This window comes from Brotocaccenecus cirricatena (genome assembly GCF_020687045.1).
GTDB lineage: Bacteria > Bacillota > Clostridia > Oscillospirales > Oscillospiraceae > Vescimonas > Vescimonas cirricatena.
On sequence record NZ_JAJEPW010000019.1, the window covers coordinates 1 to 53,661 of the forward strand.

Sequence of the window (53,661 nt, forward strand, 5' to 3'; positions counted from 1 at the left end):
TTGATCTTGCTGCGGATGGTGGTATCGGCGCAGATTTTGCCGGTTTCGTCCAGGATCACTGCCTTGGTGTAGGTGGACCCTACGTCGCAGCCGCCGTAATATTTCATAGTCAATTACTCCTTATTTGTTGTACTCGTAGTGGGGTTTGGTGGTCTCATAGGGCTGCTTCAGGGGGTCGCGGCGCTCCATGCGGTCATAGTGGCGGCACAGGAACGGCTCCACGCCATAGAACAGGGCCTTGCCGTCCAGATCGAAGAAGAAGACGGCGAACAGGGCGGCATACACGCCCAGCCCGATGAACAGAACCTTTTTCAGAATTTTCAACACCTTACGCATTTTCTTTCCTCCTTACCAGCTCTGGGAATCGTCGAACTCCAGCAGGGACGGGTCGATGGGCTCCTCGTGCATGACGGTGGTCATGTAGTCGTTGATGATGGAGCGGATCTCCGCCCGGGAGACATTGCGCTTGTCGGGCAGGGCGTGGGGCAGCCAGATGGCGTGGACGTCACGGGCCCGGAACTCGTCCTCGAACATACCGTGAACGCCCTGCATGCCCTTGCACAGCAGCTGGTCATACATGACCACCATGTCGCAGTGGAACTTTTCCATGTTCTCCCACAGCTCGAAGATGTGGTGCATACCGCCAACGGCCATCCGGCGCATGGGGGCCCACTCGTGATACTGGGCCATGTCGGCCAGGGTGTGGCTGTAGCTGTCGGTGCGGATGGTCATGTTGAACATCAGGGAGTCCATGTTGATGATGGTGTTCAGGCCCCAGCAGTTATAGGCCCAGGTGCACCAGTTGGAGTAATACAGAGGGGCGCAGGACCAGGCGATGACCCGGTGGCGGGTCAGGGGGAAGCTGTTGATGCGCTGCTCCACGCACTTCTCCATGATCTTGCGGACCTTCTTGTCCATCTCGTGCCAGCCGGGCAGGTCGCCGTACTGGCTCTGGTAGATGCGGTACAGGGCCTGGGACACGCCGTTGATGGGATAGAAATCGGTATTGGCGGCCACGTCCCACTTCTCCCACTCGAAACGCTGCAGCTCGTTCTGGCTCTCCAGCCGCTTCACCAGCTGGTTCCAGTCGAAGGCCGCGCCGGTCTGCTCCCCGATGAACTTCCAGGCCTCCTCGATCTCCCGCTGGCAGTGCTCCTGGACCAGGGGATCGTCAAACTGCATGGGCTGGGGCATGGCGAACAGGGGCTTGTCCATCAGCCAGTCCTGGAGAATGGAGGTGGCCACGGAGCCGTCGCAGGCCTCGTTGGAGGTGATGACGGCCTTGTAGTAATCGGGCACATCGTCCAGCACAAACAGGCCCGCCTCGGCCTGGCACATGGGGCAGGGGTCGCCGGGCAGGCCCAGGGACTGCACCGCGTCGATGTAGTTGAGGACGGTGTGGTTGTTCACGTGGCAGGTGACGAAATAGGGGACCATCTGCAGGGGAACGTTCTCCACCTCCTTGCTGAAGGGGTAGAAGACGCCGCCCCACACGGTTTCGTCGTGGGCCATGGTCTTGTCGTGCTTGGCCCGGACCTTGTCGGACTTGTTCAGGTTCAGGTCGTTGCGGAACATCTGCATGAACTGGAAGATGGTGGCGTTGACCATGCCCCGATAGTGCCACGGGCAGGCCCGCAGCGCCTCGCCCCGGAGGCCCTCCATGCCGCGGTCGAACCAGTGCAGCACCGGCAGATAGGTCTGGCCCATCCAGCGGTAGCGCCAGCAGCCCTTGGCGAAGGTGACGATGCCGCCGTAGCGCATGACATCGTAGACCATCATGCCGTAGTTATACAGCCACACCTTGTTGAAGTAGTAGAAGGTGTCCTTGATGCCGCGCCACTCCCGGTGCTTATACAGGCCGGTCTTGTCCATGTACAGGTCGCCCAGGCGGCGCTCGCCGGCGGGCTTGCCGTATACGAAGTCCCGGGCCAGCTTCTTATAGTCCAGGCTCCTGGCCTTGGCCACGGTCTTTTTCAGATCGAACTTTTTCATTTTCTTGCGCCCTCCTGAATCTTCTTGATCTCAACGCTTTCGATGAACGCCTGGAAGCGGGTGCGCAGCTGGCCGGAGGCGGCGTTGACGTATTCCTTCTCGATGGAGCATACGGGGATGCCGAAGTCCCGGTTGAGGACGATGGTGTCGATGGTGCGCTCATAGCTCCAGTATTCGCAGAACTTGTTGCTGGCCACGATGATGCCGTCGGCCTTGTACTCCTTCGCCAGGTCCGCCAGATACTTCTTGCGGCCGCGCATCTCGTCCTGGCCCATGAACCGGGGACACATGCTGAAGTTGAGATAGTGCCGGGCGATGGCGTCCAGCGGGGCCTGACCGGGCTGGACCACGATCTCCTCCCGGCCGGGCAGGCTGCCGTAGCAGTAGCGGTCCGCCACCACCAGGGCGCCGCAGCTTTCGATGAGCTTGGTGAAGTTGGGGTCGTCGTTCTCGGCGCCGGAGAGCACCAGCTTGCAGCGATAGGCGGGCTTGGCGTCGGGCTGGCGGGTCTTCAGCTCCTCCGCGGTCTCCCGCAGATAGGGCAGGATCAGGTCCTTGGGACAGGTGAGGCTGGCCAGCTGGATCACGTGGAACTCATACCCCGTGATGGTGGGCACGTCCAGCTTGCGGTAGCTGCCGATCTCGGTGATCAGGCGGCAGACCTCGTTGTGCTGCTCGATGGCCTTCAGCAGGGCCTCGTCTGAGGTGTCGATGCCGAAGTTCTGGGCCAGGGGATCCAGCACATGGGCCTGCAGCTGCTGGCGATAGTGCAGATAGCTGTTCTCGGTTTTCTTGAAGGGTACGTCGGTGAATTCGCAGAAGAAGTCGGGGTTCTGGATGATGTCCATGTCCTTCACGGAGTCCAGGTGCTTCTGCATCAGGTGCTCCTGGAACCGGCAGGTGACGGTGCACGTCTCGGTGGCCATCTGGGCATCCAGGAAGTTGAACCCGCCCTCCAACGCGCGCTCCATCAGGCTGCGGCCGAAGTGACAGGTCCGGGCGGACATGTAGTAGGTGGCCATGTCCGGCGAGCCGCTGCGGGGGGCCCGCAGGCGCACAGAGAAGCAGCCCGCGAGATCCAGCAGAACCTCCGGCATGAAGTTGCAGGTGTAGCCCAAAGCCCGGCGGCCCTCGGCCTTGGCCTGCTTGACCAGATCATTGTTGGCCTCCTGCAGCAGATCCTCCATAAAGATCAGGTGTTTCAGGTCCCTCATATTATCTCTTTCCTCCTAACGTCGTTTGTTCCATCCTGCATGGCACGACAAATTACTACTAAATTATACAGAATTGCGAAAAAAATGTCAATGATTTTATACATTTTATACATTATTGGCCAATGTGTTCATAATATGACAGAAACAGGACTTTGGTCGGGAAAAGTGGCCCCATCCGGGTTTGACTTTAGCCCCTTGCCGTGCTAAAATGGGCAAAAAAGCAGGGAGGAGCATCACTATGTGCGAGCATCATCACGACCATGACCACGATCACCCCCATGACCACGGCCACACCGGCCTGGAGGAGCGGGTGGCTATGCTGACCTATATGCTGGGCCACAACCAGCACCACGCCCAGGAGCTGCACGAGCTGGCCCACGACCTGGGCGACAGCGAGGCGGCCCAGCTGATCCACGACGCCGTGGTGGACTTTGAGGTGGGCAACAAGAAGCTGGCGGAGGCGCTGGTGGTGCTGAAGGGGGAATGAGCCATGTGTCTTTCCACGGTTTATCGTATGCATGACGGCGAAAAACAGTTGGTGTGCAAAAATGTGGCCGCCGTCCGGCAGCAGGAGGGCGCCCTGGTGTTCACGGACATCATGGGCGTTCAGACCCGGGTGGAGGCGGTGCTGGACCGCATGGACCTGATGGAGAATTTCATCTTCATCAAGGACGCCAAGGCCTGACGCAGGATTATACACGCAAAAAGCCCCCGGATACCGGACAGCTTCCACTGCCCGGTATCCGGGGGCTTGCTGTGTCAGTCGGCGTAAATCTCGCCGGACAGGCTCAGTACGGCCCGGCCGCCTACCCGGATCAGGGCGTCGCCCTTTTCCACCGTCAGACGGCTGCGTATTTCCGAGGAACGGCGCATATGCTCTCCCTGAATGAAGACGTTTTCCCGGTCCGGCTGCACCAGGCCATAGCGGTACAGGTAATAGGTCAGGGCTCCGTTGGAGGTGCCGGTGGCGCACTCCTCCGGAATGTCGTACAGAGGGGCGAAGTTGCTGCACCAGGCGGTGCAGGTTTTGTCCCCCAGGCAGAACATATGCACGCCGGTGACCTTCTGCCGCCGGGACAGCTCCGCCACCAGCGTCTCGTTCTGACGGGCCCGCAGCAGGGTCTCCCGGTCCCGCACCGGCATCATGATATCCGCCAGGCCCGTGGACACGATCTGGGGCGTCAGGTCCCGGGGCCGGTCCGCGCCGGTGAGGCCGAAGGCCCGGTACAGCGGCTCCCACTCCACCCGGGTCAGCTCTCCCAGCCACCGGGGCGGGGCCATGTCCATCCACACCACGTCGCCATCCACGGAAATCTGCAGGTCGCCTGCCTTGGTGTGGGCCACATGTCGGCCGTCGGCCAGCAGGCCCAGCCGCCGCAGCAGGGCAAAGCCGGCAATGGTGGCATGTCCGCACAGCTCCACCTCCCCCGCCGGGGTAAAATAGCGCAGGTCCACGCTGCCATCGGCCCGGGGCCGGACAAAGGCGGTTTCCGAATGCTTCAGCTCGGCGGCGATCAGGCGCATGGTCTCGTCGCTGACGTCCCTCTCCGGCAGGGCCACCCCTGCCTGGTTGCCGCCGAACAGCTTGGCGGCGAATGCATCCATGACGTATATTTTCATGATAAAAACCTCCCCAAACTCTCTTTTTATTCATTATACTAAACTCTACGCCGGTTTTCAAGCGCCCGGGGACTTGACTGGCTGGAAAATTTCGGATATAATGGCAGTAGTATTTGCGGTACGCCGCTGAAAGGAAAGGAAAATCATCCAAAATGCTGAACAAGCGCAGTCTGCTCTCCCAGTTCCTCCACTTCTCCGCCGCTACGGTGGCCTCCCTGATGGTGTTCTCCCTGTACTCCATCGTGGACGGCCTGTTCGTGGCGAAGGGCGTGGGTGAATACGCCATGAGCGCTGTCAACCTGGCCGTCCCCTTCACCAATGTCATGTTCTCCATCGCCGTGCTGTTTGCCGTGGGCACCAGCACCATCATCGCCATCTACCTGGGCCAGGGCAGCCGGGAAAATGCCAACAGCCTGTTTTCCCAGAATCTGGCGGTGCTGGTGGTCATCGGCCTGGTGATCACCGCCCTGGTGCTGATCTTCCTGGAGCCCTTCGCCATGCTGCTGGGGGCCAAGGACGTGACGCTGGAATATACCAAGGACTATCTGCGGGGTCTGGCCCCCTTCGCCGTGTGCTTCATCGTTTCGTACAACATGGAGATCCTGGTGAAAACCGACGGACGGCCCACCCTGGCCATCGTCACGGTGATCACCGGGTGCCTGACCAACTGCGTGCTGGACTATGTGGCCATCTTCCTGCTGGACTGGGGCGCATGGGGCGCGGCCTTTGCCACGGGCCTGTCTCAGCTGCTGACGTGTGTGATCTACCTGACCCATTTCCTGGGCAAGCGCACCACCTTCCACCTGGTGCGCTTCCGGCCCGACTGGCATATCTACCGGCGGCTCCTGCCCATCGGCGTGTCCGACGGCGTTACGGAGCTGTGCAACGGCGTGATGATCTTCCTGTTCAACCGCACCATCCTGCGCTGCATCGGCCAGGACGGCCTGGTGAGCTACACCATCATCGCTTACATCAACACCCTGATCCTGAACATCATGCTGGGGGTGTCCCAGGGGTCCCAGCCCCTGATCAGCTATCACTACGGCCAGAAGGACCGGGGCGGCTGCCGCCGCCTGCTGCGCTATGGTCTGGTAACTCTGGTGGGTATGACCGTTCTGTGCTTCGGCGCGGTGCAGCTGCTGGCGCCCCAGATCGTCCACGCCTTCCTGGGGGACGAAAACCCGGCGCTGAACCTCTCCTCGGTGGACGCCCTGCGGCGGTACGGCCTGTGCTATCTGATGGTGGGCTTCAACGTGCTGATGGGCGGCTTCCTGACGGCAGTGGAGCGGCCCCGCCCGGCCATCTGCATCTCCGTGGGCCGTGGCCTGGCACTGCAGGCCGGCGCCCTGCTGCTGCTGGCGGCGGTATGGGGCGGCAGTGTCATCTGGTTCGCGCCGGTGATCTCCGAGGCCCTGTGCCTGGTGATGGCCCTGGTCTTTATGACCTGGTTCTGGCGAAAGACTCCGGACCCGGCCCAGATCAGCTGATACGCATCCCGAATAAATATCCAGCGGGCACTCGGCTTCTGCACCGGATGCCCGCTGTTTTTTTCATTTTTTCAGGTGCTCCCAAATCACCGGCTGCCCGGCGGCCAGGGTTTTGGGCAGGTCCAGCACCCGCTGGTTCCGGCTGCCCCGGAACTGCAGACTGATGTCCTTCTCCGCCGCCACGAACCGTCCGTCTACCAGCACGTCGATGCACGAGAGCAGCCGGTCCGTTACCTCACACCGGGGATGGGACCCCTCCCGCAGCAGCTCGTCCTCCAGCCGGAAGCCGGTGAAGCACCAGATGCTCTTGTCCGGATACCGCCGCCGGACCTCCTGCAGAAGCGGCAGCAGGTCCCGCTGGTTCTCCGGCTCAAAGGGCTCGCCCCCCAGCACCGTCAGCCCGTTGACATAGGGCTTGTCCAGCTCGGCGAAAATCTCCGCCCGGGTGTCATCGGTGAAGGGCTTTCCATAGTGAAAGTCCCAGGTCTGGGGCTGGAAGCAGTCCGGGCAGTGGTTGGTGCAGCCGGACACGAACAGCGTCACCCGGACCCCGATGCCGTTGGCAATATCACATTTTTTCAGATTGCCATAGTACACGATATTGCTCCTTTTAGGTAATATATACTACTAAACGGCGGAAGGAAACCCCTTACAGGTGCAGCACCCGGTCCTTGATCTCCTGGGTGCGGCCCTGGTTCCAGAACTGGGTCCCGATATAGCCGCAGGTGCGGCGGGCCACGTTCATCTTATCCTGGTCGGTGTTGCCGCACCGGGGACATTTCCAGATGAGCTTGCCGTCCTCCTCCACGATCTGGATCTCGCCGTCCCAGCCGCAGACCTGGCAATAGTCGCTTTTGGTGTTCAGCTCGGCGTAGATGATGTGGTCATAGATGAACTTCATTACCTCCAGTACGGCGGGGATGTTGTTCTGCATGTCCGGCACCTCCACATAGCTGATGGCGCCGCCGGGGGACAGGTGCTGGAACTGGGCCTCGAACTCCAGCTTGGTGAAGGCGTCGATCTCCTCGGTGACGTTCACATGATAGCTGTTGGTGATGTAGCCCTTGTCGGTGATGCCCTTGATGACGCCGAAGCGCTTCTGCAGGCACTTGGCGAACTTATAGGTGGTGGACTCCAGCGGCGTGCCGTACAGGGAGTAGTCGATGTTTTCGGCGGTTTTCCACTCCTTGCACTTGTCATTCATCTTCTGCATGATGGCCAGGGCGAAGGGGGTGGCGGCGGGGTCCGTGTGGCTCTTGCCGGTCATGTATTTCACGCACTCGTACAGGCCCGCATAGCCCAGGGAGATGGTGGAATAGCCGTTATATAGCAGCTTGTCGATGGTCTCGCCTTTCTTCAGCCGGGCCAGGGCACCATACTGCCACAGAATGGGGGCCGCGTCGGAGGTGGTGCCCAGCAGCCGCTCGTGGCGGCACCGCAGGGCCTTGTGACACAGCTCCAGCCGCTCCTCGAAGATCTGCCAGAACTTCTCGGTGTTTCCGCCGGAGGACAGGGCCACGTCCGGCAGGTTGATGGTGACCACGCCCTGGTTGAAGCGGCCATAGTACTTGTGCTTGCCGGGCTCGTAATTTCCGGCGTTGGCAACGTTGCCGATCCCGGCATCGGTAAAACGGTCCGGGGTCAGGAAGGAGCGGCACCCCATACAGGTGTACACGTCGCCCTTGAGCTCCTTCATCTTCTTCTCGGAGATATAGTCCGGCACCATGCGGCGGGCGGTGCATTTGGCGGCCAGCTCCGTCAGATACCAGTAGGGGGCGTCCTCGTGGATGTTGTCCTCCTCCAGGGTGTAGATCAGCTTGGGGAAGGCGGGGGTCACCCACACGCCCTGCTCGTTCTTCACGCCCTGGTACCGCTGGAGCAGCATCTCCTCGATGATCATGGCCAGGTCCTTCTTCTCCCGCTCGTTCCGGGCCTCGTTCAGGTACATGAACACCGTGATGAAGGGGGCCTGTCCGTTGGTGGTCAGAAGGGTCACCACCTGATACTGGATGGTCTGCACGCCCCGGCGGATCTCCTCCCGCAGGCGGGCCTCCACCAGCTCGCTGATCTTCTCCTCGCCGGGGTCCACGCCGATGGACGCCATCTCCGCCAGCACGATGCGGCGGATCTTCTGGCGGCTGACCTCCACAAAGGGGGCCAGGTGGGTCAGACTGATAGACTGGCCGCCGTACTGGTTGGAGGCCACCTGGGCCACGATCTGGGTGGCGATGTTGCAGGCGGTGGCGAAGGAATGGGGCTTTTCGATCATGGTGCCGGTGATAACGGTGCCGTTTTGCAGCATGTCCTCCAGGTTCACCAGGTCGCAGTTGTGCATATGCTGGGCGAAATAGTCGGTGTCGTGGAAATGGATGATGCCCTCCTCATGGGCCTCCACAATATCCTGGGGCAGCAGCAGACGGTTGGTGATATCCCGGGACACCTCGCCGGCCATATAATCCCGCTGGGTGGAGTTCACCACGGGATTCTTATTGGAGTTCTCCTGCTTGGCCTCCTCGTTGTTGCACTCGATGAGGGAGAGAATCTTGTCGTCGGTGGTGTTGGCCTTGCGCACCAGGGACCGGGTATAGCGATAGGTGATGTAGTGCTTGGCCACCTCAAAGGCCCCGTGGGCCATGATGTGGTGCTCCACCATGTCCTGAATTTCCTCCACGGTGGGAGCGCGGTTCATCTTCTGGCACTGCAGCTCCACGGACTCGGCGATGCGCCCGATCTGCACCGGGGTCATGCGGTCGGCCTCGGCCACAGAGTTGTTGGCCTTGGTGACGGCCACCTCAATTTTCTGGATATCGAAGGGGACCTCAGCCCCGTTGCGCTTGATGATCTTCATGTGTATCGCCTGTCCTTTCTCCTGATTTTTTCTCTCTCCATAGCAAAAGCTGCCTCAATGGGCAGCGGTCAATCAGCCCCTTAATCATATACCATATCCTGTGCTGATGCAAGCCCAAAGCCCTAAATATGGGGAAAATGCCTGACGAAAATCCCCTGGATATTTTGTCGATTCTGTACAATAGACACAAGATATAGGAGTACCTGCCGCCCTGTCACCTACAATATATAGTATGACAAGACATTTCACAATTGCAAATGCAACAAAAACCCCCGGGTGCGGAAGATTTTCCGCACCCGGGGGAGAGCGCTTGCCGGTATAGGTTGTTACAGCTTTTCGGCCAGGCGCTCCAGAGCCTCGGTCATGGCCTCCTCGAAGGAGGGATGGGGCCGCATAACGGACAGCAGCTGCCCCACCGTCAGGCCGTTTACCAGGGCGGCGCTGAGCTGGCTGATGATGTCGCTGGCGTGCTGGCACATCAGCTGCGCGCCGATGAGACGGCCGGTATCCCGGTCGGCCACCAGCTTCATGAAGCAGCGGCCCGGGTCCTCGATGACCGTCCGGGCGTTGCCAAACATGGTGCACTTGCCGGACACGGCGTTGATGCCCTGCTCCTTGGCCTCGGCCTCGGTGAGGCCCACCACGGCGATCTCGGGACTGCTGTAGATGCAGCTGGGCACCACGTTCAGGTCCGTGGCGGCCTGGCGGCCGCACATACGATTCACGCAGGCGATGCCCTGGGCGGCGGCCACATGGGCCAGCTGGATCACGGCGGACACGTCGCCGATGGCATAGACCCCGGGGATGCTGGTGCGGAAGTCCTCATCCACCAGCAGGCTGCGGCCCCGGGTCTCGGGAACCAGCTCCGGGGCGAACAGCCCGTCCCAGCAGGGACGGCGTCCGATGGCGCACAGGACCTTTTCGCCGGACACGGCCTTTTCCTTGCCCTTCTGGTCCACATGGACCGTCAGGCCCTCCGGCGTCTGCTCCACCCGCCGGACCATGGCGGAGGTCAGCACCTCTACCCCCTGCTTTTTCAGGATCTGGCCCAGGTTCTGACCCAGCTCCCGGTCCATGGTGGGCAGCAGCCGGTCCATGCCCTCGATGAGGGTGACCCGGCAGCCCAGGTTCGCGTAAAACGTGGCAAATTCCACGCCGATGACGCCGCCGCCCATAATCACCAGGGACTCATACAGGCTGTCGCTGCCCTCCAGCAGCTCATCGGAGGTCATGACCCCCGGCAGGTCCAGTCCCGGGATGGGCGGGCGCACCGGCACGGAGCCGGTGGCGGCCAGAATGCGGTCGGCGGTGTAAACCGTGTCCCCCTCCGGGCCGGCAACGGTGACGCGGCCCGGGGCGTCGATGCGGGCGGCGCCTTCCAGCAGGTCCACTTTAGCCCCCTTCAGCAGGGCGTGGATGCCGCCCCGGAGCTTCTCGGAAACGGCCCGCTTATAGGCGAACATCTCTCCCAGATTGAAGGTGATGTCCCCGGCGTGGACCCCGGCAGGGGAGCCGTCCACGGCGTCCCGGTATACCTGGGAGGCGTGGAGCAGGGTCTTAGTGGGGATGCAGCCCCGGTTCAGGCAGGTGCCGCCTACCTCCCGGCGCTCCACCACGGCGGTGTGCAGCCCCAGCCTGGCGGCCTCCAGGGCGGCGGTATAGCCGCCGGGCCCCGCGCCGATAACGATGAGCTGATAATCAGACATAGCTTCTTCCTCCGTTGATGAGATCACGCCCGTTTCCACCGCAGCACCGGGTGCCGGGCGGCCTTCACCTCGTCGGGACGGCCGATGGGCATATGGTGGGGTGCATCGTGCATGGCTTCGGGGTCATCGTAGGCTCGCTGGTACAGCATCCGCAGCACCTCCGCCGCCTGGTCCAGGACCTCGGGTCCCTCGGTCTCCGTGGGCTCCAGCATCAGGGCCTCATGGACGATCAGGGGGAAGTACATGGTGGGCGGATGAATGCCCTCGTCAATCAGGGACTTGGCCACATCCAGGGCGGAGACGCCGGTCTCCTTCTTCAGGCCGCTGAGATCCAGCACGAACTCGTGCATACAGATGCGGTCATAGGCCGGCTGGAAGGTGCCCCGGAGCTTCTCCTGCAGGTAGTTGGCATTGAGCACGGCGTTCTGCGCCGCCTCGGGGATGCCCTGGCGGCCCAGGGTCAGCAGGTACGTCAGCGCCCGGACCACCACCAGGAAGTTGCCCATGAAGCTGCGGACCTGGATATGCCCTTCCTCCTCCGCCAGGGCGGAATGGGGCAGATAGGGCGTCAGGAACGCCTTGCAGCCCACGGCCCCTGCGCCGGGACCGCCGCCGCCGTGGGGCGTGGCGAAGGTCTTGTGCAGATTCATGTGGATGCAGTCAAAGCCCATGTCGCCGGGGCGGACGATGCCCATCACGGCGTTGAGGTTGGCTCCGTCGTAGTAGCACAGGCCGCCGGCCTCGTGGACCAGCCGGGTGATCTCCAGGATGTTCTTGTCGAAGATGCCCACGGTGTTGGGGTTTGTCAGCATCAGACCCGCGGTGTCGTCGCCCAGGGCGGCCTTCAGACTCTCCAGGTCCACGCAGCCGTCGGGGCCGGAGGCGATGTTCACCACCTCATAGCCGCACATGGCCGCCGTGGCGGGGTTGGTGCCGTGGGCGGAGTCGGGAACGATGATCTTGGTGCGCTTCTTGTCCCCCCGGGCGTCGTGATACTGCTTGATCAGCAGCACGCCGGTGAACTCGCCGTGAGCGCCCGCCGCCGGCTGGAAGGTCATGCCGTCCATGCCGGTGATTTCGCAGAGATATTCCCGGGCGGTGTCCAGCACATGGCGCATACCGGCCAGGGACTCCCTGGGAGCCAGGGGATGGCAGTTGGTGAAGCCCGGCAGGGCCGCCATCTCCTCGTCGATGCGGGGGTTATACTTCATGGTGCAGGAGCCCAGGGGATAGAACCCGCAGTTGACGCCGTGGACCTGGTGGCACAGCTCCGTATAGTGGCGGGAGATGTCCGTCTCGCTGAGCTGGGGCAGGTCGGGCTTATCGCTCCGCCGCAGGGACTCCGGCAGGGCCGCGGTCTCCACGTCGCAGGCGGGCAGGATGGTGCACCGGCGTCCGGGCACGCTCTTTTCAAAAATCAGCTTCATCTGTCCAGCACCTCCTTGACGATGGATACGGCTTCGTCCAGCTCCCGGCGGCTGACCTTCTCCGTGGCGCACCACAGGACCCGGTCGTCGCCCAGAGGCAGACCACCCAGGATGCCCCGGCGGTCCAGGGCCTCCAGCAGCTCCTGGCTGCGGGGCATTTTCAGGACAAACTCGTGGAAATACGCCCCGCCGTACACCGGCTCCACGCCGGGCAGGGCGCACAGGGCCTTTTCCAGATAATGAGCCTTGGCCATGGACTGCTCCGCAGCCTCCGCCATGCCGTCGGGGCCCATGGTGGCCATGTACAGCCCTGCCGTCAGGGCGCAAAGGGCCTCGTTGGAGCAGATGTTGCTGCTGGCCTTCTCCCGGCGGATGTGCTGCTCACGGGCCTGGAGACTCAGGACGTAGGCCCGGCGGCCCTGGTCGTCGGTGGTCTCACCCACGATGCGGCCGGGGAGCTTGCGCATGAGCTTGTCGGTGGCGGCCATGTAGCCCAGATACGGGCCGCCGCAGCCCAGAGGCAGGCCCAAGGGCTGCCCCTCGCCCACGGCGATGTCCGCGCCGCAGTCCCGGGGGGTCTTCATAATGGCCAGAGCAATGGGGTTGCAGCCCATGATATACTTGGCGCCCGCCTGGTGCGCCAGCTGGCCCAGGGCCTCGGCGTCCTCGAACTGGCCGAAGAAGTTGGGCTGCTGCACATAGAAGGAAGCAACGCCGTCGTCCAGCATCTCCCGCAGGGCGTCCATATCGGTTCTGCCGTCCTTCACCGGCACCACCCGCAGCTCGTCGCCGGTGCCGTAGCAATAGGTGCGCACGGTGTTGATGGTGTCCGGATGGGCCGCGCCGGAGATCAGGGTCACCCGGCGCTTGCGCTCCCGGCACATGGCCGCCGCCTCGGCGGCGGCGGTGGCCCCGTCATACACGGAGGCATTGGACACGTCCATGCCGGTGAGCTCGCAGATCATGGTCTGATACTCGAAGATAGACTGCAAAAGCCCCTGGCTCATCTCCGCCTGATAGGGGGTATAGGCCGTCAGAAACTCCTCCTTGGCGGGGATGTATTTGACGATGGAGGGAATGTAGTGGTCATAGGCCCCCGCGCCCCGCAGAATGGTGGCGTAGGTGCGGTTTTCGGCGGCCATGGCGGACACCGCCCGGGCGGCCTCCAGCTCGCTCATGCCGTCGGGGATGTGCAGCGGCTCCCGCAGCAGCATCTGCTCCGGCACGTCCCGGTACAGGTCCATGACATTCTCCAGCCCCACGGCGCGGAGCATCTGCTCCCGCTGGGCCTGGGTGGAGGGGACATAGCTGCCCATGCTCAGCCCTCCTCGGTGCAGAAGGCCTCGTAGGCGGCGGCGTCCAGCAGCTCCTCGGTGTCGGTGACATTCTCCACCTTGATGAGCCACGCGTCATAGGGAGCCTTGTTCAGCAGCTCAGGCTGGTCCAGCAGATCCTCGTTGACGGCGCACACGGTGCCGGTGACGGGGCACACCAGGTCGGACACGGCCTTCACGGACTCCACGTCGCCGAAGGCCTCGCCGCAGGTGACGTCGTCGCCCTCGCCGGGCAGGTTCACGAACACCACGTCGCCCAGGGCGTCCTGGGCAAAGTCGGAAATACCGATGACGGCCACGCCGTCCTCCATTTTCACCCACTCGTGGGACTTGGAATACTTCAGATCAGTCGGATACAGCATTGTGATTTACCTCCAAATTTAATATGTTTTGTTGTTTGTTCAAATGTCCAGCTTGCCGGCCAGCTGCTCCAGGGCGTCGTTGATAGCGGCGTCGTCGAAGCAGTAGCGCATTTCGGTGTGACGGGCCCGGAGCTGCTCCACATCGGCCTTGATCTCGCGGCCCCGGAGGATGCAGTCGGCCATGAGGCTGGCCAGCTGGTCGAAGTCCTTCTCCTCGAAGCCGAACCGGGTCATCTCGCTGACGCCCATGCGCAGTGCGCCGGAGGCGGTAAAGCCCTCCTCGTCGGGGGTGGCTTGATAGTTGACGATGACATTGTTCTGCTCCAGCCGCTCGGCGATCTCCGCACCCTCGCCGTAGCCCACGGACACGATGACCTGGTGGGTCTCGGTATAGTCGATGGCGGGGTCGCCCACCACGTCCAGACCATAGCTCTTGAGGCTCCGGGCGAAGGACTTGGCGTTGCGGATGATGGCGCTCTGATAGGCGTCCCGGAACTGGTTCATCTCATAGGCGGCCATCAGCATACCCAGCTGGGTGCCCAGATGGTGGTTGGAGACGCTTCCGGGGAAGGTGCGGCTCTCGATGGTCTTCCACAGGCCGTATTTCAGGTCCTCCTCCTTATAGTTGACGCCGATGACGCCCCGCTGGGGACCGAAGAAGGTCTTGTGGGTGGAGCCGGTGACGATCTCCGCGCCCTCCTGGAAGGGGTTCTGGAAGTGATCGCCGATAAGGCCCAGCACATGGGCCATATCGTACATAATGGTGGTGGGAATCTTCTGCTCGTCCACAAACTGCCGGATCTGGGCCACAGGCTCCTTGTGCAGGACCATGGACTTGCCGAAGATGATCAGCTCCGGACGATAGCGGTCGATGAGCTTCTTGGTTTCCTCCACGTCCATCTTATAGGGGTTATCCCGGCACACGGGGAAGTTCACCACGGCGGGCTTCTCGGTAACGGGGTCGATGGCGATGTAGTCGTGCAAAGCGCCCATGGGCTGGGCGGACAGGTGACCGCCCTTGATGATGTGGTTGTTCATGACATAGCCCAGGCGCTTGGCCTCGTTCTTGCGGTCGAAGCGGTTTTTCCAGTCCATCAGGGCGGAGAACACCGCCATGTTGGACATCTGGCCGCTGAGGGTCCGGGTCTCCACCTCGGTGCAGCCGAAGTAGGCGCGCATTTCCTCGGTGAGCATACGCTCCACCTGGTCGATGAACTTGGTGCCCTGGTAATAGAACACCTCCTTCTCATAAAAGGCCAGGATCTTCTTGTGCTCGGCATAGCGGCAGGCAGGGTCGCTGCCGGACAGCAGGCGCACGGCCCGGCTGGGGGTATTCTCGGAGGGGATCAGGTTCACGCACTGCTCCTGCCGCCAGACGTGGTTCTCGATGGCCTTGTGCAGCAGAGTCAGGGCCTTGCCGGTGCGGTCGCCGCCGGCCACGGTGCGGACCTCCTCCTGCTCGCCGTACAGCAGGGGACGGGCGAAGGGAGGCGCGCCCACGCTCATGTGCCGGGCGGGGATCACGGCCTTCAGGCGCTTGCCCCGGATATCCACCTCCACGGTGTCATCCACCAGCACGTCGCTGTCGATGTAGCACAGGCCGATGGCCCGCTTGCCGCTGGCCTCCAGGATCACGGTGGACAGGCCCTGGCCCTGGGTCTTGAAATAGGGCACCATGGTGCCGCTGGTGACCCAACCCACCAGCTTATCGCCCTTGTAGATCTCCATTCCGGCCCGCATGACGCCCCGGTCCAGCAGGGCGATGGGCGCGATCCTCCGGGGCAGGGGAGACAGGTCGGAGAAGTCCCGGTCCATATACCGGACAAAGGCCCGGTGCTGGCGCTCCAGGGCGGCCCGGCCGATGAAATCACCCTTCTGGGCGGAGAAGCTCACGGCGAACTTGGCCAGGGGCACGGCGAAGATGGGGATCTCGGTGCCGTCGGGGGCAACGCCCATCTCGTGGCCGTACAGGGGGAAGGACGCCTCCATGCGCAGGGTGTCCCGTGCGCCCAGGCCCGCCGGACGCGCGCCCAGCTCCACCAGCCGGTTCCACAGCCACACGGCGTCCTCGCTGCGGACGTATACCTCATAGCCCAGAGGCTCGCCGGTATAGCCGGTCTTGGCGATGCGGGCCTGGTGACCCTCCAGGGACACGGTGCCCAGGGAGTTCTTGGTGGGCTCCTTGGTGGGGGACACGCCGCCGGTCAGGGTCATGAGCATTTCCTTGCTCTTGGGACCCTGCACAGCGATGGAGGCCCACTGGTCGCTGATGTTGGTGATGGTGCAGTCGAAGCCGGACAGGGCCCGGTTCAGATGCTCCAGATCCTTGTCGATGTTGGCGGCGTTGACCACCAGCAGATAGTTGTCCTCCTGGAACAGATACAGATACGCGTCGTCCACGGCCCCGCCGTTTTCGTTGGGAATGATGCAGTACTGGGCCATGTTCAGGTCCAGGGCGCTGACGTTGCTGGTCAGCACGTGCTGAAGAAATTCCTTGCGCTGGGGCCCCTCGATCAGCAGGCGGCCCATGTGGGACACGTCGAACAGGCTGCACACCTGGCGGGTATACAGGTGCTCGGCAATGATGCCGGAGGGATACTGGATGGGCATCTCCCACCCGCCGAAATCCACCATGGTGGCCCCGGCGGCCACATGCACGTCGTACAGCTGCGTGCGCTTCAGTTCGCTCATTTGATAAGCTCCTCCTTCAGATTTGTTCCATTTTTGGGCAGCAAAAAAGGGCGCAAAGCCGTTGCCTTGCGCCCCCGTATCCTGACCTGAGAGATTCCCCGCCCCATCCGGGGCAGGTTGCACCTTCGGTGGCCGGACGTATCCGGCCTTTTCGGAGTATCGTCCGGACCCGGTCCCTTTTGCCTGAGAGCTTCTGCGTTCCCCTTCGGCGCCGCGCCGGCAGGGCGCAGTCTCTCCCGAGTCCATCCACCGATTTCCCTATTCCGTTGTCGCACCCATTCTATCACGGTGCGGGAAAGGGTGTCAATCGGAATTGTTCGCCGCAGGAAACATTCGGCTGATTGCCGAAAAACCGGGCCCCTCTTTGGGCTATCTGCCCAACATCTCTATTATATGGAGCTTTTCCGCACCCCGGGATTTTCCTTGACACCGGAAGGATTTACCACAGGAAAATTCTGGAAAAACACTGGACATCCGCCTGCTGCGGCGTTATACTCACACCACAGCGCTACCCATATATAGCTCACGATATACACTCATTCGCGCAATTTTGCGAATACCCACACAGAACGGTGTCTGTTCCACCCATTCAGATTTTGCTAAGATTTTGAGAGAGAGCTTGCCGCGGCATGCATTCCGGCGGAAAGTGCAGCGTTTTACAACGATAAAGCAGACGCAACAAAAAATTCTCACCATTCCGGCGGGTTGATTTTTCTCAAAACGAAACGAAGCCGCCGAAAATTGTCATTTATCTACAAAAATCGCCGCCGCAAATGGGCCGAAATGGAGAAACCGAAAAAATGTAATGCATTTTACATACTGGAAAAATCCTTTTTGCTACTATTTTTTTAACGACAGCGGATGGGCCGCTGTCCCCACAACAAAAGGAGAGTTGGTATGGAAAAGAAAAAATTTGACGTAGAGTTTCATGGTACGAATCTCTTCGCCCTGGTCCCCCTGTTGCTGTTCGTGGTGTTCTGCATCCTGTTCTTCGTGGTCTTCAAGACCTTCGACATGATGCACCTGTGCATGGGCGGCTATGTGGCCCTGATCATCGGATCCCTGCTGTCCAAGAACTGGGGCAAATACTGGGACGCCGTGGCAACCGGCATGTCCTCCAAGATTATGAACGAGCTGGCCCTGATCCTGCTGATTGTGGGCATGTTCGGCAAGCTGATGACCCGCGGCGGCGTGGCCCAGGGCTTCGTGTGGCTGGGCGATAAGATCGGCCTGTCCGGCGGCGGCTTCGTGGCCTTCACCTTCATTGCCACCTGCGTCATCGCCACTGCCACCGGCACCTCCATCGGCACCATGTTCACCGCCTTCCCCATCCTGTATCCCTCCGGCCTGCTGCTGGGCGCCGATCCCGTGTTCCTGGCCGGTGCCATCCTCAGCGGCGCCATCTTCGGCGATAACGTCGGCCCCATCTCCGACACCACCATCGCCTCCGCCTCCACCCAGGAGTACGCCAACAAGCCCGGCGTGGCCGACGTGGCCGGCGTTGTGGGCAGCCGTATGAAGTACGCCCTGGTGGCCGCTGCCGCCGCCACCGTCTGTTTCGCCCTGTTCGGCGGCTCCGGCTCCGCCATCAACGCGGCTGAGGCCGAGGCCATCCTGGCCCAGTACAGCAATCCCAAGGGCCTGATCATGCTGATCCCCGTGGCCATCCTGCTGATTGTGGCCTTCATCAAGCGCAACATCTATGTGGCCTGCACCTGGGGCCTGATCTCCGGCACCATCATCGGCCTGGTCAGCGGCATCCTGGTTCCCTCCGACATCATGGGCATGCAGGACGGCACCCTGGGCGGCTTCCTCATCGACGGCGTCAACAACATGATCGGCACCGTGGGCTACCTGTACGCCATCGCCGGTATCATCGGCATCCTCAGCGCCAGCGGTCTGCTGCAGCAGGTCATCGACAGCCTGGTCCACAGCAAGCTCAACCGCTCCGTGGTGGGCACCGAGGTCATCATCTCCGTGGGCCTGATGGTCTCCTCCATCTGCCTGGGCTCCGCCAACGGTCCCGCCATCATCATGTGGGGCCCCATCGCCAACGACCTGGGCAAGTCCAAGGGTCTGCACCCCTATCGCCGGGCCAACCTGATGGACGGCTTCGGCAGCACCCTGCCCGCTGTGATCCCCGTCACCAGCGCCTTCATCTTCATCGCCCTGTCCTGCATCCAGGGCCTGATGGACACCTATTCCTTCGTGCAGGAAGTCAGCCCCGTGAGCCTGGCCGGTGCCAGCCTGCACTGCTGGTTCCTGTTCGTGGCGCTGGCCGTGGCCGTGATCACCGGCTGGGGCCGCAAGTACGAGGGTCCCAACGGCGAGCCTGTGAAGGCCCTGCCTGCCCAGACCAAGTAAAAATCATCGCATAAGTCGCCCTGCGGAGCTTTCTCTCCCCGCAGTCTGGTGCGGACCGGCAGGGCCAAATGGGCTTGCCGGTTCGCATCACATATTCGCAAAATCATACACAGGAGGTAAATGAAGATGGCAGAACGCAAATATCGCCAGATCGACTCCCCTTGGATCGACATGAGTCATCTGGATTGGGGTCCCCTGACCGACGAACGGTACGCCCGGCACTTTTTCCGGGGGCATATATTCTATGGCCAGCAGGAGTACAGCGAGAACGTCTTCATCATCAAGCGCGGCCGGGTGGCCATGTGCCTGTGTACGCCGGAGGGCGATATGCGCAACACCATGGTGCTGGACGCCGGATGCATGTTCGGCAACCAGACCCTGTTTGATGGCAGCCCCAACTCCTGCCAGGCCGAGGTCGTCAGCGACGAGGCGGAGGTGTATGTGATCCCCAAGGAGGAGGCCTCCTCCCGGATCCGGGACAACTTCCAGATGACCCACAACATCCTCATGCAGAGCAACCGCATCAACCGGATGCTGCTGACCCAGATCGAGCTGATGAGCTTTCACCACAGCGAGGGGCGGGTATGCTTTTACCTGCTGCACCTGGCCGAGCAGTATTCCGAGGAGAAGAACGGCCAGAAGCTGCTGTATATCCGCTTCACTCACCAGGACATCGCCGAGATCACCGGCCTGAGCCGGGTGTGCGTGTCCAACATCATCTCCGGCCTGGTAAAGGACAGGATCCTGATGAAGAAATCGGGGCTTTACTATGTGGTCCAGATGGACGCCCTGCGCCAGCGGATCAACGACTCCGGCGTGAGCTGTTCGGATTAAATTCGCCGGTTTGTAACGGCGTTTACAGGCCCGCCGGGCCCTTTCTGTTAGACTACGGATAACGGGTCCCCACGGGACAACCAATGACTTTATGGAGGAAAAGAAAATGTCTGTTAAGAATCTGGTCAGTGAATTTGTGAAGGAAGCCCCTCCCTATGTGGTGGGTGCGGACGAGCAGTCCAAGAGCATGCGGCCCGGCGTGACCAAGCTGCTGCAGCTGGCCACCAACGAAAACCCCTTCGGCACCTCCCCCAAGGCCGCCGAGGCCATTTGCCAGCAGGCTCCTCTGGCCAACCGCTATCCCGATGTCCGGGCCCAGGACCTGCGCAAGAAGCTGGCGGAGAAGCACGGCCTGTCCGTGGATGAGGTCATGGTCACTGAGGGCGCTACCGCGGGCCTGGGCTTCATCGCCGAGGTGTTCATCCAGCCCGGCGACGAGATCATCCTGACGCCCCCCACCTATCCCAGCTATTATAACTACGTCAAGCGCTGCCGGGGCAAGCTGGTGGAGGTCCCCCTGGAGGAGGACACCCTGACCCCTGACTTCAACAAGGTCCTGGCCGCCATCACCGACAAGACCAAGGCCATCTTCCTCTGCAACCCCAACAACCCCACCGCCACCCTCATCGACTCCGACGAGCTCCACGCCTTCCAGAAGAAGCTGCCTGAGCACGTCCTGCTGGTGGTGGACGAGGCCTATATCGACTTCGTGGAGGACCCCAACTACCGGACCATGGTGGACGCCATCGCCGATGACGAAAACCTCATCGTGGTGCGCACCTTCTCCAAGCTGTACGGCATGGCCGGCGCCCGTATGGGTTATCTGATGGCCAACCGCGAGATCATCGAGTATCTGCAGCGGGATTCCACCGGCTTCTGCTGCAGCCGCATGGGCCTGCACGCCGCCGAGGCCGCCCTGGACGACGTGGAGTTCCAGGAGATGACCAAGAAGGGCAACCGGGAGGGCCGCGAGATCCTGGTCTCCTGCATGAAGGAGCTGGGCTTCCGGGTCTGGCCCTCCCACACCAACTTTATCTACTTCGATCCCGGTGTGGACGTGAAGTGGTTTGCCGACCGCCTGCTGGACTACGGCATCATCATCCGCGGCAACTTCAAGGCCAACCGCATCTCCATCGGCACCCCCGAGGAGGATCGCTTCGTCTGCAAGGCCATGCGCGAGATCATGGCCAACCGCTAACATACGCCATCTCCCGTTTTCTCTCCACACGCTGCCGGAGGGGGGCCCGGCCCCTCTCCGGCACGCCAGCACCTGCGGAGAGGGACGGCAGCCATAAAAATTTGCGCCAAGGCGCACAGAAAACGAGAGGAGACAGCTATGCAATCTTTGGGATTTGTGGAGACCCAAGGCTATGTGCCCGCCTTTGCCGTGGCCGACGCCATGGTCAAGGCCGCCAATGTGGAGATCGTCAAAAAGGTCTGGATCGGCGCCGCCATGGTCACCATCATCGTTCGCGGTGAGGTGGGCGCGGTGCGCACGGCGGTGGATTCCGGTGCGGCGGCTGCCAACCGGATGGACGCCCTGATGGGCTGCTACACCATCGCCCGCCCCACGCCGGAGCTGGTGGAAATGCTGCAATGCTGAGGAGGTAAAGAAAAATGCGTTCTTGGGGATTTATTGAAGTTGTCGGCTATATTCCCGCCGTTGCGGCGGCGGATGCCATGGTCAAGGCTGCCGACGTGACCCTGGCCGGCTGCGAGGTCATCGGCGGCGGCTATGTCACCGTGGCCGTCACCGGCGAGATCGGCGCCATCCGCACGGCGGTGGACGCCGGAGCGGCCGCCGCCAAGCAGGCGGGCCAGCTGCACTGCGCCCACGTCATCGCCCGCCCCGCCGAGGGTGCGGCCAAGGTGGTGGGCCTGAAGCTTTCGGACGACAAGGAATAAGGAGGAGCACAAATGGACTCTTACGGATATATCGAAGTCGTGGGCCTGGTGCCCGCCATTGCGGCGGCTGACGCCGCCCTGAAGGCCGCCAACGTGGAAGTGGTGGGCCGTGAAAACACCGGCAAGGCCATGATCGCCGTGATCATCAAGGGCGAGATCGGCACCGTCCGTGCCGCCATCGACGCCGCCGAGGCCGAGGTGGAGCGCATCGGCAAGGTGGTCAGCACCAACGTCATCGCCCGTCCCGACGAGGCCCTTTCGGCCCTGTATTGATAAAGCGCGGGAGGCAAGATCATGCAGAACTTTTTCACCCGCGAGGATGTGCTGGCCTATCACCAGCAGGGGGTGCAGACCATCCGTCTGGACTCCATGCCCATCCTCACCGATCTGGCCCGGGAGACCCTGCAGACCCTGGGCATGGAGATCGTAACCGGCGCCGCCCCGGCGGCCCAGCCGGCGTCCCGCCCCGTTGCATCCCGTCCCGCAGCCGCCCCCTCCGGCGGCGGCAGCGCCGTGGGCGGAGGCTATGGCTCCTCCGCCTTTGCCGCCCCCTCCGGCGGCCCCGTCACCGCCCAGAAGCTGACGGCCCCCGGCCTGAACAAGCCCGCCTTCCGTGACCTGATCTGCTCCGACAAGAAGCTGATGGGCACCTTCATCGGCACGCCCCATCCCGTGATGACGGAGTTTGTGGGCCACTTCGGCTTCGACTTTGTCTGCATCGACGCCGAGCACAACGCCATGCACCTGGAAACCGTCCAGAAGATGCTCCAGAGCCTGAAGGCCACCCCCACCTATGGCATGGTGCGCATTCCCACCCTGTCCTATGAGAACGTGGCCGGCGCCCTGGATATCGGAGCGGACGCCCTGCTGATCCCCCAGATCCGCACCATGGACGACATCCGCCGCCTGAAGGACTACAGCCAGTATCCTCCTATCGGCCACCGGGGCAGCGGCCCCTCCCGCCTGTGGGACTATGGCGACAGCATCATCCAGCTGGCCACGGACCAGGACATCAACCGCACCACCAACATCGTGGTGCAGCTGGAAACCGTCCAGGCCGTGGAGCACATCGACGAGATCGTCCAGAGCGACTTCATCGACATGTTCTTCATCGGCCCCGGCGACCTGTCCATGGACATGGGCATTTTCGCCCAGTTCAGCAACCCCCGCCTGACGGATACCATCATGCTGCTGCGGGAAAAGACCGCCAGGGCCGGCAAGCGCCTGGGCATCTTCGCCGGCAACTTCGACGCCGCCCGCAATTGGTACGCCAAGGGCTTTGATATGTGCATCATCAACTCCGAGCTGGCGCTGCTCAGCAGCGCCGTGGCCGGTGAGGTGGGCAAGCTCAGAAGCGAGCTGGAGGCCGGGAAATGAAACGGATCCTCACCTCCGACGACGTTCTCGCCCTGGTGCGCCGGGGGGAGACGGAGCTGGTGATGGGACCCGAGGACCGGCTGACGGACCTGGCCCGGGAGCTGGCCCAGCGCCGGGGCGTGAAGCTGGTGGACGCCGCCCAGGCGGCCGCCCGGACGGCTGCCGCCCCGCAGCCGGCACCCCGGCCCGCCCCGGCTGCGCCGCAGCCGGCCTCCGTATCCCGGCCCGCGCCCGCCGCGCCCCTGCGGCCCCAGGCCGCCGGAGGAGACGGGGAGGAGTATGACCTGGTCATCCTGGGCGGCACCTGCGTGCTGCCGGAGATGGGCTGCCTGCCGCTGAATGTGTGCGTCCGGGGCGGGAAGATCGCCGCCCTGACGGCGGAGGTGCCCCGGGGCCGCCGGGTCATCGACGCCTCCGGCCTGTATGTGCTGCCGGGGATCATCGACCCCCACACCCACCTGGGCCTGGCGGTGCCCTTCGGCCAGGAGCTGGAGAGCGAGACCCGCTCCGCCATCCTGGGGGGCGTCACCACCATCGGCACCTACTTCAATCAGCCCGGCAGCTATCTGCCGGTGATCGACCGCCTGCGCCGGGAGGTGTCCCAGCTGTCCCGGGTGGACATGATCCCCCACTTCTCCCTGCGGGAGCAGCAGCAGATCGACGAGCTGCCCCTGTATTCCCGCCAGGGCATGAACTCCTTCAAGGTGTACATGTGCGGCGTGCCGGGCCTGTACCCCCACCAGGAGGACGGCTTCATCATCCGGCTGATGCAGCGCATGAAGCAGCTGCCTCCCACGGCCCACCCCATCCTCAGCATCCACTGTGAAAACACCTCCATCTGCGACTATGCCACGGAGGATATGCAGTCCCAGCCGCTGGACACCCTGGCCGACTGGAACCGCACCCACCCCAACCTGGCCGAAGGCGAGGCCGTCCGCCGGGCGGCGTACTTTGCCCGGGAAATGGGCGTGCGCACCTATGTGGTCCACAGCTCCACCCGGGAGGCCATGGAGGCCCTGGCCGCCGACAGGCACCCCAACCTCTATGTGGAGACCACCTCCCCCTATCTCTGCCTGGATACCGACAGCCCCATCGGGGCCTACGGCAAGATGCTGCCGCCCATCCGTGAGCCGGAGAGCCGCAAGGCCCTCTGGGACGGCATCCGCAGCGGCCTCATCGACACCATCGGCACCGACAACACCGTGCTCACCGCCGGTGAAAAGCAGGTGTCCTCCGGCATGCGGGAGGCCGGAGCCGGATATCCCACCCTGGGTACCCACCTGGTCAGCGTCCTGGACGAGGGCATTTATCGCCAGGAGCTGCCCATTGAGAAGCTGGTGCCCCTGATGACCATGAACCCCGCCAGGATCTTCGGCGTATATCCCCGGAAGGGGACCATTCTCCCCGGCAGCGACGCGGACCTGGTGCTGGTGGACCTGCGGGCCGCCCGCACCGTGGACCCCCGCCAGCTGCTGAGCCGTTCGGACTTCTCCCTGTTCCAGGGCCGCACCCTGCGGGGCTGGCCGGTGGCCACCATCAAGGGCGGCCATATCGCCGCCTGGAACGGCCAGCTTACCGACGACCTCCAGCGGGGCCAGGTGCTGGAGCACTGACCCCCCGGCGGAACAAAAGCGCAAAAATGTAATGGAAATGACAGACATTTCCCCGAAAATATGTCAGGCTATAAGCAGATAAACGGAATGCTTTGCCTGCATATGGACAAAACGAGGAGGAACTGAGTCATGTATGTATGCAAGGTGATCGGAAAGATCATTTCCACCGTGAAAAACGAGAAGCTGGTGGGCCACAGCATCGTGCTGGTCCAGGCGGCGGCTCTGAACGACCGGGGCAGCCTGGAGGCAGACGGCCCGGTGTTTGCCGCAGCGGACACCATCGGCTGCGGCGAGGGCAACTTCGTTCTGGTGACCCGGGGCAGCAACGCACGCTACGCCTGCAAGTGTGCGGAGGCCCCGGTGGACATGGCCGTGGTGGGCATTCTGGACGGCGGTCAGTGGGGCCTCTCCTGACCCCATGCAGGAATCCTGAATTTTGAGGTGAGAACAAGCATGAAGCAATTATTCCAGCCTGACGGCATCGCCGTGGTGGGCGCTTCCTCCAACCCGGGGAAGGCCGGCTTTGTGGCGATCCGCAATATGCGGGAAAAGGGCTACCCCGGAAAGGTGTATCCGGTGAATCCCAAGGAAACGGAGATCCTGGGCTATCCCTGCTCCCCCTCCCTGGCGGAGGTGGAGGGCCATGTGGACCTGGTGGTCCTGATCATGCCCTCCCGGATGATCTACAGCGTCATGGACGATCTGGACCGCCGCATGGAGGAAAAGGGCGATGTAAAGTTCATCGTCTGCGCCGCGGCGGACTACGCCGAGACCAAGACCCCCGAGGGCATCGACCGCCAGGCCCGCCTGATGCGCACGGCGGAGAAATACGGCATCCGGGTGGTGGGCCCCAACTGCATCGGCGTCATCGACAACCGCAGCCTGGTGGATACCACCTTCGTGGACACCGGCGTGCCCTTCTCGTCCTTCGGCCAGCCCAGCGGCATCACCTTCATCTCCCAGAGCGGCGCTCTGGCCAGCACCATCCTGATGGAGGGCGCCGGACGGGTGGAGCCGGTGCTGTATAACAAGTTCATCTCCATCGGCAACATGGCCGATGTGGACTTTGTGGACCTGCTGAACTATTTCGAGACCGACGACTCCACCCGGGTCATCGGCATCTATATGGAGGGCTGCGGCAACGGCCGTGAGCTGGCCGAGACCCTGAAGCGGGTCAGCCGCAAAAAGCCCATCGTGGTGCTGAAGGTGGGCCGCAGCGCCCTGGGCGGCGCAGCCGCCAATTCCCACACCGGCTCCATGGCCGGGTCCGACGCCGTGTACGACGCCATGTTCAAGCAGACCGGCGTGGTCCGGGTGGACACCATCGACGAGCTCATCGACACCCTCCAGGCCTTCGACCGCCTGCCCCTGCCCGGCGGCGGCAATCTGTTCCTGTATTCCCAGGCCGGCGGCCCCGGCATCTACTGCACCGACGCCATCGCCCGGTGGCCCCAGCTGAAGATGCCCCTGGTGTCCGACGATACCAAGGCCCGCCTGGCCGCCACCCAGCAGCCCATGGCCAACATCTGCCACCCGGAGGGCTACGCGGATATCACCGCCTCCGCCTCCGTGCGCAACCATGTGGATGGCCTCCAGATCGTCCTGCAGGACGAAAACGTGGACGCCGTGGTGTTCATCACGGTGGTGCCCACCTTCCTGCCCCAGGAGGAGCTGGCCCGTGAGCTGGTGAAGATGACCGAAACCACCCCCCAGGCCCAGGAAAAGCCTGTGTTCTACTGCGTCATGGCCGGCGCTTATACCTCTCCGGCCCGGCGCATCATGGAGCAGGCGGGCCTGTGTACCTTCGACGCCCCGGACAAGGCCGTCCTGGCAGCGAAGAATATGTGCAATTACGCCGCCTTTCGCCGGCGGCAGAAGGAGGACTGAGCCATGTCTGAAAAGAATACCGTCGCTCTGAACGAGCGCGACAGCAGCAGCCTTCTGTCCTCCTGCGGCGTGCGGATGGTGGCCTCCGTGCTGCTGGACAAGCCCGACCGGGCCGCCTTCGAGGCCGCCTCCCGTCAGCTGGGCTTCCCCGTGGCCATGAAGGTCCTGTCCGACGACATTCTCCACAAAACCGACGTGGGCTGCGTGGTGCTGAACGTCACGGACGTGGACGGCATGCAGGCCGCCTACGACACCATCATGGCCAACGCCGCCCAAAATGCCCCCGGGGCCCGGGTCCAGGGCGTTCTGGCCGAGCAGATGCTGCCCAAGGGCTTCGAGGTCCTGCTGGGCGTCAGCACGGATCCCCAGTTCGGCCATGTGATCATGGCGGGCCTGGGCGGCGTGCTGGTGGAGCTGCTGCACGCGGTGTCCCTGCGTGTGCTGCCTATCACCCGCCAGGATGCCGAGGATATGATCGATGAAACGCCGCTGGCCAAGGCCTGCCAGGGCCTGCGGGGCCAGCAGTACCGCCGGGAGGAGATCGTGGAGGCCCTGATGTGCCTGTCCCGCCTGGTGGAGGAGCACCCGGAGATCACCGAGGTGGACATCAATCCCCTGATGCTCTATGGCGACGGCCGTCCGGCCACCGCCGTGGACGCCATGGTGGTCATGAAAAAGTAAAACGCCGCACATGCGGAATATGAAGGAGCGTAGCGATATGAAAGAAATCAGACTCCACGGCATCGGCGGTCTGGGCACGGTGAAGGCCGGCGAAATGCTGGTCCACGCTGCGGTAGCCAGTGGAAAATACGGCAATTCCATCCCGTTTTTCGGCTTCGAGCGCCAGGGCGCGCCGGTCACGTCCTATGTGCGCCTGGGCGATGAGAAGATCCGTCCCAAGAACCAGGTCTATCATCCCAACTGCACCCTGGTGCTGGATCCCAGCCTGCTGATCTCCGCCCCGGTGTTCGACGGCCTGACGGAGAACTCCTATTTCATCGTCAACACCAAGGCCGAAAACGGCGCGGACCTGGTGAAAAATCCCAACGTCAAGACCGTGGCCTGGCTGGACGCCACCTCCATCGCTCTGGAGATGCTGGGCCGTCCCATCACCAACACCATCATGCTGGGCGCCTTCGTCCGTGCCACCGGCTGGGTGGACAAGGACGAGCTGGAAAAGGTCATCTGCCGCTTCTTCGGCGAGAAGAACGTGGAGACCTTCCGCCGCGGCTATAACGAAGTGAAGCTGTACACGTTTGAATAAGGGGAGGAACACCATGAAATTTATCAGTGATTACATCGTCCCCATCGGACCGGAGGGCCTGCATATTATCCAGACCGGTAAATGGCGGACCCGTAAGCCCGTGATGGACACCGACAAGTGCGTCAAGTGCGGCATGTGCCTGATGTACTGTCCCGTTAACTCCATCCGCCGCCACGAGGACGGTTCGTTCGAGATCTGCTACGATTACTGCAAGGGCTGCGGTATCTGTGCCCACGAGTGCAAGAAGGGCGCCATCACCATGCAGCCGGTAAAGGAGGAGAACTAATGGCTGACATTCAGGTCATCAACGGCAATATGGCTGCCGCCATCGGCGCGGCACTGTGCCGTCCCGATATCATCGCCGCCTATCCCATCACCCCCCAGACTCCCATCGTGGAGTATCTGGCCGACTTCGTCACCGGCGGCAAGCTGGACAGCAGCGTCAGCGAGGTGGAGAGCGAGCTGTCCGCCATGAGCGTTGTCACCGGCGCGTCCCTGGCCGGCTCCCGCGTGTTCACCGCCAGCGCCTCCCAGGGCCTGTCCCTGATGTATGAGCCCTATTTCCGGGCCTCCACCCTGCGTCTGCCGGTGGTCATGGCCGTGGCCAACCGCGAGATGATCTCTCCCCAGACCCTGTGGGGCGGTCCCCAGGACTCCCTGACCGTCCGTGACGCCGGCTGGCTGCAGATCTATGTGGAGGACAACCAGGAGATTCTGGACACCATGATCATGGCCTACCGCATTGCCGAGGACAAGAACGTCCTGCTGCCCATCAACGTCTGCTTCGACGGCTTCTACCTGTCCCACATGTCCGAGCGGGTGGAGATTCCCACCCAGGAGCAGGTGGACGAGTTCCTGCCCAAGTATGTGCCCGAGCACATCATCCTGGATCCCCAGCGTCCCATGGCCGTTGACCCCCTGACCAACGGCAACCTGCTGACCGAGTACCGCCTCAAGCACATGATGGGCCAGCAGAACGCCCTGAAGCTCCTGGAGGAGCTGGACAAGGTGTACGGCGAGAAGTTCGGCCGCAGCTACGGCGGCGCCGTGGAGGAGTACCGCTGCGACGACGCGGATTACGTCATCGTCACCATGGGCTCCATGACCGGCGTTGCCAAGGACCGGGTGGACAAGGCCCGGGCCGACGGCAAGAAGGTGGGCCTGCTGAAGATGCGTATGGTTCGTCCCTTCCCCTGCGACCGGGTGGCCAAGGTGCTCTCCGGCAAGCGGGCCTTCGGCGTGGTGGACCGCAACGTGTCCTTCGGCTGGAACACCGGCATCATCTATGAGGAGATCTGCGCCTCCATGAACCGGGCTGCATCCTTCGTCCCCAACGTTCCCTTTATCGCCGGTCTCGGCGGCGAGGACATCACCGCCACCCATATCGACTATGCCATCGACAAGATCATCGCTCAGGACGGCAAGACCGGCAAGCACGACACGGTCTGGCTCAACCGCGAGGTCATGGGTCTGTAAGGAGGAACTGTCATGAATGTTATTGAAAAGCTGGCAACCTATGAGGACCAGATCTCCCCGGGCGTATCCGCCTGCGTGGGCTGCAACGTGGAGCTGACTCTGCGCACCTGCATGAAGGTGCTGGGCCCCAACACCATCTTCGCCGTGCCTCCCGGATGCATGGGCGGAGTGGGCGTCGTGGGCTGGGACAAGGAGTCCGGCGCCAAGACCCCCGTGTTCTTCCCCCTGCTGGACAACGTGGCCTCCATGCTGGCCGGTATCAAGATGCACTATGAGCGCATCGGCCGCAAGGTCAATGTGGTGGCCTTTGCCGGCGACGGCGCCTCCGTGGACGCCGGCATGCAGTGCCTGTCCGGCGCGGCGGAGCGCGGCGACAAGATCATCTATATCTGCTATGATAACGAGGGCTACATGAACACCGGTTATCAGCGCAGCGGCTCCACCACCAAGGGTGCCTGGACCTCCACCACCCCCGTTATCAACGGCCACGGCGGCAAGAAGCAGAACAAGAAGGACTTCCCCATGATCATGGCCATGCACGATGTGCCCTATATGGCCACCATGAGCCCCGCCTATATCCCCGATATGGTCCGCAAGCTGGAGAAGGCCATGGCCGTGGACAACGGCCTGGTGTACCTGCATGTGTACAATCCCTGCGTCACCGGCTGGGGCTGCAAGTCCGATGAGAGCATCGAGGTGGCCCGCCTGGCGGTGGAGACCAACTTCGCCCCCCTGTACGAGGTGGAAAACGGCGTGTTCAAGATGTCCGTGGACGTGAAGAACCCCAAGCCCGTCAAGGAGTTTGTCACCCGCTTCAAGAAGTTCCGTCACCTGACGGAGCAGGATATCGAGGAGCTGCAGGAGTTCACCGACCGCCGCCTGGCCCGTCTGAAGAAGCTCTGCGGCGAATAAGCCCCCCCTCTTACCACACAATTACCCTCCACACATACACTTTGCTCCGACGCCCGGCAGACTTCCTCCTGCCGGGCGTCGGAGCATTGCTGGCCCTTCGCCGATGGCTGCTGTGCAGGGGCGTGGGCTCTGCCCCGCCCCTAAGACCAGATGTATCCGCCCCCTTATTTCCCCAGCCACTGGCGCAGCATTTCCCACAGCTCCACCGACCGGAACCGGAGCTCGTACCCGGCGTCCTCCTCCGCCATCAGGGACAGGTCATCCTCCTCCAACCCGGCGGCCCGTCCCGCGTCCTGCCATTGGCAGGCGGCGGCGGTGCACAGAGGCGGAAACACCACGCACCACCAGTTCTGCCCCGCTCCCTGGCCGATGATCACCCGCAGGGCCAGGTATTTCCCGGCGGGCAGGGAGAAGCCGTCATAGTCCTTGGTGGGGAACTCCGCCGGCTCCAGCCGGGCCTGGACCGGCTGGGCGCGGCCCTCTGCCGCCAGGGTCTCCCGGGCCTCCCGGGTCAGCTCCGGCAGGGCGGCGGTCAGGGCCTGCTCCGCCTGCTCCATGTCCGCCGACTGCGCCAGAATTTCCTGGGCCCGGGCCAGCACCCGGTCCCGGACCCGCAGCTTCAGGGCCTGATCCTCCGGGGAGTCGGAGTTGGCGATGACGTGGAGGCGGATGATCTTCCGGCCCAGCTCCTCCTGCTGCCCCAGGGACGCCATCCCCCACAGAATGGTCACGGCCAGGGCCAGCAGCAGCGCCAGCTCCCAGTATCGGAAATGTGATTTTTTCATACAAAAACACCGTCCTATGCAGGAATTTCCTACAGTATGGACGGCGTTTTCGTATTTTATACCGGTTTCATAGCCGGGGGGCCAAAAAAGTCAGGGGATAGGATTTTTCCAGCTCCCGGGCGGCCAGCCGGGCGGTTTCCTCCCGGCGGAACAGCCCCATCACGGCGGAACCGGAGCCGGTCATGCACGCGGCGTCGGCTCCCAGACGGGAAAGCTGGCGGCGAATGGTGAAAACTTCGCTGTCCTCCGGCAGGGCCTGCTCAAAAACGTTCCCCACCAGACGGCAAATCTGCGCCAGGTCGCCAATTTCCAGCGCTTTGGCCATGGCATCGGAATCCGGGCGGTTTGCAATGGCGATCTCGTCCAGCTTCCGGAACATCACGGCGGTGGAGTGGGCCACCGGGGGCTTCACAATAACGAACCAGCACATAGGAAGCGGCAAAAGAGCGGTAAGCCGTTCGCCCCGGCCCCGGGCCAGGGCGGTTCCGCCCCGGACACAGTAGGGAACGTCGCTGCCCACCCGGGCGGCCATGGTTTCTAACGCTTCATCGGACACATTGGTGCTGAATAAACGTCTCATGCCCCGCAATACGGCGGCGGCGTCACTGCTGCCGCCTCCAAGACCGGCCTGAGAGGGAATTTTCTTCTCCAATCGGATGATAATCCCTGTACGGGGGATATTTGTCTCCCGGAAAAAGACATCCGCCGCTTTCCAGGCCAGGTTGTCCGGCCCGGTGGGCAGGTCGGTGCCGGGGCATTCCACCACAATATCGTCTGTTTCAACGGTTTCCAGCGTTACAACGTCATATAGAGCGGCGCTCTGCATGACGGAGGTGATCTCGTGGTACCCGTCCGGGCGGCGGGCCCCTACGTCCAGGGTCAGGTTCAGCTTGGCAGGAGCCAGCTCGGTGATGCTCATGTTTCATCCTCCTGGTCGTCAAAATACGCTTTTAGATTGCGCTCCACCGGCAATATCAGGGCCACCGCCCCGATAATTTGCAGAATTACGGCGATATACAGCAGAATCTGCTGACTAGAGCTGGCCACCAGCCGCACAGAACGCATAATCATAAACGACAGGGCCGCAAAGACCACGCCGAACTGCCGCAGCAGCTTCAGAAACAGGCCGTCAGCGAATTTCTGCCGCTCGGGAGCCAGGGGGCCCTGGGGACTGCGGTATTTCCGGCCCGGCAGCAGCTGCCCCGCAAAGCCTGCCAGCACCATCAGGCCCGGGACAATATACGCGGGCCACCAGATATAAAACATGAACTTACCTCATTTATCGCGAATTTTGTCCCGATACACCCTGGGATGTCCCGGGCTTTGACCCGGGACAGGGCAGGGACACACCGGGTCAATGCATACGCTTGAGGGTCTCCACCACCATGGCGTATACCCGCTGCACGGAGGCCACGGACATGGACTCCCGGAAGGTGTGAATTTCCTTCAGGTCGGGACCGAAGGACACGCAGTCCAGACCCGGCAGCTTGGCGGAGAACAGACCGCACTCCAGACCGGCGTGGATGGCCTCCACCTTGGGGGCGTAGCCGTACTGGTCGGTGAACACCTGGACCATCAGGTCCCGCAGGGGGGACTGGGGCATATACTCCCAGCCGGGGTATTCGCCGTGGGTGCTGACAGAGCCGCCTAGCCGCTCCATCAGGCAGCGAAGGCGCTGGATGAGCATCTGCTTCTGGGTGGCCACGCTGCTGCGGACGCTGAAGGAGGCGTGAACGGCGTCGTCCCCGGTGGTGAGGATGCCCAGGTTCAGGGAGGTCTGCACCAGGCCGGGCATATCGGCGCTCATGGCCTGGATGCCGTTGGGCAGGCAGGTGAGCATGCACACCACGCTGCGGCTGGAGCTTTCATCCAGGGGCAGCAGGTCGGTTTCCGCCGGGCGGACGGAGACGGTGATGGCCGGGTCGTTGACCCGGTATTCCTTTTTGAAGGCGGCGTCCATTTCGGCGCAGACGGCCTGGGCGGCGGCAGCGTCGGCGGCCACCAGGGCAACAGACCCGGTGGGGATGGCGTTGTCCTTGAGACCGCCGCAGACGGAGATGACCCGCAGGCCGGTCTTTTCCTCCAGGGCGCACAGCACCCGGCCCAGCAGCATACTGCTGTTGGCCCGGCCCTTGTCGATCTCCGCGCCGGAGTGACCGCCCACCAGGCCGGTGACGGAGATCTCCAGCACCGGGGCGCTGAAGGCACTGCGGGTCACGGGCAGGCAGCAGTCGGCCCGGGCGCCGCCGGCGCAGCTGACGGTGAAAATGCCCTCGTCCTCGGAGTCCATGTTCAGCATCCGGCGGCCCTTGAGAACGGACACGTCCAGGCCCTCGGCGCCGTACATACCGGTTTCCTCGTCCACGGTGAAGATGGCCTCGATGGCCGGGTGGGACAGGGAATCATCGTCCAGAATGGCCATGGCCATGGCCACGGCAATGCCGTCGTCGCCGCCCAGGGTGGTGCCCCTGGCGGAAACGGTGTCGCCCTCCAGCACCAGGTCCAGGCCCTCGGCGGCCATATCCTTGGTGCAGCCGGGCTCCTTTTCGCAGACCATGTCCATGTGACCCTGGAGGATCACAGGCTCCGCCGACTCATAGCCGGGGGTGGCGTCCCGGAAGATCACCACATTGTTCAGCTGATCCTGGACATACCGCAGGCCCCGAGCCTTGGCAAAGTCCACCAGCCAGTCGCTGACGGCCTTGGTGTTGCCGGAACCGTGGGGGATGGCGCACAGCTCCTCGAAGAAACGAAAAACACGCTGGGGCTCCAGATGATTCAAAACGGCCATAATGCACGCTCCTTTTTTATATTTTCCAGGGTCAGTATACCCTATTTCATGGGGATTTGCAAGGGGGGAAGGGAACGGTGATTATCGCGGCAGAGAATCGCCGATAGAGCGCCTGTAGGGGCCGACGTCCCCGGCGGGCCGCATAAAAACCCGCTGCCGGGAGAACGGCAGCGGGTTTTTTGCAGCAGGGGAGAGGAGAATTTACTGGCCGGAGTTGGCGGCGCGGTAGGCGCTGGGGGTCATGAGGCGGTATTTCAGGAAATTCCGGTTCAGGGTTTTGGCGTTGCGGTAGCCCACCTCCAGGGCGATGTCCAGCACCGTCATGCGGGTGGTGGTCAGCAGCTTACAGGCCCGGTTCACCCGGATCAGGGCCAGGAAATCCTCAAAATTCAGCTCCACCTGGCACAGCAGGGTGCGGTTGAGCTGCTGGACGGAAATGCCGAAGGCCCGGGCCACCCCGGCGGCGCTGAGGTCCTCCCGGTAGTGGCGGTAGATGTGCTGCACCAGGCTGTACCCCAGGCGGCTCTCCTCGATCTGGCAGATGTTCTGCACCTTCTGATAGGTGGCCCGGTACTGGCCGATGCGGGTGCCCAGCCGGGCGGCAAACACCTTGGAGATGTGGGACTCGTCCACATAGCCCAGAATCTCCGCCAGCTCCTTCAGGGTCAGGTCCGTGTACAGCAGATAGTCGGCAGTCTTGCCGATGCGCATTTCGTTGAGCAGGTCGAAAAAGGACAGGCCCGTCATGGCGGTGATCCGGGCGCTGACGGTGGACCGGCTGCACCCGAACACATCCGCCAGCTGCTGGAGCGTCAGCTTCTGGCCGCAGTGGAGGTACATATACCGCAGCAGCTCCCGGTGGTCGGGACCCTGGGCATCAGCGGGGCGGTCCGCCGCCAGGGCCTGCCGGGCGAACAGCACCGTCAGCTGCACCAGCAGGCTCACGGCATTGAGACTGGAAAACAGCTGTCCCTCCTCCTGAAGGGACGCAAGACCCAGCTCCCGGGACAGACCGTCAGCAATGCGTCCGGCCTCCGCCCGCTGCCGGGGAGACAGCTCCAGCACCGGCACCGTCTCCATCAGCCGGGCCATGGGCATGGGCTGGCCGTCCTCCCCCCGGAACAGATGGGCGGCCCGGGCCACGGTGTCGTAGTGATAGGCGATGACGCTGCAGGCCAACGGCTCGTCCACCCGGACGATCTCGCTGATCTGCCAGGGCAGGATGGCCGCCAGGCTTCCGGCGGACAGGGGATACTCCCGGCCCTGGAGCCGGATAACGCCGCTGCCGCTGCGGACCAGGAGAAACCGGGCGTCCCGGTGGATCACCGGGGCCGTGGGCCGGGCGGCGGTGAATTGGTCAAAAGAGAACAGGCTGCTTTGATCCAGGTCGGACCGCCCGGGGGTTTGCAGGGCGATGGTCTGTTTCATGAATATCCCCTCCTTATGGGGGTTATTTTACCACATACGGGCGGCGCTGCCAAGGGGGAATGGGACATTTCACGCAGATAATCTTGTACAAAAACGGCCTGTTTTACCTGAACGGCCGGGCAAAAAACGCATGAATTTACAGAGTAACCCGGTGGGAAGCGAGTATTATTACAATAAAGTGTCAAAGTACCGGGACAAAACATCGGTTAAAATACAAAAATCGGGCCGCGTCAGGGTGAGAAATCGGACCGGAAATCTGGTAAAATAGGGGGGAACTGGAGAGGAGGAAATTCCATGCCCATTTGCGTTAAAAGCGAGATCGGCCCTTTGAAGCGGGTGCTTTTGCAGCGGCCCGGCCGGGAGCTGGAGCATCTGAGCCCCAATACCATGGGCCAGCTGCTGTTTGACGATATTCCCTATCTGTACGGCGCTCAGCGGGAGCACGACTGCTTTGCCCAGATCCTGCGGGACAACGGGGCGGAGGTGGTCTATCTGGAGGACCTGACGGCCCAGGTGCTGGCAGGAGACGAGGAGCTGCGCCGCCGGTTTGTGGAGGAGACCATCCGCCGGGCCGGCAGCACCGCCATGGGATACCGGGGCGACCTGAAGCGGTATCTGCTGGATATCCAGGACCCCCTGGAGCTGGTGCTGAAAACCATGGAGGGCGTGTCGTATCAGGATGTGTTCCCCAACGAGCAGGGACGACTGTCCAGCCTGGTGCACACCGGGGCCCGGTTCCTGATGCCGCCGATCCCCAACCTGTATTTCACCCGGGACCCCTTCGCCTGCATCGGCCGGGGCGTGAGCCTGAACCATATGTTCACGGACACCCGCAACCGGGAGACCCTGTACGGCGACTATGTGCTGCGGCATCATCCGGACTACGCCGGGCAGGTGCCTCTGTACTATACGCCGGACCAGTATTTCTGGATCGAGGGCGGGGACATCCTGAACCTGAGCCGCCGGGTGCTGGGAGTGGGTATCTCCCAGCGGACCCAGCCGGAGGCCATCGAGCAGCTGGCATCGGCCATCTTCGCCGACGAGAGCTCCGAGATCGACACGGTGCTGGCTTTTGAAATCCCCAGCACCCGGGCGTTCATGCATCTGGATACCGTGTTCACCCAGGTGGACGTGGACAAATTCACGGTGCATCCGGGGATCCTGGGCACCCTGCGGATCTTCGAGCTGACGGGCCGGGGACAGGGCAAGCTCACCACCCGGGAGGTCAGCGGCCCCCTGGAGCAGGTGCTGGCGGGCTATCTGGGTCTGGACCGGGTGCAGCTGATCCGCTGCGGCGGCAGCAGCCAGATCGCCGCCGAGCGGGAGCAGTGGAACGACGGGTCCAATACCCTGTGCATCGCCCCCGGCGCGGTGGTGGTGTACGACCGGAACTATGTCACCAACCAGATCCTGGAGGACAGCGGCATCCGGGTGCTGAAAATGCCCAGCGCCGAGCTGTCCCGGGGCCGGGGCGGTCCCCGGTGCATGAGTATGCCCCTGTGGCGGGACGAGATCTGAGAGAATATCCATCAATATTTATCAATAGAAAGGGAGAACATCATCATGGCTGTGAATATCAGAGGAAGAAGCTTTCTGAAGCTGCTGGACTATACCCCGGCGGAGATCCGTTATCTGCTGGACCTGTCCAAAAATTTCAAGGATATGAAGCGCGCCGGTGTGCCCCACCGCTGGCTGGAGGGGAAGAACATCGTGCTGCTGTTTGAAAAGACCTCCACCCGGACCCGGTGCTCCTTCGAGGTGGCCGGTATGGACCTGGGCATGGGCGTGACGTATCTGGAGCCCGGCAGCAGCCAGATGGGCAAGAAGGAGTCCATCGCCGATACCGCCCGGGTGCTGGGCCGGATGTATGACGGCATCGAGTACCGCGGCTTCAGCCAGGATCTGGTGCAGGAGCTGTCCGACCATGCAGGCGTGCCCGTGTGGAACGGCCTCACCGATCAGTTCCACCCCACCCAGATGCTGGCGGACCTGCTGACCATCGAGGAGAAGCTGGGCCGGCTGAAGGGCGTGCGCTTCACCTATTTCGGCGATGCCCGCAACAACATGGGCAACTCCCTGATGGTGGCCTGCGCCAAGATGGGCATGCACTTCACCGCCTGCGCTCCCAAGGAGCTGTTCCCCGAGGAGTGGCTGGTGGAGAAGGCCCGGGACATCGCCCGGGAGACTGGCGGCAGCGTGACCCTCACCGAGGATGTGACCCAGGGCGCAACTGACGCCGACGTGATCTACACCGATATCTGGGTCTCCATGGGTGAGCCGGACAGCGTGTGGTCCGAGCGCATCCGTCTGCTGACCCCCTATCAGGTCAACGAGAAGGTCATGTCCATGACCGCCCCCGGCGCCATCTTCATGCACTGCCTGCCCTCCTTCCACGATACCCGCACCACCATCGGCGCAGACATCGCCAAGAAGTTCGGCATCACCGAGATGGAGGTCACCGACCAGGTGTTCGAGAGCAAGCAGTCCGTGGTGTTTGACGAGGCCGAGAACCGGATGCACACCATCAAGGCCGTGATCTACGCCACCCTGCACTGAGAAAGGAGACGCCCCATGGCTTTTGCATTTCCCGCCTATCACCATCCCGACTTTGACCAGCCGTCCCTGAAAAACGCGCCGGACGCCCGCTGGGAGACGGTGGAAAAGGACGGCGTGGCTCCCGAGGAGTTCCACAGCACGTCCATGTATCCCGAATATTTCAAGATCAACGGCCGCTGGACCCTGGCGGAGGAGAGCCGCATGGACAGCTGCGTGGTGCTGGAGGACGACGGACACGTGTCCGTGGTGGAGAGCCGCAACCTGAAAAAGGGCCAGCGGGTGATCCTGGGCCGCACCGAGCACGGCCAGGACGGCATTTATATGCACTGCAATGGCTTCACCCAGGACAGCGAGACGCTGGAGGATCAGTTCGTGTTCCGCCAGGGCCGCAGCCGGGAGACCTCCTATGCCAAGGACTATGACCGGCTGGTGGAGCTGCTGCGCCACGAGAAGGATCACGGCAACATCGTGTGGGTCATGGGCCCCGCCTTCGCCTTTGATGACGGCGCCCGGAAGGCCATGCAGGCCCTGATCGACAACGGCTACTGCCACGGTCTGCTGGCGGGCAACGCCCTGGGTACCCACGACCTGGAGGGTGCGCTGCTGCACACCGCCCTGGGTCAGGACATCTATACCCAGCAGTCCCAGCCCAACGGACACTATAACCACCTGGATGTGCTGAACAAGGTCCGCCGCAGCGGGTCCATTCCTCAGTTTATCGAGGATTACCACATCGACAACGGCATCATCTACGGCTGCGTGAAGAACCATGTGCCCTTTGTGCTCACCGGCTCCATCCGGGACGACGGGCCGCTGCCGGAGGTGTACGGCAACGCCTATGAGGGCGCAGCCGCCATGCGGGAGCTGGTGCGCAAGTCCACCACCGTGATCTGCCTTGCCACCATGCTGCACACCATCGCCACCGGCAACATGACGCCGTCCTTCCGGGTGATGCCCGACGGCACCATCCGCCCGGTGTATCTGTACGCCGTGGACGCGGCGGAGTTCGTGGTGAATAAGCTGCTGGACCGCGGCAGCCTGTCCGCCACCACCATGGTCACCAACGTGCAGGACTTCATCGGCAAGGTCGCCACCGGCCTGGGCGTGATCTGAGAAGAATTTTCGTCCAGGTACACGCCCCGGACGAAAATGATCTCAATTGATTTGCCGCCTGCGGGCGGCAAACTCTGCGAGGTTTTTTTGACAAACTGAGACATCCCCGATGCCATGCATCGGGGATGTCTTTTGTATACGGATTGTTATTTTTGAGAAAAATACTGCGAACAGGAATCAGAATTCCTGGGACTCCGGGTGCATCTGCTGCTTGACCCGGCGGCCGGTGGGGGTGGCGGCCAGGCCGCCCAGGGCGGTTTCCCGGAACTCCACCGGCATGCGGCGGCCCACCTCGCCCATGGCGTCGATGACCTCGTCTACGGGGATGCGGCTTTCGATGCCGGCCAGGGCCATGTCCGCCGCGCTGATGGCATTCACCGCGCCGATAACGTTGCGCTTGACGCAGGGGACCTCCACCAGGCCCGCCACGGGGTCGCACACCAGGCCCATGAGGTTCTTCAGGGCCATGGCCACGGCGTGGCCGATCTGCTGGCCGGTGCCGTCCCGCAGGGCCACCAGGGCTCCCGCCGCCATAGCGGAGGCGGTGCCGATCTCCGCCTGACAGCCGCCGGAGGCACCGGCGATGCAGGCCTTGTAGGCGATCACCGCGCCGATGCCGCTGGCCACATACAGGGCCTCCAGGATCCGGTGCTGGCTCAGCTCCTCATACTTGCACATGGGCAGCAGCACCGCCGGAAGCACGCCGCAGGCGCCCGCCGTGGGGGCCGCCACAATGCGGCGCATGCAGGCGTTGGACTCCGCCATGGACAGGGCCTCGGCGATGACCTCGCTGACGTAGCCGCCGGACATGGCCCGGCCCCGGATGGAATACTGCCGCATTTTCAGGCCGTCGCCGCCTACCAGGCCGCTGACGCTGCGGCGGCGGCCGGTGTAGGTGTCCGCCGCGTCCACCATGTATTGCCAGGTGGTCAGCATTTTTGCCATGGATTGCTGACAGGTCACCTGGCGCTCGTCCATGTCCGTTTCCAGCACGATCTCCCAGAAGGGCTTGTGCTCGGCTTCCATGCGGTCAAAGATTTCCTTCATCGAATCCAGCGACATCGTCATCATCCTCCTTATCGTAATAGGTCACCGACAGAATGCCCGTCAGCTCCGAAAGAAACGCCACCTGGTGGGGCTTGATATGCTGGTCGGTCTCGATGACCATCAGCGCGTCGCCGCCCCGCTTGTGGCGGCACAGGCTCATATTGGCCACGTTGATGCGCAGCTGGTTCAGCACTGATGTCACCGCCGCCACAGCGCCGTTTTCATCCTGGTTCCGGATGACCAGGGTGTTGAACATGCCGTCGAAGCTGACGTCGATGCCGTCCACCTTGTTCACCAGGATGCGGCCGCCGCCTACGCTGCACGCCTGAAGCTCCAGCTTTTTGCCGCCGGCGTCCCAGGTTTCGATCACAGCGGTGTTGGGGTGAGCGTCCCGTAGCTCCACAGTGTCGATGGTGAACTCCAGCCCACGCTTTTTAGCCTCCTGGTAGGCGTAGGGTATGCGGAGATCGTCGGGCTTCATGCCCAGAAGACCGGCCACCAGGGCCCGGTCGGTGCCGTGACCGGGGCCGGTCTCGGCAAAGGAGCCGTGCAGATGGATCTTGGCCTCCACCGGCTCGTCGCCCAGCAACGTCCGGGCCATGCTGCCGATGCGGACCGCTCCCGCCGTGTGGGAGCTGGACGGGCCCACCATCACCGGGCCCAGAATATCAAAAATATCCAGCATGTGATCGTTCCTCGCTTTCTCTGTGCAACCAGGGCCATGATAGCACAGAGTACCAAAAAAAGCGATAGGGTTTCTGAAATTTTTTGAGATTTTACAGAGTAACGCAAAATTTTACCAGATGCGCCCGGCGCATATTCGGGGCATCGGCGGCACAATCTATGGTTGCGATACCCAACGGCGGTTTTCGCTGAAAACGCAAGAAAGGAGAACGCAATCATGTCTACCAAGAATACCAACAAGCTGAACGTGCCCCAGGCCCGTGCCGCCATGGATAAGTTCAAGATGGAGGCTGCCAGCGAGGAGGATGTGTATCCACCTCAAAAAGCTCCCGCAGCACCGACAGTCTCTTCACGATCTCTATTCGCCTGCACTTGGCGTAGACTGTCTCCCGAGGCCTCCCCAATAAAGCGGTAGAAGATACGGATGCTCTGCCGGTACGGGGTACGCGGCCCAGCGACTTTCCTGCCCTCCGGCAGGATCTTTTCACCAATCTCAATACGCTCAACGAACGTGTGCAGTATATCTCTGTCCAGGGTTTCTACGCAGGTGTACCGTTTGGCAAGGTCGAAGAACAGCCCATAGGCACTGCGTATCTCCTTGGCCGTGGTCTCGCCCGCCACCAGCTTCTTGCGGCGCACGGTCAGCTCGTCGATCTCAATGCCGAACTTCTTGACCATCTCCTCGTGAATGTCGTCGCTAAGCATCCCGGCGATGTTGTCGCGGTAAGAGCGCTCGATCATCTTCTTGAGACGGGCGGTCTGCTTGTCGATATTCTCGATCTGCACGGCGGGTTCTTCGCCGCCCAAAGAGGCGTTGGCCTGTTCGACGGCGTTCTCCGTGATGGTACGAATCTCATCTTCACCAAAGGCCAGCAGCTTGTTGAGGTCACAGCGGACGACTTCCATCAGGTCATCGTAGCGAATACGCGCCCCACGCAGGCAACGGGTCTGTGCTCGGGAACTCAGGTTGTTGCACACCAAATACCAATATTTCGCCCGTTCGCCGTTGTAGACGGAGCCGCCAGAGCACATGGCCGCGCCGCAGCAGGCACAGTAGGCAATGCCGCCGAAGATGCTGTGACGGAAGGCTGGGTTTGCGCCGTTGGCCTTGGTGTTCTCCCCCATGAAATGGGCGGCCAGGTCGAACTGCTCCTGGGTCACCAGCGCCTGGTGGGTATCCTTGGTAAACACCCATTCCTCCTCTGGCACGATGACCTTTTTCTTGGACTTCACGCTGACCTTGCGGCTCTTACCCAGCAGGGTATGGCCCAGATAGACGCGGTTGCGCAGGATGCGCTTGACCGTGGTGTAGTTCCACTCATCGGAAGCCCGCTGGGCACCCCGCTCGGTAAAGTTGTCACGGCACTCCACGCGGTACTTCAGCGGCGGCATAATACATGCCTCGTTGAGCCGGATAGCAATGCTGCGGCAGGACTGACCAGAGGCGGCCAGGTCGAAAATCTTTTTCACCACTGGGGCGGTGTTCTCGTCCGGCACAAGCTGGTCGGTGGTACGCTCCGCCTTCCTGTAGCCGTAGGGCGGGCAGGCCACATACTTGCCGTTGTTGCGCTTGGTGTTCAGCGTCTGCTTGACCTTGCGGGACGTATCCCGCAGATAGACATCGTTCATGGCAAATTGAAACGGTGCCATCAGATTATCTTCCTGGGAGTCAAAGTTGCTGCCGGGTGCCAGATAGCGGATGCCGTGTTCCGGAAAATAGCGCTCAGCGTAATGGCTGGATTCTGTCATATCACGGCCCAGACGGGACAGGTCCTTGGTGATAACCATGTTGGCCTTGCCAGTTCTCAGGTGTTCCAGCATAGCCTGGAAGCCGGGCCGCTCAAAGTTCCCGCCGGAAAAGCCGTCGTCCACGAACTCCTCCACCAGGATGATGCCATGCCTTTCGCAGTACTCCCGGACAATAGTACGCTGGTTGGTAATGCTGGCGGATTCGCCATACTTCCGTTCTTCATCGGAAAGGCGGTAGTAGGCGTCTGCTAATTGAACGTGGTTCCTCATGTTTCCTCCTTCCCGGAACCACTCATTTACGGCTCCATTATACCATGCGGCTATCCTGCTGGTCAAAACTTGCGGCCTGTTTTCCGGTGAAAATGATTTCCTCTGTTACCACTTCCTGGATGGTTTTTGTGCCGGTGAATACGCGCTCCACGACATAGATTGCCGCGCCGATCTGCTGCTCATTCTTATCGTTCATGTGTCGCCACCTCCGCTACCATTATGAACAATTCCTTCCGACTTTAACCCAACAGCCGCCGAGCACACAGACAAAGCATTTTGTCTGCGTGCTTAGCATTCCACTTGCTCTAATCTCACCCAGGCAGGGATTGGTGACATTCTATTTCGCCCCATGCCAGCACAAATGTACCTGTTCATGTTGTGCAGTGCTACCACAGCAGCGCTATTTTCAATTTACATCATTTTGACGGATAGCAAGACTGACACACAACGTCTTGGTCACATCCCGCATTTTTTCTTCGGAAAGTTTGCCAATATAGTATCCTATACGGCGTTTGTCCAAGGTCCGCAATTGCTCCAGCATGACCACGGAAGGATATTTCATTCTACCGATCATACCAATGTAACTGTGTATAGGCAGCTTGGATTTTGCATGAACGCGGCTGGTAATTGGTGCAATAATAACCGTTCTCGCGAAATGATTTCCAACATTGTTTTGAAGGATTAATACGGGTCGTGTTCCCATCTGCTCCGATCCAACAACAGGGTCAAGGTCTGCGTAGTATATTTGGCCCCGTAGGTATATGTGGTTCATGTGTACTTCACCCCCATTCGGCACATCAACTTATGTAGAGACCGACAGCATATGCTGCCGGTCTTTATTCTGCGAATCGGTCCTTTTGTCCACGACACCCCGACCTATAGGAAATCATCAGACGGTTGGCGGCTTAATCCAACTCCACGGGAATCACACCCCTCCGAGGATCTCTCCGAGCTGTCTCCACTTGTTACGACGGATCACGTTCCAAATCCCGCTTCAACGCTCAACATTATGGCCAGACAGGCGTATCATTGTGCCCATAGCCGGTCATGGCGATGCACAGATCCGCTGTGCACTTGCAGCTGACAAAAATCGCTGGTCCGTTTTCCTTGGATGTCACGGCGTATCAGCTGCATCGCTCCCGCTTCTCGCGGAGGCTATGGGAATGTATCTGATGAATGATATGAACATGTCAAGGTACCAGCTTGAAGCAAAAGTGAGGCAGCAAGCGAAGGGGATTTGGGCCCCTCTACTTACTACCTCACTTACACGCAATATTGTAACCCTTAAAATTAAATTTAGCAGTTACTTTTTATGCTTGCAATACATTTCGTTGGAGCCCCCGCTTCCATCTCTGAAAGCAGGGGACTTGCAAAGTCACATAACAGAACAATAAGATTATGGAAGCAGCCCCAACTGCAAAAGCTTTTCTGCCTTCCATGCAGCAAGACTGTTTTTGCGGTATAAGCTTTGTTGCCTCTGCACCCAGCGTCTGAGTCTGGGATTCTGCTCAAAATCAGCAGGAACGTCAAAATTATGATTCTGGTTCCCGTAGTCAACCAGCGATTGGAACATCTCAAGCCATTTGGTATCATTGTTTGGAATCCATAGCATCCCAAGGGAGTCTAACTGATGGATTTGGTTCTCCGTAAGATGCTTTCCTTCCCTTTTCCCATGATATATTTGTCGCTGCTCAGAAAGCCACCGTCCCAGCCATACTCCATTTTCTTCATAAGTCGATGGAATGGATATGTTGCCGTGCGTTTTGTAGTAGGATTCCAGCATAGCGTATTTTGTATTCCATGAATCTGGTCGTTCCCATACCATTCCCACTGACTCCATTTTCTTTTTGTGCTGCTCTGGCATGCTTCCCCGCCGATATCGTTCGCGCTGGTTTGCGACCCATTCGCCCAACCGGAACCCATCCGGTGAGCAGCAGGATCTTGTGACATTCAGATCTCCATTTGCACGGAAGTATTCTTGTGCGTGGACCATCCCGTTGGCGAAGCTCCTGTCCAGCTTCCCGGTCCAGTTCATGCCGATGGCGTCAAGCGTCGCGATTTGCCTTTCCGTCAAGGGCTTGCCCTTTCCCGGCTTTTTCCGGTTATAGCGCACAGACTGTAACCATACGCCCAGCTTCAGACCGTCCGGCGAAATATACGCCGCAGGGACCTCCAAGTCCCCATGCTTTCTATAATAATCCTGTGCAGCCTGAAAGTTCATTTCCCACTGGCTGTCTTCCTTGCTCCAGATAAAGCCCAGTTCATCCAGCTGCCGGATGCGTTCTTCCGTCAAATACGACAAACGCAAGCCGGACGCCCGATAACCCCGCAGGTTATATACCCAATTCCCCAGGGCGATTCCCTGCGGATCCACATAGTCTTTCTTGATATCCACATCACCGTAAGCACCCTTGTATGCTTTCAGTGCAGCGAAATATTTTTCCCATCTCTGCTGCTGGACGTCCCATACCATCCCGATGCCATCCAGCCGGCGGACCTGTTCCTCTGTCAGCGTACCCGGAACGGACCCGCTGTGCACACGGCGCTGGGTTTGCAGCCAGGCCCCCAGAGAATACCCCTCCGGCGTCTTATACTGCTTCGGCACATTCAGGTGTCCGTGCTCCCGGTAAAATGCCGCCGCACAAACTAACATATGCTCCCACGGAACGGACAGAGAATCCTCCAGCCTGGCAAATAACTGCCGACACTCCCGTACCTCATCGATGATCTCAAATCGCTCCTGGACAATGTCGCCGCCGCCCAAATACCGATAGTAGGTGATAGCCGCCTGCATCTCCTCCTGGATGGTTCCGATACTGTATAGATTCTCCACATTGTTGACAACGTCCAGTATCAGCGGAGTTCTGGCTGAGCCGCAGGACAGGGCCCGGCCTATCTGCTGCTTGTAGACGGTGGGTGAAACTGTGGGACGAAACAGAATGACCCCGGAAACATCCGGCGTGTGGATGCCTTCGTTCAGCATGTCAATACAAAACAGCAGCTTCAAATGCGCACTGCCGTCCGCCTTGAAAGCAGCAAAGGCCTGGCTGGTTTCCGGGTCCTCCGAATAGGCCCGGTAAACATGGGGCTCCGGGTCCACTCCGCCGAACCACTGGGACGCATGACAGAGCAGCTCATCCATATGCTCCTTATTGGCGCAGAACACCAGATATTTTCCGGATCGATCCGTCATATGCTTCCGGAACATGACGTCCAGCCCATCCGCCATTTCCAGCTTCCGGCGCAGAGCGTCCAGGTATACCTGGGCCGCATCCCGCGTAGGCCTTGACTTGGCCCGGTGAATGCGGCGCTGATACTTTTCAAGCTCCTTCTGATAGCTGTAGAGCCCCACCACATACTTGGGTGCAGGCAATATGCCGCGGACGATCACCTCGCCCAAGGTCATCTCGCTGGCCACGTTCCCGTCAAACAGCTCATCTGCCATATTCCGCTGGCCGTCCAGGTACCGCACGCTGGTGGCGGACAGGCCCAGCAGCTTCGCATCCGGATACATGTGCAGGAGCCTGTCCACGCCCTGTCCCCACATTTCCGCGCCGCAGCGATGAAACTCGTCCAGGATGATGTAGTCCGGACGAATTTCAGACATTTCCTCCGGCTCCATGGACATGAGCTTTGCATAGGTGAAGAAGTGAATATTCTCCGGCTGCTCTCCTCCGGTGACGGCAGTCAGATTCTCCAGCTGCGTCCTGAAAATATAAGCGCTGGGAGACAGCCAGCAAACCGTTTTGTCCGGATAGTCCGCGCAGAGCTGAAAGGCGATAAAGGATTTTCCGGTGCCGGTGGGATGCACGATCGCAGCCTTTCCCTCATCCTCCAGCATACGGCTTGCCGCGTGGTATGCAGCCTTGTTGTGGGGAAATAGATCCAAGTTCACGCAGTCTGTCCTCCCTTGACGCTTTGATAATACAAGCAGAGTTTACATCATTCCGGCGCAAATTGCAACGTTAACCCGGCAGTTCCCATTCAAAGCATAAGAATTGATAAAAACAGCGAAGGCAGGTTGACACCTGGCATTGGTCTGCGGCACACCAGTTATTTCAAACGGACATTTTTCTTAGTCAAAAGGTTCAATTTCAATGCGGTATATTGACAATTGCTCCAAATTTTGCAAAATATGTCGAATTTTGTTGCAAAATAGAAAGTGGGACAGTTCTATAAGTAGACGCACAAACTAGCGTCTGAATACAAAGAGAAAGAGAGAAAAACGAATGAAACTGTGGAAACGCATATTGTCCTGTTTCCTGGCGCTCCTTCTGACCGTATACCTGCTCCCTGTGCAGGTCATGGCTGAAGAGTTGGGGGACCTGTGGCCGCTGACAACGGAAAACATCGCAGAGACACCTCCCGATGTAATAGGAGAAGTCCTGGAGCGACGGGAGGAAAACCAGAAGGAATTTCTGCTGGCCAACGGCGTGCGGCAAGTAGTTATCTATCCCGCAGCCGTTCATTATCAAAAGGATGGCCAGTGGAAGGATATCGATAATCGCCTTCTGCCTGCGACTACCCGGGACGGCGAGACGGTTTATCAGAATGTCGCCGGTATGTGGGATGTCTCGGTACCCGCCGAACTGAACACCGCCAGAGGGATCACTGTCAGCCGGAATGGATATAGTCTATCCTTTTATCTGACAGGTCAGTTGTTTGAAGACGGGGGCGCTATCTCGGAAAGCGGCAGCGCCTCCATGGGGGAGGAACTGCCCGGTGAGGATATGATCTGCGTTCCCGCAGGCGAAAGTACTGCGGCAATCAGCAGTACCACTTCCACTTTGGCAGACGATGACCAGCTTCAGCCAGAGGCTGCGCTGAAGAATCAGCGCAGTAAGGCCCTGTATCAGAATGTTTATCACGACACAGATGTGACCTATGACTTGGACTCCAATCGGTTGAAGGAGTCCCTGATTCTGCGCAGCTACCCGAAGGAAATGCTGGGCTACCGCTATCGCCTGGAAACGGACAGCCTGCGGCTGGAGCTTCAAGAGGACAACCGTATTCTGGCCTATGCCAAAGACGCCGGTCCCCAAGATGAACCGGTATTCTATATGCCGGCTCCGTATCTGCTGGATGCAGAAAACGCATACTCCAATGATATCAAAGTGACTTTGGAGGAAAACGACAAGGGCTATGAGCTGCGGTACTATCTGCCCCAGGATTGGATGGCGGATGCCGCGTATCCCGTGATACTGGACCCCGTAGTCCAGCCGGTATCCAACACGTTCACCATCCGGGATAAGACCGTGACCCAGCGCAATCCGCCAGCCTATGATGCCATTTCTCTGGATGCAGGATATTCCACCAACCGCGGGCGGGAGCGGATTTATATTCGTTTTAAGAATATCCCCTCTTTGACCTCAGCAGATGTGGTCGTGGGCGCAAAGGTCTTGCTTTGTAAATATAGCGGCTCCGGTAGTATCTCGGGCAATTATATGACGGCGCATCAGGTCAAAAGCATGTGGGACTCTGAGACAATTACCTGGGCTAACCGGGCGGACTATGTCCACACCTCAGAAGATTATCAATTCGTTGCCGGACAAACCTGGCATAGCTGGGATATTACGAACATTGCCCAAAAATGGTATGAGCCCTCCGGAAATACTGGTGTCATGCTTCGCATGTCGGAAGCCGTAGAGGGTGGGACGACAACAAAAACAGCGTCTTTCTATTCCTCTGACTACAGCAACACGCAGCAATGCCCCATGCTGGTCATCTCCTACATCAACAACTGCGGACTGGAAAGCACCTGGGACTATACCTCTTCCAGTGCCGGACGGGCCGGTACCGGCTATGTCAATGACTACACCGGAAACCTGGTGTGGGTCCACACAGGGCTGGGCTTTTCCGGCAACCGGATGCCCGTCAGCATCAACGCTGTCTATAACGCAAACGACAAGAGAAACAAGGCCTACGGTCTTGGCTACGGCTGGCGTACCAATTACAACCAGCGCGTTGAGCAGATCACTTTAGGCGGCACTACCTACTACCGGTGGGAGGATGAGGACGGCACCCGCCACTATTTTATGAAAAAGTCTGCCGGGCTGTATGTGGATGAACTGGAGCCTACACGTCAACTGACGGATACCGGCAGCGGAACGAAAAAATTCTGTATCACAGAAAAGAGCGGCAGCAAACGCTATTTCGATGCCAGTGGACGGCTGGCTGGACTCTCCAATAACCAGGCCACAGCCAGCAGTGTCTCTATTTACTACGCATCGCAGGATCACATCTCGGTCATCTCGGACGGCGTTGGCCGCAAATACCGATTCAGCTATGACAGCAGCGGCAACCTGACCAAGATCAGCTTTACAGGTACCGGCACAACAGAGTTGTCCGCTATGACCTACCAGGTCAGCGGCGATAATCTGAGGACCATCGGATATCCAGACGGGAAAAATGTGACATTTTCCTATGGTGCAGAACATCTGCTGACCGGTGCGCAGGATGCTGACGGCTATAAGCTGGCGTATACCTATAACACGACCACGAACGGACAGCCTAACCGAATCGCGACCATCAAGGAATACGATGGCAGCACCGCAGGCGGAACACTGTCTCTGGAATATGCACATAACCAGACCACATTTACCGATCACAACGGCAACAAGGAGATCATGCAGTTCAACCGCTACGGCAGTACCCTGTCGGTGCAGGATGGACTGGGCAGTGCGCAGTTCTCCCAATATGCCAACAGCACGGACCTGGCCAAGGCCAGTCAGCTGACGCTGTCGTCCAAGCTGCAGAATACGGTTATCAACCTGCTGGAAAGCGGCAGCCTCGAGAGCAAGACCGGATGGACGGTCTCCGGCACCGGTACCGGCAGTTGGAGCTACAGCCAGGCCCAGGCCTATTATGGCCGCACCTCCCTGTCCATTCAGAACAACACCCTCAAGCCGGTCAGCAGCGCTGTGCGGGCCCTTGAGCCCGGGAAGACATATACATTCTCCGCTTATGTCAGAGCCGGAGCCAGCGGAGCCCGCATTGGATTGCTGAAGCCCGGCAGCACGGAGCCCCTGGTCGTCAGCACCGCCGCACCGGCCAATAACACCTGGACCCGGCTGCAGGTGACGTATACGCTGCCATCCGGAAGCGCCTATGCCTCGGTTCTCCCCTTCCTGCAGAACACCTCCGGTACAGCCGCCTATTTTGACGCCTTGCAGCTGGAACAGACCGCCTCGCCCAGCCGGTATAACCTGGTGGAAAACAGCGACTTTTCCTTTAATTCCGCCTGGACTCCCAACTCCAGCTGCGCCAGTACGGACCAGATCATCACCTATACCAGCTCTCCCACGGAGAACTCGGACAAGCGGGTCATGCGCATCACCGGTGACCCCAACAAGCACAAGTATGGCAATCAAATTCTGAGCGGCCTTGGCGGGGCCGCAGGTGATGTATATACGGTGGCCGGCTGGGCCAAGGGCGACTGCGTATATACGGACGACAGCAATCGCCGGATGTATGCCCTGATGGTGCGATTCTATTACACAGATGGCACCACAAGCGATAACTTTATCAAGTTCAATCCGGATACAGACAGCCAGAGCAGTTGGCAGTTTGTTTCCGGCGTGGTCAAGGCAGCCAAGCCCTACTCCAAAATGGGCATCTACACGGCCTATGTCCAGACGCTGAACACCGTCTATTTCGACAATGTGCAGCTGTTCAAAGAGGAGTTTGGACATAGCTATGACTACGACTCCAACGGCAATCTCATCAGCGTGGTAGACCTGCAAAAGAACAAAACCAAATATGATTACGATTCCAACAACAATTTGGTAAAAATGACCTTGCCAAGTGGGGCCAGTCAGTCGTATACTTATGATAGTTACCACAACGTGACCAAAGCGGTAAGCCCGGAGGGCGTTACCTCCCGGTTCACCTATGATACCTATGGCAACATCAAGACCGTAAAGCTGGGCAGCGGCAGCCAGACCATTTCCGCCAGCGCGGTATATACGGCTAACGGGGACCAGGTCTCCAGCGTTACGGATGCACTGGGCCAGACCACCACCTATGGCTACGACACCCAGACAGGCGTTCTGAACTGGACCCAGGCTCCCGGCGAGACGGCCAGCACCCGCACCAACTACACCCACGACCAGCTGTACCGCACCACCAAGGTCCAGCAGAGCACTGCCGCGGTGGACTATACCTACAGCAAGGATCTGCTGTCCGCCATTTCCACCGCCTCCGGCACGGATTACAGCTTCACCTACGGGGTGTTCGACCTGACCACGGCGGTGAAGGCCGGAAGCCGCACCCTGATCTCCCACAGCTATACCAACGATCAGAACCGGCGGCTGAGCCGGTCCGTCTACGGCAACGGCGGCGCCGTGTCCTACAGCTACGACAGCTTTGGCCGCACCACCGCAGTGACCTACGGCGACACCGGCAGCACCGTGTCCTACGCCTACGATGCCAACAGCAACCTGGGCCAGCTAACCGACGGCATTTCCGGCCGGGTCAACCGCTACAGCTACGATTTCCTGGACCGGCTCATGCGGTATGAGGAGTCCGGCGACGGTTACAGCAACATTGTCCAGTGGGGCTACGACGACGAGAACAATTTGTCCTCCCAGACCCAGACGCTGAACGGGAGCACCTACACCAGCACCTATGCCTATGACAAGGACAACCGGCTGACCAAGGCGACAGAGGGTGCCATCTCCGCTAACTACGCCTACGACAGCTTCAGCCGTATGTCCGGACTAACTGTTAAAAATGGCAGCAGCCCCGTGGTCAGCACCACGGTCACTTATGTGAATCCGAGCTCGTCAGCCACCTCCACCCAGGTGAAAACCTGGAACAACGGCAAGGTTGCATACACGTACACCTATGACAACAAGGGGAATATTACTTCCATTACCGGCGGCGGACTAGAATTTGAGTACCGATATGACAAATACGGCCGTCTGATCAGTGCGGAGGACTATCCCGGTGGCTATGTCTGGACGTACACCTATGACGATGGCGGCAACATAACCCAGCGCGGGCTGACGGATTATTACAATAACAAGAATCCGAATTCCATTCTTGCCACCTACACCTACGACAACACCGACTGGCCGGACCTGCTGACGGCGTTCAATGGGAAGTCCATCACCTACGACGCCATAGGCAATCCCCTGTCCGACGGCACATGGACCTACGCCTGGCAGCACGGCCGCCAGTTGGCGTCCATGAGCAAGAGCGGCAGCAGCATCACCTACGGCTACAATGCCAACGGCAAGCGCATTTCCAAGACAGTCAACGGCACAACGTACAACTACTCTTACCTGGGCGATCAGCTGACGGAGATGACCTGGGGCAGCAACAAGCTGCACTTTACCTACGACTCCACTGGCCCGGCGTCTGTGACGTACAACGGCAACAGGTATTTCTACCTGAAGAATGCCCAGGGCGACGTTACTGGTCTTGTGAACGCCAGCGGCACCCAGGTGGTGTCCTACACCTATGACCCCTGGGGCGCGCCCATGTCCACCGACGGCACTATGGCCTCCACCCTCGGTGCTGCGAATCCCCTGCGCTATCGCGGGTATGTCTATGACACTGAGACGGGCCTGTACTACCTCACCAGCCGGTACTATAACCCGGTTTGGGGAAGGTTTATCAACGCGGATACCGCGGATGTCCTTGGAGCTTCCCCGGACAAAGCCAACTGGGATAAGAATCTCTTTGCCTACTGCGATAATGACCCAGTCAGCAGAAAAGATGATGGCGGGGACCTGTGGGACTTTGTTATTGGCGCCGCAGTAGGTGTTGCGACGACATTTATATCTAGTAAACTCGAGGGAAAGGACGCATCAGTCACCGATTATCTGGTAGCCGGCTTGTGTGGTGGGCTTGGTGGATTGAATGTTGGAAGAACCGCTTCCGCAATTATTGGTGCGGTTACAGGGTTTGTTGGTTCCATTTATGATAACACAACGTCTGGCAAGAAAGTATCATTTGGTGAGCTAATTTTAGATGCCACATTAGCGGCTGGGTTTGGAGCTTTGAACAGCGTTTTAGATCCTGGATTTAACAGCACGAAAATGGATAAACTGTCAGGACGTATACTAGGAACCGCAAAAAAAGCGATGGACAAAATATCAGCTGGAAAACCCGTAACCAAGGTAGTGAAAAATGCGCTCCGGTCCGATGTAAAGAGAGTAGCCGCTTCGGCTATTAGCGGGTTTGGTGTTGGCTTTGCATATAGCATGACGTTTTGGGGTAGCCGCAAAGCCGGAAATGCTATTTATCGAGCGTATAGGTGAGAGATAGATGTCGAAAAAAAAGAAGCGGCAATCCTTTACTGTAAGAGATTGTCTGACGATAATGGGATTTCTCGTTATATTCTTTTTCTTTACTATAGGCAACATAAACGAAACACAACAGAGCACGTCGGAAAACTCGCACTATCAAACGGTAACGATCCGTCAGCTGTGGACAAGCCGCAGCTATTGTTCTTCTCATGGAAAAATGGAATCCACGGATGGCGTAGTGTACAATCTTCCGGATGATGTGTATGCCGTTCTTTGCGAAAAAGACGCGATTGGACAAACAATCCACATCTATGTGTATGATAAGTTCCCGCTTCCCTGGGGACGGTTGGACCCTTGCGTCATTACAGCAGAGATTGATGGCGCTGTGGTTGGCTCTGTAGATGCGTACAACTTGGACTCTGTACTTGTTCGGATACTTACGTTCAGTATGGGTGGTTTTGCTCTCTTATTCGCAGTGCTGCTGATATACATTAATATTCAGGAGCTTCCCAGCGTAAGAAAACGGCAAAAGATGCGCTCACAGATTAAGCGGCAGAAGGCAATGGAGAAGAAAGCCCGTTCCATGACTCAGGAAAACGGGAAGTAACGTAAGTCCTCGCCCAAGCCAATAACGGACGTGGGGGGGGGGGGGGGGGGGGGGGGGGGGGGGGG

The 53,661-nt window shown here is 60.6% G+C and carries 45 protein-coding genes and 2 riboswitches; of the genes, 23 read left to right on the forward strand and 22 right to left on the reverse strand.

Annotated elements, in window-relative coordinates:
* Window positions 1-120: 120 nt before the first annotated feature.
* Genes LKD37_RS07830 through LKD37_RS07840 form a run of 3 tightly spaced genes read right to left on the reverse strand, consistent with a single transcriptional unit; the run spans window position 121 to window position 3,206 of the window.
* Window positions 121-336, reverse strand: coding sequence for a hypothetical protein (locus tag LKD37_RS07830; protein ID WP_302928696.1), 216 nt, complete (start codon window positions 334-336; stop codon window positions 121-123).
* Between the two features lie 12 nt (window positions 337-348).
* Entirely contained in the window at window positions 349-1,992 is a 1,644-nt protein-coding gene (locus tag LKD37_RS07835; protein ID WP_302928697.1) for a 2-hydroxyacyl-CoA dehydratase family protein, read from the reverse strand.
* Window positions 1,989-3,206, reverse strand: a complete 1,218-nt coding sequence (locus LKD37_RS07840) for a 2-hydroxyacyl-CoA dehydratase family protein (protein ID WP_302928698.1) — start codon at window positions 3,204-3,206, stop codon at window positions 1,989-1,991. The genes LKD37_RS07835 and LKD37_RS07840 overlap by 4 nt, the downstream gene beginning before the upstream one ends.
* A gap of 238 nt (window positions 3,207-3,444) precedes the next feature.
* Here LKD37_RS07840 and LKD37_RS07845 point away from each other — a divergent pair, with 238 nt between their 5' ends.
* Window positions 3,445-3,693, forward strand: coding sequence for a DUF8180 domain-containing protein (locus LKD37_RS07845; protein ID WP_302928699.1), 249 nt, complete (start codon window positions 3,445-3,447; stop codon window positions 3,691-3,693).
* Between the two features lie 3 nt (window positions 3,694-3,696).
* Entirely contained in the window at window positions 3,697-3,891 is a 195-nt protein-coding gene (locus LKD37_RS07850; RefSeq protein ID WP_302928700.1) for a CooT family nickel-binding protein, read from the forward strand.
* A gap of 74 nt (window positions 3,892-3,965) precedes the next feature.
* Here the strand turns inward: LKD37_RS07850 and LKD37_RS07855 are convergent, their stop codons facing one another.
* Window positions 3,966-4,826: a PhzF family phenazine biosynthesis protein gene (locus tag LKD37_RS07855; RefSeq protein WP_302928701.1), complete on the reverse strand. Its 861-nt coding sequence runs from the start codon at window positions 4,824-4,826 to the stop codon at window positions 3,966-3,968.
* 152 nt (window positions 4,827-4,978) lie between these two features.
* Here LKD37_RS07855 and LKD37_RS07860 point away from each other — a divergent pair, with 152 nt between their 5' ends.
* The gene (locus LKD37_RS07860; RefSeq protein ID WP_302928702.1) at window positions 4,979-6,313 is read left to right on the forward strand and encodes an MATE family efflux transporter; all 1,335 of its coding nucleotides are present in this window, start codon (window positions 4,979-4,981) and stop codon (window positions 6,311-6,313) included.
* Window positions 6,314-6,376: 63 nt separating this feature from the next.
* Here LKD37_RS07860 and nrdG read toward each other — a convergent pair whose 3' ends face one another.
* From nrdG to gcvT, 7 genes are all read right to left on the reverse strand, one after another.
* Entirely contained in the window at window positions 6,377-6,910 is a 534-nt protein-coding gene (gene nrdG, locus LKD37_RS07865; RefSeq protein ID WP_302928703.1) for an anaerobic ribonucleoside-triphosphate reductase activating protein, read from the reverse strand.
* Window positions 6,911-6,962: 52 nt separating this feature from the next.
* The gene (gene nrdD / locus LKD37_RS07870) at window positions 6,963-9,161 is read right to left on the reverse strand and encodes an anaerobic ribonucleoside-triphosphate reductase (RefSeq protein WP_302928704.1); all 2,199 of its coding nucleotides are present in this window, start codon (window positions 9,159-9,161) and stop codon (window positions 6,963-6,965) included.
* A gap of 326 nt (window positions 9,162-9,487) precedes the next feature.
* Window positions 9,488-10,867, reverse strand: a complete 1,380-nt coding sequence (lpdA, locus tag LKD37_RS07875; RefSeq protein ID WP_302928705.1) for a dihydrolipoyl dehydrogenase — start codon at window positions 10,865-10,867, stop codon at window positions 9,488-9,490.
* 23 nt (window positions 10,868-10,890) lie between these two features.
* Window positions 10,891-12,294 (reverse strand): aminomethyl-transferring glycine dehydrogenase subunit GcvPB, encoded by a 1,404-nt coding sequence (gene gcvPB / locus LKD37_RS07880; protein ID WP_302928706.1) that lies wholly within the window; start codon window positions 12,292-12,294, stop codon window positions 10,891-10,893.
* The gene (gene gcvPA, locus LKD37_RS07885) at window positions 12,291-13,610 is read right to left on the reverse strand and encodes an aminomethyl-transferring glycine dehydrogenase subunit GcvPA (protein ID WP_302928707.1); all 1,320 of its coding nucleotides are present in this window, start codon (window positions 13,608-13,610) and stop codon (window positions 12,291-12,293) included. Before gcvPA ends, gcvPB begins: the two co-directional genes overlap by 4 nt.
* A gap of 2 nt (window positions 13,611-13,612) precedes the next feature.
* On the reverse strand, window positions 13,613-13,990 hold the full coding sequence (gene gcvH / locus LKD37_RS07890; protein ID WP_302928708.1) for a glycine cleavage system protein GcvH: 378 nt from the start codon (window positions 13,988-13,990) through the stop codon (window positions 13,613-13,615).
* Between the two features lie 39 nt (window positions 13,991-14,029).
* Complete coding sequence (gene gcvT, locus LKD37_RS07895) at window positions 14,030-16,681, reverse strand: glycine cleavage system aminomethyltransferase GcvT (RefSeq protein WP_302928709.1); 2,652 nt, start codon at window positions 16,679-16,681, stop codon at window positions 14,030-14,032.
* Window positions 16,682-16,750: 69 nt separating this feature from the next.
* A riboswitch (glycine riboswitch) is annotated at window positions 16,751-16,841 on the reverse strand.
* Window positions 16,842-16,930: riboswitch (glycine riboswitch) on the reverse strand.
* Between the two features lie 648 nt (window positions 16,931-17,578).
* On the opposite strand from gcvT, the gene LKD37_RS07900 reads away from it, so the two are divergent.
* From LKD37_RS07900 to LKD37_RS07970, 15 genes are all read left to right on the forward strand, one after another.
* Window positions 17,579-19,045 carry a Na+/H+ antiporter NhaC family protein gene (locus LKD37_RS07900; protein WP_302928710.1) on the forward strand — a complete coding sequence of 489 codons (1,467 nt, stop codon included), beginning with the start codon at window positions 17,579-17,581 and terminating at the stop codon, window positions 19,043-19,045.
* Between the two features lie 126 nt (window positions 19,046-19,171).
* A complete protein-coding gene (locus LKD37_RS07905; RefSeq protein WP_302928711.1) occupies window positions 19,172-19,879 on the forward strand; it encodes a Crp/Fnr family transcriptional regulator in 708 nt (235 codons plus the stop codon).
* 106 nt (window positions 19,880-19,985) lie between these two features.
* Complete coding sequence (hisC, locus tag LKD37_RS07910) at window positions 19,986-21,077, forward strand: histidinol-phosphate transaminase (protein WP_302928712.1); 1,092 nt, start codon at window positions 19,986-19,988, stop codon at window positions 21,075-21,077.
* A gap of 138 nt (window positions 21,078-21,215) precedes the next feature.
* Entirely contained in the window at window positions 21,216-21,482 is a 267-nt protein-coding gene (locus tag LKD37_RS07915) for a BMC domain-containing protein (protein WP_302928713.1), read from the forward strand.
* 14 nt (window positions 21,483-21,496) lie between these two features.
* A complete protein-coding gene (locus tag LKD37_RS07920) occupies window positions 21,497-21,784 on the forward strand; it encodes a BMC domain-containing protein (RefSeq protein WP_302928714.1) in 288 nt (95 codons plus the stop codon).
* 12 nt (window positions 21,785-21,796) lie between these two features.
* Window positions 21,797-22,057: a BMC domain-containing protein gene (locus tag LKD37_RS07925; protein WP_302928715.1), complete on the forward strand. Its 261-nt coding sequence runs from the start codon at window positions 21,797-21,799 to the stop codon at window positions 22,055-22,057.
* A 21-nt stretch (window positions 22,058-22,078) separates the two neighbouring features.
* Window positions 22,079-23,161: an HpcH/HpaI aldolase family protein gene (locus LKD37_RS07930; RefSeq protein ID WP_302928716.1), complete on the forward strand. Its 1,083-nt coding sequence runs from the start codon at window positions 22,079-22,081 to the stop codon at window positions 23,159-23,161.
* On the forward strand, window positions 23,158-24,774 hold the full coding sequence (locus LKD37_RS07935) for a dihydroorotase (RefSeq protein ID WP_302928717.1): 1,617 nt from the start codon (window positions 23,158-23,160) through the stop codon (window positions 24,772-24,774). The genes LKD37_RS07930 and LKD37_RS07935 overlap by 4 nt, the downstream gene beginning before the upstream one ends.
* A gap of 129 nt (window positions 24,775-24,903) precedes the next feature.
* Window positions 24,904-25,188, forward strand: a complete 285-nt coding sequence (locus LKD37_RS07940) for a EutN/CcmL family microcompartment protein (protein WP_302928718.1) — start codon at window positions 24,904-24,906, stop codon at window positions 25,186-25,188.
* 39 nt (window positions 25,189-25,227) lie between these two features.
* Entirely contained in the window at window positions 25,228-26,661 is a 1,434-nt protein-coding gene (locus tag LKD37_RS07945; RefSeq protein ID WP_302928719.1) for an acetate--CoA ligase family protein, read from the forward strand.
* 3 nt (window positions 26,662-26,664) lie between these two features.
* Window positions 26,665-27,342 (forward strand): acetate--CoA ligase family protein, encoded by a 678-nt coding sequence (locus LKD37_RS07950; RefSeq protein WP_302928720.1) that lies wholly within the window; start codon window positions 26,665-26,667, stop codon window positions 27,340-27,342.
* 37 nt (window positions 27,343-27,379) lie between these two features.
* Window positions 27,380-27,925 carry a 2-oxoacid:acceptor oxidoreductase family protein gene (locus tag LKD37_RS07955; protein ID WP_302928721.1) on the forward strand — a complete coding sequence of 182 codons (546 nt, stop codon included), beginning with the start codon at window positions 27,380-27,382 and terminating at the stop codon, window positions 27,923-27,925.
* A gap of 13 nt (window positions 27,926-27,938) precedes the next feature.
* Window positions 27,939-28,211 (forward strand): 4Fe-4S binding protein, encoded by a 273-nt coding sequence (locus LKD37_RS07960; RefSeq protein WP_302928722.1) that lies wholly within the window; start codon window positions 27,939-27,941, stop codon window positions 28,209-28,211.
* On the forward strand, window positions 28,211-29,401 hold the full coding sequence (gene porA / locus LKD37_RS07965; protein ID WP_302928723.1) for a phenylglyoxylate dehydrogenase: 1,191 nt from the start codon (window positions 28,211-28,213) through the stop codon (window positions 29,399-29,401). The genes LKD37_RS07960 and porA overlap by 1 nt, the downstream gene beginning before the upstream one ends.
* A gap of 12 nt (window positions 29,402-29,413) precedes the next feature.
* Window positions 29,414-30,313, forward strand: a complete 900-nt coding sequence (locus tag LKD37_RS07970; protein ID WP_302928724.1) for a thiamine pyrophosphate-dependent enzyme — start codon at window positions 29,414-29,416, stop codon at window positions 30,311-30,313.
* 164 nt (window positions 30,314-30,477) lie between these two features.
* Here LKD37_RS07970 and spoIIR read toward each other — a convergent pair whose 3' ends face one another.
* The 5 genes from spoIIR to LKD37_RS07995 all read right to left on the reverse strand — a co-directional run bounded on the left by spoIIR (window position 30,478) and on the right by LKD37_RS07995 (window position 35,317).
* A complete protein-coding gene (gene spoIIR / locus LKD37_RS07975) occupies window positions 30,478-31,098 on the reverse strand; it encodes a stage II sporulation protein R (RefSeq protein WP_302928725.1) in 621 nt (206 codons plus the stop codon).
* A gap of 67 nt (window positions 31,099-31,165) precedes the next feature.
* Window positions 31,166-32,017 carry a 4-(cytidine 5'-diphospho)-2-C-methyl-D-erythritol kinase gene (gene ispE / locus LKD37_RS07980; protein WP_302928726.1) on the reverse strand — a complete coding sequence of 284 codons (852 nt, stop codon included), beginning with the start codon at window positions 32,015-32,017 and terminating at the stop codon, window positions 31,166-31,168.
* A complete protein-coding gene (locus LKD37_RS07985) occupies window positions 32,014-32,364 on the reverse strand; it encodes a hypothetical protein (RefSeq protein ID WP_302928727.1) in 351 nt (116 codons plus the stop codon). Before LKD37_RS07985 ends, ispE begins: the two co-directional genes overlap by 4 nt.
* Before the next feature lie 88 nt (window positions 32,365-32,452).
* On the reverse strand, window positions 32,453-33,889 hold the full coding sequence (locus LKD37_RS07990) for an aminoacyl-histidine dipeptidase (protein WP_302928728.1): 1,437 nt from the start codon (window positions 33,887-33,889) through the stop codon (window positions 32,453-32,455).
* A 201-nt stretch (window positions 33,890-34,090) separates the two neighbouring features.
* On the reverse strand, window positions 34,091-35,317 hold the full coding sequence (locus LKD37_RS07995; RefSeq protein ID WP_302928729.1) for an AraC family transcriptional regulator: 1,227 nt from the start codon (window positions 35,315-35,317) through the stop codon (window positions 34,091-34,093).
* 294 nt (window positions 35,318-35,611) lie between these two features.
* Here LKD37_RS07995 and LKD37_RS08000 point away from each other — a divergent pair, with 294 nt between their 5' ends.
* The 3 genes from LKD37_RS08000 to LKD37_RS08010 are packed head-to-tail and all read left to right on the forward strand — an operon-like array spanning window position 35,612 to window position 38,986.
* Window positions 35,612-36,835: an arginine deiminase gene (locus tag LKD37_RS08000; RefSeq protein WP_302928730.1), complete on the forward strand. Its 1,224-nt coding sequence runs from the start codon at window positions 35,612-35,614 to the stop codon at window positions 36,833-36,835.
* Window positions 36,836-36,880: 45 nt separating this feature from the next.
* Window positions 36,881-37,873 carry an ornithine carbamoyltransferase gene (gene argF, locus LKD37_RS08005; protein WP_302928731.1) on the forward strand — a complete coding sequence of 331 codons (993 nt, stop codon included), beginning with the start codon at window positions 36,881-36,883 and terminating at the stop codon, window positions 37,871-37,873.
* Between the two features lie 15 nt (window positions 37,874-37,888).
* Window positions 37,889-38,986 carry a putative NPN-dependent ornithine cyclodeaminase gene (locus LKD37_RS08010; RefSeq protein WP_302928732.1) on the forward strand — a complete coding sequence of 366 codons (1,098 nt, stop codon included), beginning with the start codon at window positions 37,889-37,891 and terminating at the stop codon, window positions 38,984-38,986.
* A 177-nt stretch (window positions 38,987-39,163) separates the two neighbouring features.
* On the opposite strand, the gene sdaAA is transcribed toward LKD37_RS08010, so the two are convergent.
* From sdaAA to LKD37_RS08040, 6 genes are all read right to left on the reverse strand, one after another.
* A complete protein-coding gene (gene sdaAA, locus LKD37_RS08015; protein ID WP_302928733.1) occupies window positions 39,164-40,048 on the reverse strand; it encodes an L-serine ammonia-lyase, iron-sulfur-dependent, subunit alpha in 885 nt (294 codons plus the stop codon).
* Window positions 40,017-40,718 carry an L-serine ammonia-lyase, iron-sulfur-dependent subunit beta gene (gene sdaAB, locus LKD37_RS08020; RefSeq protein ID WP_302928734.1) on the reverse strand — a complete coding sequence of 234 codons (702 nt, stop codon included), beginning with the start codon at window positions 40,716-40,718 and terminating at the stop codon, window positions 40,017-40,019. The genes sdaAA and sdaAB overlap by 32 nt, the downstream gene beginning before the upstream one ends.
* 317 nt (window positions 40,719-41,035) lie before the next feature.
* Window positions 41,036-42,736 (reverse strand): recombinase family protein, encoded by a 1,701-nt coding sequence (locus tag LKD37_RS08025; protein WP_302928735.1) that lies wholly within the window; start codon window positions 42,734-42,736, stop codon window positions 41,036-41,038.
* A 37-nt stretch (window positions 42,737-42,773) separates the two neighbouring features.
* Entirely contained in the window at window positions 42,774-42,932 is a 159-nt protein-coding gene (locus LKD37_RS08030) for a hypothetical protein (protein WP_302928736.1), read from the reverse strand.
* A gap of 210 nt (window positions 42,933-43,142) precedes the next feature.
* On the reverse strand, window positions 43,143-43,508 hold the full coding sequence (locus LKD37_RS08035; RefSeq protein ID WP_302928737.1) for a type II toxin-antitoxin system PemK/MazF family toxin: 366 nt from the start codon (window positions 43,506-43,508) through the stop codon (window positions 43,143-43,145).
* Between the two features lie 624 nt (window positions 43,509-44,132).
* Window positions 44,133-46,631, reverse strand: coding sequence for a Helicase associated domain protein (locus LKD37_RS08040; RefSeq protein ID WP_302928738.1), 2,499 nt, complete (start codon window positions 46,629-46,631; stop codon window positions 44,133-44,135).
* A 334-nt stretch (window positions 46,632-46,965) separates the two neighbouring features.
* Here LKD37_RS08040 and LKD37_RS08045 point away from each other — a divergent pair, with 334 nt between their 5' ends.
* Entirely contained in the window at window positions 46,966-53,001 is a 6,036-nt protein-coding gene (locus tag LKD37_RS08045; protein WP_302928739.1) for a DNRLRE domain-containing protein, read from the forward strand.
* Window positions 53,002-53,008: 7 nt separating this feature from the next.
* Window positions 53,009-53,596, forward strand: a complete 588-nt coding sequence (locus tag LKD37_RS08050) for a hypothetical protein (RefSeq protein WP_302928740.1) — start codon at window positions 53,009-53,011, stop codon at window positions 53,594-53,596.
* The last annotated feature ends 65 nt before the right edge of the window (window positions 53,597-53,661 follow it).

Bases quoted from the DNA above. Each gene is read 5' to 3' on its own strand.
- LKD37_RS07830 (WP_302928696.1), bottom strand. From the start codon at position 336: ATGCGTAAGGTGTTGAAAATTCTGAAAAAGGTTCTGTTCATCGGGCTG.
- LKD37_RS07835 (WP_302928697.1), bottom strand. From the start codon at position 1,992: ATGAAAAAGTTCGATCTGAAAAAGACCGTGGCCAAGGCCAGGAGCCTG.
- LKD37_RS07840 (WP_302928698.1), bottom strand. From the start codon at position 3,206: ATGAGGGACCTGAAACACCTGATCTTTATGGAGGATCTGCTGCAGGAG.
- LKD37_RS07845 (WP_302928699.1), top strand. From the start codon at position 3,445: ATGTGCGAGCATCATCACGACCATGACCACGATCACCCCCATGACCAC.
- LKD37_RS07850 (WP_302928700.1), top strand. From the start codon at position 3,697: ATGTGTCTTTCCACGGTTTATCGTATGCATGACGGCGAAAAACAGTTG.
- LKD37_RS07855 (WP_302928701.1), bottom strand. From the start codon at position 4,826: ATGAAAATATACGTCATGGATGCATTCGCCGCCAAGCTGTTCGGCGGC.
- LKD37_RS07860 (WP_302928702.1), top strand. From the start codon at position 4,979: ATGCTGAACAAGCGCAGTCTGCTCTCCCAGTTCCTCCACTTCTCCGCC.
- nrdD (WP_302928704.1), bottom strand. From the start codon at position 9,161: ATGAAGATCATCAAGCGCAACGGGGCTGAGGTCCCCTTCGATATCCAG.
- lpdA (WP_302928705.1), bottom strand. From the start codon at position 10,867: ATGTCTGATTATCAGCTCATCGTTATCGGCGCGGGGCCCGGCGGCTAT.
- gcvPB (WP_302928706.1), bottom strand. From the start codon at position 12,294: ATGAAGCTGATTTTTGAAAAGAGCGTGCCCGGACGCCGGTGCACCATC.
- gcvPA (WP_302928707.1), bottom strand. From the start codon at position 13,610: ATGGGCAGCTATGTCCCCTCCACCCAGGCCCAGCGGGAGCAGATGCTC.
- gcvH (WP_302928708.1), bottom strand. From the start codon at position 13,990: ATGCTGTATCCGACTGATCTGAAGTATTCCAAGTCCCACGAGTGGGTG.
- gcvT (WP_302928709.1), bottom strand. From the start codon at position 16,681: ATGAGCGAACTGAAGCGCACGCAGCTGTACGACGTGCATGTGGCCGCC.
- LKD37_RS07900 (WP_302928710.1), top strand. From the start codon at position 17,579: ATGGAAAAGAAAAAATTTGACGTAGAGTTTCATGGTACGAATCTCTTC.
- LKD37_RS07905 (WP_302928711.1), top strand. From the start codon at position 19,172: ATGGCAGAACGCAAATATCGCCAGATCGACTCCCCTTGGATCGACATG.
- hisC (WP_302928712.1), top strand. From the start codon at position 19,986: ATGTCTGTTAAGAATCTGGTCAGTGAATTTGTGAAGGAAGCCCCTCCC.
- LKD37_RS07915 (WP_302928713.1), top strand. From the start codon at position 21,216: ATGCAATCTTTGGGATTTGTGGAGACCCAAGGCTATGTGCCCGCCTTT.
- LKD37_RS07920 (WP_302928714.1), top strand. From the start codon at position 21,497: ATGCGTTCTTGGGGATTTATTGAAGTTGTCGGCTATATTCCCGCCGTT.
- LKD37_RS07925 (WP_302928715.1), top strand. From the start codon at position 21,797: ATGGACTCTTACGGATATATCGAAGTCGTGGGCCTGGTGCCCGCCATT.
- LKD37_RS07930 (WP_302928716.1), top strand. From the start codon at position 22,079: ATGCAGAACTTTTTCACCCGCGAGGATGTGCTGGCCTATCACCAGCAG.
- LKD37_RS07935 (WP_302928717.1), top strand. From the start codon at position 23,158: ATGAAACGGATCCTCACCTCCGACGACGTTCTCGCCCTGGTGCGCCGG.
- LKD37_RS07940 (WP_302928718.1), top strand. From the start codon at position 24,904: ATGTATGTATGCAAGGTGATCGGAAAGATCATTTCCACCGTGAAAAAC.
- LKD37_RS07945 (WP_302928719.1), top strand. From the start codon at position 25,228: ATGAAGCAATTATTCCAGCCTGACGGCATCGCCGTGGTGGGCGCTTCC.
- LKD37_RS07950 (WP_302928720.1), top strand. From the start codon at position 26,665: ATGTCTGAAAAGAATACCGTCGCTCTGAACGAGCGCGACAGCAGCAGC.
- LKD37_RS07955 (WP_302928721.1), top strand. From the start codon at position 27,380: ATGAAAGAAATCAGACTCCACGGCATCGGCGGTCTGGGCACGGTGAAG.
- LKD37_RS07960 (WP_302928722.1), top strand. From the start codon at position 27,939: ATGAAATTTATCAGTGATTACATCGTCCCCATCGGACCGGAGGGCCTG.
- porA (WP_302928723.1), top strand. From the start codon at position 28,211: ATGGCTGACATTCAGGTCATCAACGGCAATATGGCTGCCGCCATCGGC.
- LKD37_RS07970 (WP_302928724.1), top strand. From the start codon at position 29,414: ATGAATGTTATTGAAAAGCTGGCAACCTATGAGGACCAGATCTCCCCG.
- spoIIR (WP_302928725.1), bottom strand. From the start codon at position 31,098: ATGAAAAAATCACATTTCCGATACTGGGAGCTGGCGCTGCTGCTGGCC.
- ispE (WP_302928726.1), bottom strand. From the start codon at position 32,017: ATGAGCATCACCGAGCTGGCTCCTGCCAAGCTGAACCTGACCCTGGAC.
- LKD37_RS07985 (WP_302928727.1), bottom strand. From the start codon at position 32,364: ATGTTTTATATCTGGTGGCCCGCGTATATTGTCCCGGGCCTGATGGTG.
- LKD37_RS07990 (WP_302928728.1), bottom strand. From the start codon at position 33,889: ATGGCCGTTTTGAATCATCTGGAGCCCCAGCGTGTTTTTCGTTTCTTC.
- LKD37_RS07995 (WP_302928729.1), bottom strand. From the start codon at position 35,317: ATGAAACAGACCATCGCCCTGCAAACCCCCGGGCGGTCCGACCTGGAT.
- LKD37_RS08000 (WP_302928730.1), top strand. From the start codon at position 35,612: ATGCCCATTTGCGTTAAAAGCGAGATCGGCCCTTTGAAGCGGGTGCTT.
- argF (WP_302928731.1), top strand. From the start codon at position 36,881: ATGGCTGTGAATATCAGAGGAAGAAGCTTTCTGAAGCTGCTGGACTAT.
- LKD37_RS08010 (WP_302928732.1), top strand. From the start codon at position 37,889: ATGGCTTTTGCATTTCCCGCCTATCACCATCCCGACTTTGACCAGCCG.
- sdaAA (WP_302928733.1), bottom strand. From the start codon at position 40,048: ATGTCGCTGGATTCGATGAAGGAAATCTTTGACCGCATGGAAGCCGAG.
- sdaAB (WP_302928734.1), bottom strand. From the start codon at position 40,718: ATGCTGGATATTTTTGATATTCTGGGCCCGGTGATGGTGGGCCCGTCC.
- LKD37_RS08025 (WP_302928735.1), bottom strand. From the start codon at position 42,736: ATGAGGAACCACGTTCAATTAGCAGACGCCTACTACCGCCTTTCCGAT.
- LKD37_RS08030 (WP_302928736.1), bottom strand. From the start codon at position 42,932: ATGAACGATAAGAATGAGCAGCAGATCGGCGCGGCAATCTATGTCGTG.
- LKD37_RS08035 (WP_302928737.1), bottom strand. From the start codon at position 43,508: ATGAACCACATATACCTACGGGGCCAAATATACTACGCAGACCTTGAC.
- LKD37_RS08045 (WP_302928739.1), top strand. From the start codon at position 46,966: ATGAAACTGTGGAAACGCATATTGTCCTGTTTCCTGGCGCTCCTTCTG.
- LKD37_RS08050 (WP_302928740.1), top strand. From the start codon at position 53,009: ATGTCGAAAAAAAAGAAGCGGCAATCCTTTACTGTAAGAGATTGTCTG.